General features: G+C 67.7%; 49 protein-coding genes, 1 tRNA gene and 1 other RNA gene (2 of these 51 only partly in view). 18 read left to right on the top strand and 33 right to left on the bottom strand.

The genetic code is table 11. The features are described from left to right. The 5 genes from dxs to dut all read right to left on the bottom strand — a co-directional run. Positions 1-1821, bottom strand: the 5' portion of a protein-coding gene (gene dxs, locus GLO27_RS06095) for a 1-deoxy-D-xylulose-5-phosphate synthase (RefSeq protein WP_021200679.1). The gene continues 120 nt to the left of window position 1, outside the view; only the first 1821 of its 1941 coding nucleotides appear in the window; its start codon is at positions 1819-1821; the stop codon falls past the left edge of the window. Positions 1822-1990: 169 nt separating this feature from the next. Beyond that, the gene (locus GLO27_RS06090) at positions 1991-4825 is read right to left on the bottom strand and encodes an aconitate hydratase (protein ID WP_167254037.1); all 2835 of its coding nucleotides are present in this window, start codon (positions 4823-4825) and stop codon (positions 1991-1993) included. A 153-nt stretch (positions 4826-4978) separates the two neighbouring features. Continuing rightward, on the bottom strand, positions 4979-5713 hold the full coding sequence (locus GLO27_RS06085; RefSeq protein ID WP_021200681.1) for a DUF3159 domain-containing protein: 735 nt from the start codon (positions 5711-5713) through the stop codon (positions 4979-4981). After that, positions 5710-6297, bottom strand: a complete 588-nt coding sequence (locus GLO27_RS06080; RefSeq protein ID WP_021200682.1) for a DUF3710 domain-containing protein — start codon at positions 6295-6297, stop codon at positions 5710-5712. The genes GLO27_RS06085 and GLO27_RS06080 overlap by 4 nt, the downstream gene beginning before the upstream one ends. Further along, the gene (gene dut, locus GLO27_RS06075; protein ID WP_046398983.1) at positions 6290-6763 is read right to left on the bottom strand and encodes a dUTP diphosphatase; all 474 of its coding nucleotides are present in this window, start codon (positions 6761-6763) and stop codon (positions 6290-6292) included. Before dut ends, GLO27_RS06080 begins: the two co-directional genes overlap by 8 nt. A 12-nt stretch (positions 6764-6775) precedes the next feature. Here dut and GLO27_RS06070 point away from each other — a divergent pair, with 12 nt between their 5' ends. After that, complete coding sequence (locus GLO27_RS06070) at positions 6776-7240, top strand: DUF3093 domain-containing protein (protein WP_167254736.1); 465 nt, start codon at positions 6776-6778, stop codon at positions 7238-7240. A 113-nt stretch (positions 7241-7353) separates the two neighbouring features. On the opposite strand, the gene GLO27_RS06065 is transcribed toward GLO27_RS06070, so the two are convergent. After that, positions 7354-7647: a DUF4193 domain-containing protein gene (locus GLO27_RS06065; protein ID WP_029259298.1), complete on the bottom strand. Its 294-nt coding sequence runs from the start codon at positions 7645-7647 to the stop codon at positions 7354-7356. Positions 7648-7845: 198 nt separating this feature from the next. On the opposite strand from GLO27_RS06065, the gene sepH reads away from it, so the two are divergent. Further along, complete coding sequence (sepH, locus tag GLO27_RS06060; RefSeq protein ID WP_021200685.1) at positions 7846-8895, top strand: septation protein SepH; 1050 nt, start codon at positions 7846-7848, stop codon at positions 8893-8895. A gap of 59 nt (positions 8896-8954) precedes the next feature. Here sepH and GLO27_RS06055 read toward each other — a convergent pair whose 3' ends face one another. After that, positions 8955-10076: a nucleotide pyrophosphatase/phosphodiesterase family protein gene (locus tag GLO27_RS06055; RefSeq protein ID WP_167254035.1), complete on the bottom strand. Its 1122-nt coding sequence runs from the start codon at positions 10074-10076 to the stop codon at positions 8955-8957. A gap of 44 nt (positions 10077-10120) precedes the next feature. On the opposite strand from GLO27_RS06055, the gene GLO27_RS06050 reads away from it, so the two are divergent. Continuing rightward, positions 10121-12562 (top strand): DNA topoisomerase IV subunit A, encoded by a 2442-nt coding sequence (locus tag GLO27_RS06050; protein WP_021200687.1) that lies wholly within the window; start codon positions 10121-10123, stop codon positions 12560-12562. Positions 12563-12645: 83 nt separating this feature from the next. Here GLO27_RS06050 and GLO27_RS06045 read toward each other — a convergent pair whose 3' ends face one another. Beyond that, the gene (locus GLO27_RS06045; RefSeq protein ID WP_036331100.1) at positions 12646-14769 is read right to left on the bottom strand and encodes a DNA topoisomerase IV subunit B; all 2124 of its coding nucleotides are present in this window, start codon (positions 14767-14769) and stop codon (positions 12646-12648) included. A 178-nt stretch (positions 14770-14947) separates the two neighbouring features. Between GLO27_RS06045 and GLO27_RS06040 the strand changes: the two genes are divergently transcribed. Next, positions 14948-15166, top strand: coding sequence for a hypothetical protein (locus GLO27_RS06040; protein WP_021200689.1), 219 nt, complete (start codon positions 14948-14950; stop codon positions 15164-15166). 59 nt (positions 15167-15225) lie between these two features. Here the strand turns inward: GLO27_RS06040 and GLO27_RS06035 are convergent, their stop codons facing one another. Both GLO27_RS06035 and GLO27_RS06030 read right to left on the bottom strand, forming a co-directional pair. Next, the gene (locus tag GLO27_RS06035; RefSeq protein WP_167254033.1) at positions 15226-16266 is read right to left on the bottom strand and encodes an alanine racemase; all 1041 of its coding nucleotides are present in this window, start codon (positions 16264-16266) and stop codon (positions 15226-15228) included. After that, a complete protein-coding gene (locus tag GLO27_RS06030) occupies positions 16263-16967 on the bottom strand; it encodes an alanine racemase C-terminal domain-containing protein (RefSeq protein WP_231479825.1) in 705 nt (234 codons plus the stop codon). Before GLO27_RS06030 ends, GLO27_RS06035 begins: the two co-directional genes overlap by 4 nt. An 80-nt stretch (positions 16968-17047) precedes the next feature. Between GLO27_RS06030 and GLO27_RS06025 the strand changes: the two genes are divergently transcribed. After that, complete coding sequence (locus GLO27_RS06025; RefSeq protein ID WP_167254031.1) at positions 17048-18064, top strand: sugar-transfer associated ATP-grasp domain-containing protein; 1017 nt, start codon at positions 17048-17050, stop codon at positions 18062-18064. 77 nt (positions 18065-18141) lie between these two features. Here the strand turns inward: GLO27_RS06025 and GLO27_RS06020 are convergent, their stop codons facing one another. From GLO27_RS06020 to GLO27_RS06010, 3 genes are all read right to left on the bottom strand, one after another. Continuing rightward, entirely contained in the window at positions 18142-18837 is a 696-nt protein-coding gene (locus tag GLO27_RS06020; RefSeq protein WP_021200693.1) for a coenzyme F420-0:L-glutamate ligase, read from the bottom strand. Further along, positions 18834-20072: an RNA polymerase sigma factor gene (locus GLO27_RS06015; protein WP_017830477.1), complete on the bottom strand. Its 1239-nt coding sequence runs from the start codon at positions 20070-20072 to the stop codon at positions 18834-18836. The genes GLO27_RS06020 and GLO27_RS06015 overlap by 4 nt, the downstream gene beginning before the upstream one ends. Positions 20073-20240: 168 nt before the next feature. Beyond that, the gene (locus GLO27_RS06010) at positions 20241-21182 is read right to left on the bottom strand and encodes a PAC2 family protein (RefSeq protein ID WP_021200694.1); all 942 of its coding nucleotides are present in this window, start codon (positions 21180-21182) and stop codon (positions 20241-20243) included. 113 nt (positions 21183-21295) lie between these two features. Here GLO27_RS06010 and GLO27_RS06005 point away from each other — a divergent pair, with 113 nt between their 5' ends. From GLO27_RS06005 to sucB, 3 genes are all read left to right on the top strand, one after another. Next, positions 21296-22768, top strand: coding sequence for a leucyl aminopeptidase (locus GLO27_RS06005; protein ID WP_167254030.1), 1473 nt, complete (start codon positions 21296-21298; stop codon positions 22766-22768). A 3-nt stretch (positions 22769-22771) separates the two neighbouring features. Next, positions 22772-24145, top strand: a complete 1374-nt coding sequence (gene lpdA / locus GLO27_RS06000) for a dihydrolipoyl dehydrogenase (protein ID WP_021200696.1) — start codon at positions 22772-22774, stop codon at positions 24143-24145. Positions 24146-24212: 67 nt separating this feature from the next. After that, on the top strand, positions 24213-26003 hold the full coding sequence (sucB, locus tag GLO27_RS05995; protein WP_167254028.1) for a 2-oxoglutarate dehydrogenase, E2 component, dihydrolipoamide succinyltransferase: 1791 nt from the start codon (positions 24213-24215) through the stop codon (positions 26001-26003). 11 nt (positions 26004-26014) lie between these two features. Here the strand turns inward: sucB and GLO27_RS05990 are convergent, their stop codons facing one another. After that, complete coding sequence (locus GLO27_RS05990; protein WP_167254026.1) at positions 26015-27511, bottom strand: hypothetical protein; 1497 nt, start codon at positions 27509-27511, stop codon at positions 26015-26017. A gap of 162 nt (positions 27512-27673) precedes the next feature. On the opposite strand from GLO27_RS05990, the gene GLO27_RS05985 reads away from it, so the two are divergent. After that, on the top strand, positions 27674-28384 hold the full coding sequence (locus GLO27_RS05985; RefSeq protein WP_021200699.1) for a DUF4191 domain-containing protein: 711 nt from the start codon (positions 27674-27676) through the stop codon (positions 28382-28384). Between the two features lie 62 nt (positions 28385-28446). On the opposite strand, the gene GLO27_RS05980 is transcribed toward GLO27_RS05985, so the two are convergent. Then, complete coding sequence (locus GLO27_RS05980; RefSeq protein ID WP_017830470.1) at positions 28447-29634, bottom strand: RimK family alpha-L-glutamate ligase; 1188 nt, start codon at positions 29632-29634, stop codon at positions 28447-28449. Between the two features lie 20 nt (positions 29635-29654). Between GLO27_RS05980 and GLO27_RS05975 the strand changes: the two genes are divergently transcribed. Next, positions 29655-30146 (top strand): ATP-dependent zinc protease, encoded by a 492-nt coding sequence (locus tag GLO27_RS05975; RefSeq protein ID WP_029260308.1) that lies wholly within the window; start codon positions 29655-29657, stop codon positions 30144-30146. Between the two features lie 17 nt (positions 30147-30163). Here the strand turns inward: GLO27_RS05975 and GLO27_RS05970 are convergent, their stop codons facing one another. Further along, positions 30164-30592: an RDD family protein gene (locus GLO27_RS05970; RefSeq protein ID WP_167254024.1), complete on the bottom strand. Its 429-nt coding sequence runs from the start codon at positions 30590-30592 to the stop codon at positions 30164-30166. A gap of 147 nt (positions 30593-30739) precedes the next feature. Between GLO27_RS05970 and glnA (GLO27_RS05965) the strand changes: the two genes are divergently transcribed. Next, positions 30740-32164 (top strand): type I glutamate--ammonia ligase, encoded by a 1425-nt coding sequence (gene glnA / locus GLO27_RS05965; RefSeq protein ID WP_021200702.1) that lies wholly within the window; start codon positions 30740-30742, stop codon positions 32162-32164. 85 nt (positions 32165-32249) lie between these two features. On the opposite strand, the gene GLO27_RS05960 is transcribed toward glnA (GLO27_RS05965), so the two are convergent. Continuing rightward, a complete protein-coding gene (locus tag GLO27_RS05960; protein ID WP_167254022.1) occupies positions 32250-33191 on the bottom strand; it encodes a DUF1214 domain-containing protein in 942 nt (313 codons plus the stop codon). 200 nt (positions 33192-33391) lie between these two features. Between GLO27_RS05960 and GLO27_RS05955 the strand changes: the two genes are divergently transcribed. Then, positions 33392-34867, top strand: a complete 1476-nt coding sequence (locus tag GLO27_RS05955) for a helix-turn-helix transcriptional regulator (RefSeq protein ID WP_167254020.1) — start codon at positions 33392-33394, stop codon at positions 34865-34867. A 106-nt stretch (positions 34868-34973) separates the two neighbouring features. Further along, entirely contained in the window at positions 34974-36107 is a 1134-nt protein-coding gene (locus GLO27_RS05950; protein WP_292776047.1) for an AI-2E family transporter, read from the top strand. Between the two features lie 27 nt (positions 36108-36134). On the opposite strand, the gene GLO27_RS05945 is transcribed toward GLO27_RS05950, so the two are convergent. Genes GLO27_RS05945 through GLO27_RS05930 form a run of 4 tightly spaced genes read right to left on the bottom strand, consistent with a single transcriptional unit; the run spans position 36135 to position 41655 of the window. Next, the gene (locus tag GLO27_RS05945) at positions 36135-37055 is read right to left on the bottom strand and encodes a diacylglycerol kinase family protein (protein WP_029260275.1); all 921 of its coding nucleotides are present in this window, start codon (positions 37053-37055) and stop codon (positions 36135-36137) included. A gap of 50 nt (positions 37056-37105) precedes the next feature. Then, the gene (locus GLO27_RS05940; protein ID WP_167254016.1) at positions 37106-40081 is read right to left on the bottom strand and encodes a bifunctional [glutamine synthetase] adenylyltransferase/[glutamine synthetase]-adenylyl-L-tyrosine phosphorylase; all 2976 of its coding nucleotides are present in this window, start codon (positions 40079-40081) and stop codon (positions 37106-37108) included. Positions 40082-40090: 9 nt separating this feature from the next. Next, complete coding sequence (gene glnA / locus GLO27_RS05935; protein ID WP_021200708.1) at positions 40091-41428, bottom strand: type I glutamate--ammonia ligase; 1338 nt, start codon at positions 41426-41428, stop codon at positions 40091-40093. Positions 41429-41430: 2 nt separating this feature from the next. Further along, complete coding sequence (locus GLO27_RS05930) at positions 41431-41655, bottom strand: hypothetical protein (protein WP_021200709.1); 225 nt, start codon at positions 41653-41655, stop codon at positions 41431-41433. A gap of 68 nt (positions 41656-41723) precedes the next feature. Between GLO27_RS05930 and ppgK the strand changes: the two genes are divergently transcribed. After that, complete coding sequence (gene ppgK, locus GLO27_RS05925; RefSeq protein WP_021200710.1) at positions 41724-42470, top strand: polyphosphate--glucose phosphotransferase; 747 nt, start codon at positions 41724-41726, stop codon at positions 42468-42470. Between the two features lie 100 nt (positions 42471-42570). Here the strand turns inward: ppgK and GLO27_RS05920 are convergent, their stop codons facing one another. From GLO27_RS05920 to GLO27_RS05900, 5 genes are all read right to left on the bottom strand, one after another. Continuing rightward, positions 42571-43227 (bottom strand): DUF1275 family protein, encoded by a 657-nt coding sequence (locus GLO27_RS05920; RefSeq protein ID WP_167254014.1) that lies wholly within the window; start codon positions 43225-43227, stop codon positions 42571-42573. Positions 43228-43323: 96 nt separating this feature from the next. After that, positions 43324-43680, bottom strand: an RNA gene (gene rnpB, locus GLO27_RS05915) — RNase P RNA component class A. A 43-nt stretch (positions 43681-43723) separates the two neighbouring features. Then, entirely contained in the window at positions 43724-45424 is a 1701-nt protein-coding gene (locus GLO27_RS05910) for a bifunctional 3'-5' exonuclease/DNA polymerase (protein ID WP_167254012.1), read from the bottom strand. Positions 45425-45446: 22 nt separating this feature from the next. Further along, positions 45447-46181: a C4-type zinc ribbon domain-containing protein gene (locus GLO27_RS05905; protein WP_021200713.1), complete on the bottom strand. Its 735-nt coding sequence runs from the start codon at positions 46179-46181 to the stop codon at positions 45447-45449. Positions 46182-46217: 36 nt separating this feature from the next. After that, positions 46218-46640, bottom strand: a complete 423-nt coding sequence (locus GLO27_RS05900; protein ID WP_031207692.1) for a YchJ family metal-binding protein — start codon at positions 46638-46640, stop codon at positions 46218-46220. A gap of 42 nt (positions 46641-46682) precedes the next feature. Between GLO27_RS05900 and GLO27_RS05895 the strand changes: the two genes are divergently transcribed. After that, positions 46683-47531 carry an aldo/keto reductase gene (locus GLO27_RS05895; protein WP_021200715.1) on the top strand — a complete coding sequence of 283 codons (849 nt, stop codon included), beginning with the start codon at positions 46683-46685 and terminating at the stop codon, positions 47529-47531. Positions 47532-47543: 12 nt separating this feature from the next. On the opposite strand, the gene GLO27_RS05890 is transcribed toward GLO27_RS05895, so the two are convergent. Then, a complete protein-coding gene (locus GLO27_RS05890; RefSeq protein ID WP_167254010.1) occupies positions 47544-48380 on the bottom strand; it encodes a helix-turn-helix transcriptional regulator in 837 nt (278 codons plus the stop codon). A gap of 100 nt (positions 48381-48480) precedes the next feature. Between GLO27_RS05890 and GLO27_RS05885 the strand changes: the two genes are divergently transcribed. Beyond that, positions 48481-49245, top strand: a complete 765-nt coding sequence (locus GLO27_RS05885; RefSeq protein ID WP_167254008.1) for an SDR family NAD(P)-dependent oxidoreductase — start codon at positions 48481-48483, stop codon at positions 49243-49245. Positions 49246-49278: 33 nt separating this feature from the next. On the opposite strand, the gene GLO27_RS05880 is transcribed toward GLO27_RS05885, so the two are convergent. The 6 genes from GLO27_RS05880 to GLO27_RS05855 form a co-directional block, all read right to left on the bottom strand. After that, positions 49279-50232 carry an L-lactate dehydrogenase gene (locus GLO27_RS05880; RefSeq protein ID WP_021200718.1) on the bottom strand — a complete coding sequence of 318 codons (954 nt, stop codon included), beginning with the start codon at positions 50230-50232 and terminating at the stop codon, positions 49279-49281. A gap of 74 nt (positions 50233-50306) precedes the next feature. Then, entirely contained in the window at positions 50307-51194 is an 888-nt protein-coding gene (locus GLO27_RS05875; protein WP_021200719.1) for a TIGR01777 family oxidoreductase, read from the bottom strand. A gap of 82 nt (positions 51195-51276) precedes the next feature. After that, entirely contained in the window at positions 51277-51834 is a 558-nt protein-coding gene (locus GLO27_RS05870; protein WP_031207696.1) for a dihydrofolate reductase family protein, read from the bottom strand. 75 nt (positions 51835-51909) lie between these two features. Then, complete coding sequence (locus GLO27_RS05865; RefSeq protein WP_167254006.1) at positions 51910-53340, bottom strand: PepSY-associated TM helix domain-containing protein; 1431 nt, start codon at positions 53338-53340, stop codon at positions 51910-51912. Between the two features lie 166 nt (positions 53341-53506). Beyond that, positions 53507-54112, bottom strand: coding sequence for a hypothetical protein (locus GLO27_RS05860; RefSeq protein ID WP_167254003.1), 606 nt, complete (start codon positions 54110-54112; stop codon positions 53507-53509). Between the two features lie 51 nt (positions 54113-54163). Beyond that, positions 54164-54236 (bottom strand) — tRNA-Val (locus GLO27_RS05855). Between the two features lie 153 nt (positions 54237-54389). Here GLO27_RS05855 and aceE point away from each other — a divergent pair. Both aceE and GLO27_RS05845 read left to right on the top strand, forming a co-directional pair. Further along, entirely contained in the window at positions 54390-57116 is a 2727-nt protein-coding gene (gene aceE / locus GLO27_RS05850; RefSeq protein WP_021200723.1) for a pyruvate dehydrogenase (acetyl-transferring), homodimeric type, read from the top strand. A 31-nt stretch (positions 57117-57147) separates the two neighbouring features. Beyond that, on the top strand, positions 57148-57315 hold the beginning of the coding sequence (locus GLO27_RS05845; RefSeq protein WP_021200724.1) for a PucR family transcriptional regulator. It continues 1029 nt past the right edge of the window; the window shows 168 of its 1197 coding nt (coding positions 1-168); it begins with the start codon at positions 57148-57150; its stop codon lies beyond the right edge, outside the window.

Genomic DNA, 57315 nt, shown 5'->3' with positions numbered 1-57315 from the left:
GCCGGCGTCGACGAGGATCTGATCACGCGATGCGTGGTCGATGAACTCGTCGGGAAGACCCAGCTCATCCACCGCGGTGTCGATGCCCGCCTCGCGAAGGACCTGACGTACACGGGTGCCGATGCCTCCGACCCGGATCCCGTCTTCGAGGGTGATCACGAGGCGGTGATGGGCGGCGAGTTCCACGATCGACGGCTGCACCGGAATAGCCCAGCGCGGGTCGATGACCGTCGCGCCGATCCCCTGCGCTCGAAGGCGGTCCGCGACATCGAGAGCGAGTTCGGCGAATGGTCCGATGGCGACGATCAGGACGTCTTCGGATTCGCCGCGGGCGAGCACATCGACGCCGTCGCTCAGACGTTCGATCGCGGGAAGATCGGCGGCGACCTCGCCCTTCGGGAAGCGGATGACCGTCGGAGCGTCTTCGACGTCGACGGCCTCACCGAGGGCCTCCGTCAGCCGCGCCCCATCACGCGGCGCGGCGATGCGGATGTGCGGGACGATCTGCAGCATCGCGAGATCCCACATGCCGTGGTGGCTGGGACCGTCGGGACCGGTGACGCCCGCTCGATCGAGGACGAAGGTGACTCCGGCACGGTGCAGAGCCACGTCCATCAGCACCTGGTCGAAGGCGCGTCCCATGAACGTGGCGTACAGGGCGACGACGGGGTGCAAGCCCCCGTAGGCCAGACCAGCCGCTGACGCCACCGCGTGCTGTTCTGCGATGCCCACGTCATAGACGCGATCGGGGAAGCGTTCGGCGAACGGCGCGAGGCCGGTGGGGCGCAGCATCGCAGCCGTCATCGCGATCACATCGTCGCGCTGCTCGCCGACGGCCACCAACGCGTCGGAGAACACATCGGTCCACCCACGCCCACCGGACGACAGGGTCTCCCCGGTCGTGGGGTCGATCTTGCCGACGGCGTGGAACTGATCGGCTTCGTCGTCGCGGGCCGGCTGGTAGCCACGGCCCTTCTCGGTGATGGTGTGGACGATGACGGGCGCACCGTACGACTTCGCCAACTCCAGAGTCTCGAGGAGCGCGGGAAGATCGTGGCCGTCGACCGGACCGAGGTACTTGATGTCGAGGTTGGAGTACAGCGCCTCGTTGTTGGTGAACCGCGACAGGAAGCCGTGCGTGCCTCCTCGGACGCCGCGGAACACCGCACGTCCCACGGGACCGAAAGCGCGGAACAGGCGATCGGACCGCTGGTGGAGGTCCTTGTAGGCTGCTGCCGTGCGCACGCGGTTGAGGTACCGCGACATGCCGCCGATCGTCGGCGCGTAGGAGCGTCCGTTGTCGTTGACGACGATGACCAGGTTGCGGTCGTTGTCATCGGAGATGTTGTTCAACGCCTCCCAGGTCATGCCGCCGGTCAGCGCGCCGTCGCCGACGACCGCGACCACGTGCCGGTCGGCACGACCGGTGGCCGTCAAGGCCCGGGAGATGCCGTCCGCCCAGCTGAGCGAGCTGGACGCGTGCGACGACTCCACCACATCATGGGCGCTCTCGCCCCGCTGCGGGTACCCGGCGAGACCGCCGCGCACGCGCAGCGCCGAGAAGTCCTGGCGCCCGGTGAGGAGCTTGTGCACGTAGGACTGGTGTCCGGTGTCGAAGATGAAGGGGTCGTCCGGGGAGGAGAAAACTCGATGGAGAGCGATCGTGAGTTCGACGACGCCGAGGTTGGGGCCGAGGTGGCCGCCCGTCCTGGACACGTTCTCGACCAGGAACGTGCGGATCTCCGCAGCGAGCTCGGTCAACTGGTCGGTCGAGAGTGCGTCGAGATCACGGGGTCCAGAGATGCTCGGAAGAATGGGCATCTGCACCTCCTCACAGGCTCCGTCAGAAGCGCCCGACGACGGTGCGAGCGCCCCTCGATCCTACCCCGCCGGACTCAGAGAGCACGGCGAATCGGACCCCCTTGACAGGAAGGGCCGGCACGATGAAGGGGCCCGGGTCCGCAGACCCGAGCCCCTTCGTCTCGTGCGATCAGACCAGCGAACGCAGCACGTACTGCAGGATGCCGCCGTTGCGGTAGTAGTCGGCTTCACCGGGGGTGTCGATGCGGACGACAGCATCGAACTCCACCGGCTGCTTGCCCTCGGGCGAGTTCTCGCTCGGGGTGGCCGTGACCTTGACCGTCTTGGGCGTGACACCGTTGTTGAGCTCTTCCAGACCCGAGATCGAGACGATCTCGGTGCCGTCGAGGCCCAGCGATTCCCAGCTCTCGCCGGCGGGGAACTGCAGCGGGACGACACCCATGCCGATCAGGTTCGAGCGGTGGATGCGCTCGAAGCTCTCGGTGATGACCGCCTTGACGCCCAGCAGGCTCGTGCCCTTGGCCGCCCAGTCACGCGACGAACCCGAGCCGTACTCCTTGCCACCGAAGATGACGAGGGGCGTGCCCTGCTCCTGATAGTTCATGCTCGCGTCGTAGATGTACGACTGCGGGCCACCGGGCTGCGTGAAGTCGCGGGTGAAGCCACCCTCGACGACCTGTCCGTCGTTCACGGCAGCGACCATCGCGTTCTTCAGACGAATGTTCGCGAAGGTTCCGCGGATCATGACCTCGTGGTTGCCGCGACGCGAGCCGAAGGAGTTGAAGTCCTTGCGGTCCACGCCGTGCTCCGTGAGGTACTGCGCCGCGGGCGTTCCGGCCTTGATGTTCCCGGCGGGCGAGATGTGGTCGGTGGTGACCGAGTCGCCGAGCGTCGCCATCACGCGCGCACCCTCGATGTCCTTCACCGGGGTGAGCTCCATCGTCATGCCCTCGAAGTACGGCGCCTTGCGCACGTACGTGGAGTTCTCGTCCCACTGGAAGATCGCGTCGTCCGGAGTGGGCAGGCTGCGCCAGCGCTCGTCACCGTCGAAGACCGTCGCGTACTGCTTGATGAACTGCTCGCGCGAGATCGAGGAGTCGACGAGTTCCTGCACCTCGGCCGGGGTCGGCCAGATGTCCTTCAGGAAGACGTCTTCGCCGTCGGTGCCCGTGCCGAGCGCGTCGTTCTCGAAGTCGAAGTGCATCGACCCGGCCAGCGCGTACGCGATGACCAGCGGCGGGCTGGCGAGGTAGTTCATCTTCACGTCGGGGCTGATGCGACCCTCGAAGTTGCGGTTTCCGGAGAGGACCGCGGTGACGGCGAGGTCGTGCGAGTTGATCGCTTCGGAGACCTCTTCGATCAGCGGACCCGAGTTGCCGATGCAGATGGTGCAGCCGTAGCCGACGGTGTAGAAGCCGAGTCCCTCGAGGTCCTTGTCGAGTCCGGACTTCTCGTAGTAGTCGGTGACGACCTTCGACCCCGGGCCGAGCGTGGTCTTGACCCACGGCTTCTGCTTCAGACCCTTCTCGAGAGCCTTGCGTGCGACGAGGCCGGCGGCGATCATCACCGACGGGTTCGACGTGTTGGTGCACGAGGTGATGGCCGCGAGGGTGACGGCACCGTTGTCGAGGATGTACTTCTCCCCCGACGGCGTCGTGACCGGCACGGGCTTCGAGGCGTTAGCCGGTGCGCCGCTGTTGATGTGCACCGGACGCGTGGTGGGCTCTTCGTCGCCGGGTGCCTGTCCGGGGTCGGAGGCCGGGAAGGAGTGCTTCGATTCGAGGTCGACGATCGAGTCCGAGGTCGATGCCGTCGCGTAGCTCAGGATGTCCTGCTCGAACTGCGACTTCGCCTCGGAGAGCAGGATGCGGTCCTGCGGGCGCTTCGGGCCGGCGATCGACGGCACGACGGTGCCGAGGTCGAGCTCGAGGTACTCGCTGAACGTGGGCTCGTGCGCGGCGTCGTGCCAGAGCTTCTGCTCCTTGGCGTAAGCTTCGACCAGCGCGACGGCCTCTTCGCTGCGGCCGGTGAGTCGCAGGTAGTCGAGCGTCACGTCGTCGATCGGGAAGATCGCGGCGGTGGAGCCGAACTCCGGCGACATGTTGCCGATGGTCGCGCGGTTGGCGAGCGGCACCGACGCGACGCCCTCTCCGTAGAACTCGACGAACTTGCCGACCACACCGTGCTTGCGCAGCAGGTCGGTGATCGTGAGCACCACGTCGGTCGCGGTCACGCCGGCGGGGATCTCGCCGGAGAGCTTGAAGCCCACGACGCGCGGGATGAGCATCGACACGGGCTGGCCGAGCATGGCTGCCTCGGCCTCGATGCCGCCGACGCCCCAGCCCAGCACGCCGAGGCCGTTGACCATGGTGGTGTGCGAGTCGGTGCCGACGCAGGTGTCGGGGTATGCGCGGAGCACACCGTCGACGTTGCGGTCGTAGATGACCTTGGCCAGGTGCTCAATGTTCACCTGGTGGACGATGCCGGTTCCCGGCGGGACGACCTTGAAGTCGCTGAACGCGGTCTGACCCCAACGCAGGAACTGATAACGCTCGCCGTTGCGCTCGTACTCGATCTCGACGTTGCGCTCGAGGGCGTTCTCAGAGCCGAACAGGTCGGCGATCACGGAGTGGTCGATGACCATCTCGGCGGGCGAGAGCGGGTTGATCTTGTTCGCGTCACCGCCGAGTGCCGTCACGGCCTCGCGCATGGTGGCGAGGTCGACGATGCACGGCACACCGGTGAAGTCCTGCATGACCACACGGGCCGGCGTGAACTGGATCTCGGTGTTCGGCTCGGCCGCGGCATCCCACGAACCCAGCGCCTCGATCTGCGCCTTCGTCACATTCGCGCCGTCTTCGGTGCGAAGCAGGTTCTCCAGGAGGACCTTGAGACTGAAGGGAAGCTTCTCGAAACCCGGCACCGTGTCGATGCGGAAGATCTCATAGTCGGTGCTGCCGACTGTCAGGGTGCTCTTGGCACCGAAGCTGTTCACCGTGGACACGAATCCGTCTCCTTCTATTCGGATGGGAGCGACAGGCGCCTCCATCTTGCTCGCCAGCGAGCCCCTGCGGCTAGCAAGGCGGACCTAACCAGTCTGCTCCGCGCAGCTCACCGGCGAAAGCCTGCGATTTATCTTGATGTCAAGATAAATCTATCACGCCTCGGGGGCATCCTCGCGCGCGGGCTCGCGCGGGTGCAACGCGCGGACCACGAGCCACGTGACGGCGATCAGCGGGGCGAACAGCGGCAGCCCCATGATGAGTTTGAGCGTGCCCAGCGCCGTGACGTCACCGGCCAGATAAAGGGGCAGCTGCACAGCCAGCCGGGTGAAGAACAGCGCGGCCCAGGCGATCCCCAGCCAGAAGTAGGCACGTCGCTTGCGGCGATCGTTCCGCCAGGTGGTGCCCTCCCCCATCAGGAATCCGACGGCGAGGCCGATCAGCGACCAGCCGATCAGTGCCGACACCAGGATGACCGAGCCGTAGACCGCGTTGGTGATGAGCCCCGGGACAAAGTTGTCGGCGCCGCGTCCGGTCCACAGAGCCAGCGCTGCCGCGGCGACCGCGGCGATGAGACCGCCGAGGGCGGCCGAGGGCGGCGACTTCTGCACGAGTCGGACGATCGTGAAGACGGCTGCGAGACCGACCGAGATGCCGAGCGAGAGGATCAGCGGCTCGGGGCGGATCGTGAAGATGATCACGAACGCGAGGCTGGGCAGCACCGACTCGAGGATGCCCCGCCACCCGCCCATGGCGGTCCACACGACCGTGTGGGTGGCCGCACTCTCCGACGGGTCGAGCCCGGCACGACGGGCGACTCCTCCGAGGGCCTCCCCGAGGATCTCGGAGGTGCTCTTCTCCCGTTCGGCGTCGGGCTCGGGAGTGCTCACGCGGAACCAGGGGTCGCCGGCATCTTGAGCGGGATCAGGTCGCGCGGCGGCATCGGAGACCCGCCGCGGACGACCACGATCGACCGGAAGAGGTCTTCGACCTTCTCCGCCGCTTCGGGGTCCGAGGCACCGGCGCCGCCGATCACGCCGCGAAGGAACCAGCGCGGGCCGTCGATGCCGATGAAGCGCGCGAGGCGCAGACCGGATCCCTCCGCCGCCGTGGCGGGGACCTCGGCGAGGAGCTCCTTGCCCAGCGGGCCTTCGCGCTCTTCCACGCGGCCGCCCTGCGCCTTGACCTGGTCGCGGAGCTGTACGCGGGTCTCGTCCCACAGTCCTCCGGTGCGCGGTGCGGCGAAGGGCTGCACCTGCAGCGAGGAGTCCGCGTAATCGAGGCCGACCGCCACGATGCGCTTCGACTGCTCCTCGACCTCGAGGCGCAGGTTCAGACCTTCGCGCGGCAGGATCTTGATGCCGCCGAGGTCGATGTAGGGACGGACCGGGTTCGCCTCGGAATCGTCGAAGGGACCGTCGGTGGCACGATTCAGCGGTGCCGACTTCGAAGGGGTCTCGTTGTTGTCAGTCATTGGCCTGTCCTGCTTCGTTCTGGTGGGTCGCTGCCTGGTAACCGGTGGAACCGAACCCACCGGCACCGCGGACACTGTCCGGCAGCTCGTCGACCGGGATGAACGTGGCGCGCGTGACCGGCATGATGATCAGCTGCGCGATACGATCGCCGACCGCCACATCGTACGCGCTCTGGGTATCCGTGTTGATCAGGCTCACCTTGATCTCGCCGCGATACCCGGCATCCACCGTCCCCGGCGAGTTCACGATCGAGATCCCGTGCTTCGCGGCCAGTCCGCTGCGCGGAACCACGAAAGCGGCGTACCCGTCGGGCAGCGCGATGCTGACGCCCGTCGGCACCAGTGCACGCTCTCCCGGCTCGAGGTGCACGGCCTCCGCCGCGACCAGATCGGCACCGGCATCGCCCGGATGCGCATACCCGGGCACCACTGCAGCGATAATGGGGACATCAACGGAATCGGTCACCCCATGAGGCTAATGCAGAACCCCGCCACAGACGCACGTCCCCGCTACCGCGAAAGACTCTCGCCGAGCCTCTGGCTGCTCGTGACCGTCGCGGTCGCCGGCCCCATGGTGTCGCTCGTCTTCGTGCCGATCGGCTCGACCGTCGCACTGGTCCTCGGCGCCGCCGTATCGGCCCTCCTGGTGCTGGGCTTCATCGCGGCCACCCCTGTCGTCTCCGTCATCGGCACGGTGCTGCGCGCCGGCCGCGCGCACATCGACACGAAGCATCTCGGCGAGCCGGTGGCCCTGACCGGCGACGACGCCCGGCAGGCTCGCGGCCCCGGGCTCCCGGCGCGCGGGTGGCACCTGATCCGCGGCGGCATCGACGGAATCGTCGTCGTCCCGAATCTCGACCCGGACGACCCCGTCGACACGTGGACCGTCTCGACACGCACGCCGGATCGACTGGCAGCGGCGATCCGCACTGCGCAGAGCTGAGACGCGGCACGAAGAGGCAGAGCTGAGGTGCGGAGCCGAGAGGCACCCGCATACGACAGCGCGCCCCTGACCGGAGTGGTCGGGGGCGCGTGATACGTCGCTCGGAGGACTGCTTACGCAGCGCACTCCTTGCAGATGGGCCCGGATGCGCCCTCGTGGTCGAGCTGTGAACGGTGCTTCACGAGGAAGCAGCTCATGCACGTGAACTCGTCCTGCTGCGCGGGCAGCACGACGACGTCGAGCTCGAGATCGGAGAGGTCGGCACCCGGAAGGTCGAAGCTCGACGGGTTGTCGGAGTCTTCGTCCCCGCTTGAGCCGGAGAGCTTGTCCGGCACACGCTCCTTCAGGGCTTCGATCGACTCGGAGTCGTCTTCGCTCTTTCGGGGGGCGTCGTAATCGGTTGCCATGCGGTAGATCTCCACTTTCATGGTGCGAGTGGGTGGTGCGCCGTCGGGTATTCGGCGGCCATAGTTTGCACGACCGGACGACATAACGCAAATGCTCGCCCGTTCGCCTGAACAAACTCACGGCACGCCCAGGGTATTCCCGGCCCGGATGCCCCATGCGTGACACCATGATGAGACACCCATCAGAGGGGCATTCGCATGGAAAACGTCACCATCGTCGGCACAGAAGCAGGAGTCCTCGTACTCGCGACCGAGTCGGGCGAGCGGTTCGCGCTGCCCATCGACGACATGCTGCAGCGCGAGATCCGTCGCGCCACCCGTCAGAGTGAGCCGACGGCACAGAAGCTCGCCGCGAGTCCGCGTGATATCCAGGCGCAGATCCGAGCCGGTCTCACGGCTCCGGAGGTTGCCGAGCTCCTGGGTATCAGCGTCGACGACGTCGCCCGTTTCGAAGGCCCCGTCCTGGCCGAACGCGAGCACGTCATCGGCCAGGCCCTCGCCGTTCCCGTTCTCATCGGCAGCGAGGTCGAGCCCGACGCGCAGCCCACCTTCGGAGTTGCCGTCCGCGCCAAGCTCGCGGAGGTGGAAGCGACGTCGGAGCGTTGGGCGAGCTGGAAGGAGGACTCGGGCTGGACCATCAAGCTCGAGTTCACCGCCAACGACGTCGAGCACGACGCCCGCTGGAGCTTCGATCCCCGCCGCAGCGCCCTCTCGCCGCTCAATGCGGACGCCACGCAGCTGTCCCGCCAGGGCTCGCTGCCCGAGGGACTCATCCCCCGCCTGCGGGCCGTGGACGCAGAACGGATCACCTCTCCGTACAAGGACGAGAGCCGCTTCGACTCCGGCGCATTCGGCCCCCGTCTGCTCCCTGCTCCCGACGCCGAGATCGAGGATCCCTCCCTTCCCGAGCGTTCCGACGCGGCCGCACAGGACGCGGCGATCAAACGCGCACCGGCATCACAGACGACGAGCCCCGAGACCGCAGACCTTCTCGAAGCTCTCCGCCGTCGTCGCGGCCAGCGCGAGACCGCGCCGCTGCTGGATGAGCCCACGGACGCAGATCGGGCCGATCAGAGCCCGATCTCACTCTTCGAGGTCCTGGAGCAGCCGGACGACGAGCCGCAGTCTCCGCAGCCCGCGCCTCAGACGACCAACTCGGATTCCGGCGAATCCACAGGTCGGAGACGTCGTCGCAACGCCATGCCCTCTTGGGACGAGATCGTCTTCGGCGCACGAACGGACGAGTGAGACCGGCCTGAGAGTGCTCGCCGGGAAGTCGTGCCGGAGAGCATACCGGGCGATCGTCGTCAGCGAGCGAAAGCGCCGAGCCTGACGACGGGGACCTGCCGCTCCTCCGGTGTGAGTGCACCGTGCTGGCCGACCATTCCGCGACCGCGCTGGTCCGCAGCCGTGCCGTCATAGACCGCCCACGACCCACGCGCGATCGCGAGCACGTCACCGATCCGAGGCGAGGCTGCCTCGGAGACCGTGGGTCCGAAGAGGCCCGCACGCACGGCCTCCTCGCGGGTGACGACATCGGCGACCCCCTCGAGATCCGCACGCCAGCGCGATACCAGCGAGACGCCATCCGCATCGGGCTCCAGATACGCGTGCAGCATCCGCGGTTCACCACCTACGTGTCGGACGCCTTCGAGGTGGTCCGCTTCGAGCACGATCTGTCGGTTCGGCGCCACATCGACCATCCCATGATCCGACGTGACCACGACCCCGACGCCCGGGGGCACCCGTGCGGAAAGAGCGGCATCGACGTCCTCGAGCGCCGCGACCCATTCGGACGAGGCGATGCCGTACTTGTGGCCGGCCTTGTCGACCTCTGGAAGGTAGCAGTAGACCAGCGATCCCGGATGGGACTGAGTGAGCGCATAGGCGGCTTCGATACGCGACGCCGCTGTGGTGGCTGCGACGAACTCGGCACCTCGGAGAGTGGCTTTGGTGAAGCCGCTGTGCGCGTATCCGGCGAACCCCACGGCGAAACTCTCGTGGCCGACACCACCGGCGCGCTCGAAGATCGTGGGAGCCGCCTGCCACGTATACGGGTCGATCCCGTCGGTCTCCCAGCCGCTGAGCTGGTTGACGAGCACGTCGCGGATCGGATCGAGCACTCGGTAGCCGACGAGGCCGTGCTCCCCCGGCCAGACACCGGTGACGATGCTGGTCAGCGCCGCCGCGGTGGTGGAGGGGAAGACCGACTGCGCGACGTCCTTCTTCGCCATCCCCGCCGTCAACGCACGTGCGTGACCGGCGTGTGCCCGCAGACTGATCGCTCCGAGCCCGTCGATCACGACGAGCACGACCGAGTCTGCGCGCGGCAACAGCGCCGATTCGCCGCGGAGGGCGGCGAGCAGGTCGTCCGCCACCCCGACGACACTCCGGGCACTCGGCGACGCGGACGGTAGCATGAAAGACATCCGAGCCAGTCTGACACAGGCTCCCGTATGCCCTCAGGAAGTCCATGCCGAAAACCCCGCCGCCCGAGCCTGTCGAGGAGCGCATCCAGGACATCGACCTCTCCACCGAGATGCAGGGCTCGTTCCTCGAGTACGCATACTCGGTGATCTACTCGCGCGCGCTCCCCGATGCGCGCGATGGTCTGAAGCCGGTGCAACGCCGCATCCTGTACCAGATGGCCGAGATGGGCCTTCGCCCCGACCGCGGTCATGTCAAGAGCGCCCGCGTGGTCGGCGAGGTCATGGGAAAGCTCCACCCCCACGGCGACTCCGCGATCTACGACGCGCTGGTGCGCCTCGCGCAGGAGTGGGCGCTGCGCGTCCCTCTGGTCGACGGACACGGCAACTTCGGCTCCCTCGACGACGGTCCGGCCGCGGCTCGATACACGGAGGCACGGCTCGCCGCCGCCGCCCTCGCGCTCACCGAGAACCTCGACGAGGACGTCGTCGATTTCATCCCGAACTACGACGGCCAGTTCCAACAGCCGGCTGTCCTGCCCGCTGCTTTCCCGAACCTCCTGGTCAACGGAGCGAGCGGCATCGCGGTCGGCATGGCAACCAACATGGCGCCGCACAACCTGATCGAGGTCGTCGCGGCCGCCACGCATCTCCTGGAGAACCCGGACGCGACCACCGAGGACCTGATGGAGTTCGTTCCCGGTCCGGACTTCCCGTCGGGCGGGATCCTGATGGGACTGGACGGGGTCAAAGACGCCTACACGAACGGACGCGGCGCGCTCAAGGTCCGAGGGAAGACCTCGATCGAGCCCCTCGGCCCTCGACGCACCGGCATCATCGTGTCGGAGCTGCCGTACATGGTCGGCCCCGAGCGTCTGCTGGAGAAGATCCGCGACGCCGTGCAGTCGAAGAAGCTGCAGGGCATCAGCGACGTCACCGACCTGACCGACCGCAACCACGGACTCCGCGTCGCGATCGGCATCAAGACGGGCTTCGACCCGAACGCCGTCCTCGAGCAGCTCTACCGTCTGACGCCGCTGGAAGACTCGTTCAGCATCAACAACGTCGCTCTGGTCGAAGGCCAGCCGCGCACGCTCGGGCTCAAGGAGATGCTGAGCGTCTACGTGGGCCACCGCCTCGAGGTCATCACCCGGCGCAGCCGCTACCGCCTGAAGCGGCGCGAGGAGCGTCTGCACCTCGTCGAGGGGCTGCTCATCGCGATCCTCGACATCGACGAGGTCATCCAGGTCATCCGCTCATCCGACGACTCGGAGCAGGCCCGCACCCGCCTGCGCTCGGTCTTCGATCTGAGCGAGCTGCAGGCGGAGTACATCCTCGAGCTGCGTCTGCGCCGTCTGACGAAGTTCTCCCGCATCGAGCTCGAGACCGAACGAGACGCGTTGCTGGCCGAGATCGCCGCCCTCCGCGAGCTGCTGGGGAGCCCTGTGCTGCTGCGCGCCGCGGTCGCGAAGGAACTCGATGCCGCGGCCGACGCGTACGGCACGCCCCGGCGCACGCTGCTCATGAACGCCGCACCGCCCAAGCCCCGCGCCACCAAGGGCGCGGTCGACCTGCAGATCGCCGACGCCCCCACGGTGCTCATCCTCTCGACCACCGGGCGCACGGTCCGAGTCGACCTCGGCGAAGGGCAGGAGCTCACTTCCCCGGCACGTCGTAGCAAGCACGACGCGATCCTGACCACGGTCGAGACCACGGTCAGGGCCGAGCTCGGAGCGCTCACGAACCTCGGACGCGTCGTCCGCTTCTCCCCCGTCGACCTGCCTTCCGTGCCTGCCACCTCGGTTCAGCTCGCTGCCGGCACGCCGTTGCGCGACTACCTCGGGATCACGACGAAGGGCGAGCGGGTTCTCGGTTTCGTGCGGTTCGACAGCGATACGCCGATCGCCATCGGCACCGCCCAGGGTACGGTCAAGCGCATCGTCCCGTCAGCGCTTCCCGTGCGGCCCGACCTCGAGGTCATCGGCCTGAAGCAGGGCGACACGGTGGTGGGCGCGGCCGAGGCGCCGGACGACGCCGAACTGGTGTTCGTCACGACCGACGCGCAACTGCTGCACTTCTCGGCCTCCGCCGTGCGCCCGCAGGGAGCGCCGGCCGGCGGCATGGCCGGCGTCAAGCTCAGCTCCGGGGCATCGGTCCTCTTCTTCGGTGTCGTCGATCCCGCCACCGAGTCGGTCGTCGCCACCGTCTCCGGAGGCGACAGCGCACTTCCCGGCACGGAGCCGGGGCGCGCGAAGGTCTCGTCGTTCACCGAGTACCCGGCCAAGGGTCGCGCCACGGGCGGCGTGCGCGCGCACGCATTCCTGAAGGGTGAGGATCGCCTCACGGTCGCGTGGGTCGGGCCCCAGCCACCGCTGGCGGTCGATCCGACCGGTGCCGTGCGCAAGCTTCCCGAGACCGGCGCACGTCGCGATGCCTCCGGACAGCCCGTAGAAGGCGTGATCGGCAGCATCGGCCGCACCCTGGTCTGAGTGCTCCGCAGGCGGGGTGACCGCCTGCAGCGAAGAAGCCGGCATGGGATGACCCGTGCCGGCTTCTTCCGTGTCTCCGGGGCTCAGGCGTCGATCGACTCGCGCGACAGCCGGTCGGAGGAGTCGATGATGAACTCGCGGCGCGGGGCGACCTCGTTGCCCATCAGGAGCTCGAACACGCGGCCCGCGGCCTCCGCATCCTCCATGCGCACGCGACGCAGCAGCCGTCCTGAACGGTCCATCGTGGTGTTCGCCAGCTGTTCTGCGTCCATCTCACCCAAGCCCTTGTACCGCTGGATCGGCTCGTGCCAGCGCTTGCCCGCCTTGCGGAGCTTCGCCAGCAGCGTGTGCATCTCCTGCTCGCTGTAGGTGTAGATCGTCTCGTTCGGCTTCGAGCCGGGGTTCATCACGATGATCCTGTGCAGCGGCGGGACGGCGGCGAACACGCGGCCGTGCTCGATCAGCGGCCGCATGTAGCGGAAGAACAGGGTGAGCAGGAGGGTGCGGATGTGGGCGCCGTCGACATCGGCATCGCTCATCAGGATGATCTTGCCGTAGCGAGCCGCATCGATGTCGAAGGTCCGGCCGGAGCCTGCACCGATCACCTGGATGATCGACGCGCACTCCGCATTCGACAACATGTCGCCGACCGACGCCTTCTGCACGTTGAGGATCTTTCCCCGAATCGGCAGCAGCGCCTGGAACTCGCTGTTGCGCGCGTTCTTGGCGGTGCCGAGCGCCGAGTCTCCCTCGACGATGAAGAGCTCGCTGCGTTCGACATCGTTCGTGCGGCAGTCGACGAGCTTCGTCGGAAGGGTCGACGACTCCAGTGCGTTCTTGCGGCGCTGCGTCTCCTTGTGCGCACGTGCCGACACGCGCGCCTTCATCTCCGAGACGATCTTGTCGAGCAGCTGCGACGCCTGGTTCTTGTCGTCGCGCTTGGTCGAGCTGAATCGCTGGGCCAGGTCCTTGCGGATCACCTGGGCGACGATCTGCCGGACGGCCGGAGTGCCGAGGATCTCCTTCGTCTGCCCCTCGAACTGCGGCTCGGGCACGTTCACCGTGAGCACCGCTGTGAGGCCCGCGAGGACGTCGTCCTTCTCGAGCTTGTCGTTGCCGACCTTGAGACGACGCGCGTTCTGCTCGACCTGGGTACGGAGAACCTTGAGGAGTTCTTGCTCGAAGCCCTGCTGATGGGTTCCGCCCTTGGGCGTCGCGATGATGTTGACGAACGACCGCACGCGCGTGTCATAACCGGTGCCCCACCGCAGCGCGATGTCAACGGCGCACACGCGCTCCACCTCGGTGGCGACCATGTGCCCGTCGGCCTGCAGAACGGGAACGGTCTCCTTGAACGTCCCCTCCCCCTGGATGCGCCAGTTGTCGGTCACCGGCGGATCGACCGCGAGGTAGTCGACGAACTCCGAGATCCCGCCCTCATAGAGGTAGGACGTCACCGTCCCGGTGGCATCCGCATCCTCGGAGCCGAGCTCGGGAGCATCCGGACGATTCGTCCGCTTGTCGGCGACCTCGATCTCGAGGCCCGGGACGAGGAACGCCGTCTGTCGGGCGCGGGTCTCGAGCTCGGAGAGCTGGAAGGCCGCGTCCTTGGTGAAGATCTGCCGATCGGCCCAGTAGCGAACCCGCGTACCGGTCACGCCGCGGGGCGCCTTGCCGATGACGCGGAGCTCGCTCTTCTCCTGGAAGGGAGTGAACGGCGCGTCGGGACGCTTCTCTCCGGAGTCTGCGAAGACCCCCGGTTCGCCACGATGGAACGACATGGCGTAGGTCTTGCCGCCGCGATCGACCTCGACGTCCAGGCGCTCGGAGAGCGCATTCACCACGGAGGCGCCGACACCATGCAGACCACCGGATGCCGCGTACGACCCGCCGCCGAACTTCCCACCGGCGTGCAGTTTGGTATAGACCACCTCGACGCCGGTCAGACCGGTGCGCGGTTCGACGTCCACCGGGATGCCGCGGCCACGGTCGTGGACCTCGACACTGCCGTCGGCATGGAGGATGATGTCGATCTTCGTGCCGTTGCCGGCCACCGCCTCGTCGACGGAGTTGTCGATGATCTCCCAGAGGCAGTGCATGAGTCCGGGCGACCCGTTCGACCCGATGTACATCCCTGGGCGCTTGCGGACGGCCTCGAGGCCTTCAAGCACCTGGAGATGATGGGCGGAGTACTCGGCATTCACAATCTCCGAGTCTAATCTCGCGAGTCGTTCCGGCTCCGCAGACACTCCCCGCGGAGGGCCACTCGACGGGCGTCGCGTACGCGCTGAGCGAAACACGCCGCAAACCGGGCATGCGCACAGGTGGGGCGTGGTTGTATTGACCAAATCCCCCAGCGAAGCCGACACCCGAGGAGGCACCGAGATGAACGCAACGACCGAACGTGACACCTCCACCGTCGAGTTCCGCCTGACCGCCATGGATCGCTGTGATTCATGCGGCGCTCAGGCGTACATCGCCGCTGAGGTCAACGGATCCGAGCTCCTGTTCTGCGCCCACCACGGCCGCAAGTACGAAGAGAAGCTCCGCAGCATCGCCACCAGCTGGCACGACGAGACCGCCCGCCTCGTCGAGACGGTCTGATCGCATCCTGACGCACGTCGACCGGTCCCGGTCAGTCGACTGCGGTCAGCGCACACGAATCAATCGGCGACGACTCTCCGCACACGTGATGTGAGCCGGGTGAGGATCTCTTCTCCCACGGTATCGATACGCTCAGCGAGAGTCGTCGCCGACGTCTCTCCGTGCGTCCCGGCGCCGAAGACCACGACCTGATCCCCCGCTCTCGCTCCTGCCCAGCCTTCGACAGACGACGTCGTATGTCCCACCGACGTGAGGGTGCGCGTTCCGGCAGATGTGCCGACGCGACTTCCGGCCAGTGTCGAAGGGAATCCGTCGAAACTGCCGATGCCGATGGTCACGTCGTCCCGCTGGACGCTGATGACGGGCGCGACGAGGCTCGCAGCCGGGAGGATGCCTTCCAGTTCCGGTCCGTCTGCGGATCGGATGCCATAACAGAAGGCTCCGATGCGCGAGACCGTTCCGCGCAGTTCGGGGCGCCACCAGGACGCCGCCGACGCGGTCAGGTGAAGCGCGGCAGGGGCCGTCCCCGAATCCGCCACGGTACGGACCGCTTCGAGGAACACCGATTGTGCGACGTCGTCGTCCGCGTCGCTCGCCTCGGCGATATGGCTCCACACCCCCTCGAACTCCAGGAGTCCTGCGCGCTCGGCGTCGCGCGCGACAGCGACGGCCGCAGCCCAGTCGTCGGGCAGGATGCCATTGCGATGAAGGCCGGTGTCGATCTTCAGGTGCACGCGCGCGGACGTGCCGAGCGCCTCTGCGCGCGCGATGATCCGCCGAAGGTAGTCGCTCGTGCCCACCCCGAGGTCGAGCCTCTGCATGAGGGCGTCGTCGATCTCGGCGTCCGTCGACGTCACCCACGCGAAGATCCTGGCGTCGCCGCCGGCGATCCTGCGCACGGTCAACCCGGTACGGATGTCATAGCTGCCGAACCACGTGACGCCCGCGTCGGCCGCGGACTCGACGGCCCACGAGAGTCCGTGGCCGTATGCGTCGTCCTTGAGCACGAGCATCAACGTCGACGGCGCCACTCGGGCGCGTACCGCGTCGATGTTCGCCCGGAACGTGCTGCTGCTCAGGCGCAGCTCCGGACGGCTCATGCCTCCCACCCCCGCACGGCATGTGCGCCGGCGACGGTGACGAGTTCCGCCGGGCTCATTCCGGTGACGGCGGCCCAGTGCGCGATGGCGGATCCCGCCTGACCCTCGCCGCCGAAGTACGTGACCTCCGCGCCCGCCTCGGCATCCGCGCCTTGGAGGTCGACGACGCAGACGTCCATGGCGACCCGGCCGACGATGGGGCGAGCTGCGCCGTCGATCTCGACCTCGGCACGGTTTCCGAGCGCGCGCACGATGCCTTGGGCGTACCCACCGGTCACCAGCGCCACCGTGGTCTCACGCGAGGCGCGGTAGGTGTAACCGTAGGAGACGGCGTCTCCCGGCCGGAGCCCCTTGGTGGAGAGGACGCGACCCGTCAGCCGCATCACCGGTCGCGTCCTCGTGCGTCCGGTCGCATCAGGAAGACCGTAGAGGAGCGTCGCGTCGATGTCCGGCTCACCCGTCGTGACGCCGTCGATTCCCTCGAGCTGCAACGCCTCCACCTCTCCGCGGGCATCGACCAGCACTCGCTCGGCTCCTGCGGCCGTCACGAGCTGCGCGACGGCGAGAACACCATGACCCCAGGCGTCACGCCGAAGATCGGCGACTCGGCCGCCTGCCGACACGGCAGCAAAGGCGCCCGCGGCCAGGGCCGAACGGGAGATCATCGCACGCGGCAGGGCGCTGGAAGTCGTCTCACACACGTCTTCCACCCTAGCTTCCGGCTCTCAGGTCGGCCGTCCCGGCCCCCGTAGACTGGTGGGGACCCCGACCCTGGAGCCTCATGTCTCGTCTTTCCCTCGCGCCCCGCATCCGCTATCTGATGGGACGTGCCCGCCGCATCGACGTCGGATCGGTGGTGGAACGCGCCAAGGAGGCATCCGCTCAGCATCACAAGGCCGTCCCCGCCATCGTCGCGGACATGCTCTGGTCGGCCGCGCGCCACAACGTCGGGTTCCAGGACTACATCGACTACGACTTCGCGATGCTGACGAAGGCCGAGCGCGACACCTACATGACGCATCCCGTCTCGAACCAGCTCTCGCAGCGGTATGACCACCCTGACTACCGCTGGATCTTCCAGGACAAGGTCGAGTTCGACAAGCAGTTCTCCGACCACCTGCACCGCGAATGGATGGTCGTCGACCAGGGCAACGCCGACGCGGTGCGCGAGTTCACACAGCGACTCGGCACGATCGTCACGAAGGAACCTGTGGGACAGGCCGGAACCGGAGTGCATCGCTATCACGCCGCCGACATCACCGACTGGAACGAGTTCCACCAGGGGCTCCTCGCTCGAGGCGAGCTGCTGATCGAAGAGGTGATCCGCCAGCACGACGCGCTTGCGGCCGTGTGCCCCGGCACGGTGAACACCACCCGCATCACGGCATTCTTCGATGGTGAGAAGGCGCACATCCTCGCCATGGCCCAGAAGTTCGGTCGCGGTGCGGTGAGCGATCAGATGACCTTCGGCGGCTTCTACACGATGCTCGACGAGAACGGTCATGCCGTCGGTGCCGGGTACGACTCGCACGGGCACGTGCACGAGACGCACCCGGACTCGGGTTTCCGCATCGCCGACTTCCAGCTGCCCTACATGGACGAGGTGCGCGCGTTCATCGACGAGGTCGCCCGCGTCGTGCCCCAGGTGCAGTACGTCGGTTGGGACATCGTCGTCTCCCCGGACGGTCCCGTCCTCGTCGAGGGCAACTGGGGCGCCGGAGTCTACGAGAACAAGCCCAGCGTCACCGGTATCCGCACGGGCCACAAACCTCGGTACCGCGAAGTCATCGGTTTCTGAGACAGAGATGACGAAGGCCCCGGATGCCGAGCATCCGGGGCCTTCGTCGTCGTTCTGAGCGGATCAGATGCCAGAGCTCAGACTGCGCGGACGATGCCGAGCGGTGTGGACTCGAGCCCCTGTCCGAGCGGGTTGTCCCCGAGGATCTTGACCAGACGACGCTCGCCGTCCTTGTCGAGCGTCGACCCGAGGATGTTGCCGCCGAGGTCGTTGATATCGACCACTGCCACCTCTGCCTGGCCACCGATCAGTGCCTTCAGCCGCGCGGCCACGCCGTCGGGATCCTTCGGTCCGAGCACGACAGCCTCGTTGTACGGAGGGATGGTGTGCTTGGTGGGACCGTCGATGGCCCGCGCCTTGTCACCCGCGATGCGGTAGAAGTCACCACGACGACCGAACGCCTTGGTGACCGCTGCCACGGCCGACGCGAACAGGATCCGCGGAGTGCCGCACTCCCGCAGCGCCATCTCCATCGTCTCCGGCATGCCGAGCCCGATGCCGTACGGCGTGCGGGTGACGTACTTGGAGAGGAACAGGGCGAGCTTGCGCGGCTTGATCTCGTCGAGACGGTACGACCGCCCCTGGGTGATCGCCACGATCTTCTCGGTCACGAACAGCAGGTCGCCCGGCTGCACGGCGTCCTTGGCGTACTCCGTGATGATCGCATCGAGGTCGTCCTCGGGCATGACCACACGGGTACGCAGCGGGATACGCGCATAGCTCTTGCCGTCGACGCTCGCCTCGAGCGCCTTGCCGTCGTTCGCCTGGCTCATTCGAGGTAGTCCCGCAGGGACTGCGAACGGCTCGGGTGCCGGAGCTTCGCCATGGTCTTCGACTCGATCTGACGGATGCGCTCACGCGTCACGCCGAAGGTGTCGCCGATCTGGTCGAGAGTCTTCGGCTGACCGTCGCCCAGGCCGAAGCGCATCCGGATCACGCCGGCTTCGCGCTCGGAGAGCGAGTCGAGCAGCTGCTCCAGCTGACGCTGCAGCATGGTGAAGCCCACCGCGTCGGCCGGAACCACGGCCTCGGTGTCCTCGATCAGGTCGCCGAACTCGCTGTCGCCGTCTTCACCCAGCGGCGTGTGCAGCGAGATCGGCTCGCGGCCGTACTTCTGCACCTCGACGACCTTCTCGGGCGTCATGTCGAGCTCACGGCTGAGCTCTTCCGGCGTGGGTTCGCGGCCGAGATCCTGCAGCATCTGACGCTGCACTCGCGCGAGCTTGTTGATGACCTCGACCATGTGCACCGGGATGCGGATCGTGCGGGCCTGGTCGGCCATCGCACGGGTGATCGCCTGGCGGATCCACCACGTGGCGTACGTCGAGAACTTGAAGCCCTTGGTGTAGTCGAACTTCTCGACCGCGCGGATGAGGCCGAGGTTGCCCTCCTGGATCAGGTCCAGGAACTGCATGCCGCGGCCCGTGTAGCGCTTGGCGAGCGAGACGACGAGTCGGAGGTTCGCGCCGAGCAGGTGGCTCTTGGCACGCTGTCCGTCGCGGGCGACCCACTGCAGGTCGAGTCCGAGCTGGCTCGTCTTCTCGGCCGCGGTCATCGCCGACAACTTCTCCTCGGCGAACAGACCCGCCTCGATGCGCATAGCGAGCTCGACCTCTTCGGCCGCGTTCAGGAGCGCGACCTTTCCGATCTGCTTCAGGTAGTCCTTGACAGGGTCGGCAGTCGCACCGGTTATCTGCGTCGAGTAGACGGGAACGTCTTCATCGTCGTTCGACGAGATGACGATCGCGCCGGTCGGCAGCGGCTCGGTGAACTTCGGCTTCGCGTCCTCGTCCTCGTCGTCCTCGACCGCAGCAGCGGCGGGGGCCTCGTCTTCTTCGACGACGTCCTCGGACTTCTTCTTCTTGACGGGGGCGCGCTTCGCGGCAGCACGCTTCGCCGCGCTCAGGGGCGCGGGCTTCTCGGGCGCATCGGCCTCGACCGGAGCGTCGGCGGTCGTCTCTTCGGCAGCCTTCTTCGTCCGGGTGTTCTTCGTCGTGGCAGGAGTCACGTTTCGCCTTTCACGGAGCTGCTGTGTAGCCCCGGGACATTTCGGACACTAGTAAGACCCTTGTCAAGTCCAGCGCTCGAAAACACTGATTGACAACGGGTCAGAGTCCTAGTATCGCACACGTGTGGCGATGCGGATGCATTACGACGAAGTTCTCGCGGATCCGTGTCAGTTGCGACCGGGCTTGTCCTCGTCGCCCGACGGACGCGACGCCAGGTAGCGCTCCAGTTCCGCAGCGAGCTCGTCGGCGCTGGGAAGGTCCCGCTCACTGAACCCGCCCTCGTCGTACGAATCGTCATCGGGATTGCGTCCCGCCATGTACGCGTCATATCGGCGCTCGAGGTTGTGCACCATCTGCTGCAGCTCATCGTTCCCGGCGACCTGCTCGTCGACGCGCGCCAGGTAGTCCTCGCGGCGCTCCTGAACGGCGTCCAGCATCAGCACCAGACCGGTCGAGGCCATCAGCCTCTCTGCCGCGGCGATCACCGCTTCTGGATTCTCGGTCTCGGCGAGGTAGTGCGGCACGAGGAGCACGAATCCGACGGCGGGGTCGCCGCGCTCGACGAACCGGAACTCGAGGAGGTGACCGGCGGTCGCCGGCACCTGGGTGCGCGGACGCCAGACGGAGTGCGCGACCGTGAGCTCACGGCGATTGCCGCTGACGGTTGTACCGATCGGACGTGTGTGCGGAACAGGCATGGCGATCGAATGCACCCAGTGCAGTCCCGACACCTCGAACTCCGCCGCCAGGGCGAGGACGGTGCTCGCGAAGCGGTTCCACGCGAAGTCGGGCTCGTACCCGGCGAGGAGCAGGAAGGGACGACCGAGCGCGTCCGTCGCAAGCGACAGCTCGAGACGCGGCGGCCGGAATTCGGTGAGATGGTCCTGGTCGAAGGCGATCACCGGTCGACGGGCGCGATAGTCCAGCAGCGCATCGTTGTCGAACACCACGACGGTTTCCGGCGACGCGGTCTCCCTCAGGTGGTCGATCAGGCCGGACACCGCGCTGCCCGCGTCGGTGAAACCGGTGAGAAGGAGCACCAGGGGCAGGCCGTGCGGCACTGTCGGCGCATTCGCGACGCGTTCGTGGATCTCACCGGAGAAGGGCATGTGTCCATGCTACGAGCAGGGCTGGGGGCCGGGGCGCGGAGCATCATGCTGAGAGCGAACACGCGCCACGAGGGCGCGCGACCATGCTGCGACAGAGATCCTAGGATGGAGGCATGACGCTTCCCGTGCTCTCGCACACCACCGCTCAGTTCCCCGGAAGCGCTGCAGATGCCGCAGTGCTCGTCGTCGCCGCTCTCCCTGATTCGGCGGATTCACTGGCCGGTTATCCCGGCCTCGCCGATGCGTTGGCCGGTATCGGCTTCACCGGCTCCGCTGGATCGTTCGCACGCGTGTACGCCCCGGAGGTGACGTCGTTGCCGCTGGCCGTCGTCGGCGTCGGCAACGCGCCCGATCCCGCTGCGGTGCGCAATGCGACCGGGACAGCGCTGCGCACCCTCGCCGGTTTCGAGCACGTCGCCATCGCCCTCGCCGACGGCCTGGAGTCCTTCGCCGTGCCGGCAGCAGAAGGCGCCGTGCTCGGCGGACACAAATTCGACGGGTACCGCACGGAGAAGGGCAAGGCTCGCGCCACCACGATCACCCTGCACGCCGCCCTCGACGACGAGGACGCCGAGCATGCTCAGGTCCTCGGCGACGCCGTCGCCCTCGTCAAGGACCTCGTGAACGTTCCCGCCGAGTGGCAGAGCCCTGCCCAGCTCGCCCAGAGCGCTGCCGACAGCGTCGCCGACCTCGACGTCACGGTCGAGATCCTCGACGAGAAAGACCTCGCCGATCAGGGCTTCGGGGGCATCCTCGGCGTGGGGCAGGGCTCCGACCGCCCCCCGCGCCTGGTCCGCCTCGACTACTCCCCCGCCGACGCATCGCGACACATCGCGCTGGTCGGCAAGGGCATCACCTTCGACACCGGCGGGCTGTCGCTGAAGCCCGCCGCATCGATGGTCGGCATGAAGTTCGACATGGCCGGAGCAGCGACATCTCTCGCCGCGATCCGCGCGATCGCGACTCTCGGGCTCCCTGTCCACGTGACGGCCTGGCTCTGCATCACCGACAACATGCCCTCGGGCCGCGCTCTGCGCCCCGGCGACGTCATCCGCATCCTCGACGGCACCACGGTGGAGGTGCAGAACACCGACGCTGAGGGCCGCCTCGTCCTGGCGGACGGTCTGGTCGCCGCGAGCCGAGAGAATCCCGACGTCATCATCGACGTGGCGACCCTCACGGGTGCCATCGTCGCCGCGCTCGGCCACCGGCACACCGGTGTCTTCGGCGACGTCGAGACGGTCTCCGCGTTCATCTCCGCGACCGCACAGGTCGACGAACCGGCCTGGCACATGCCGCTGCCGGAGTACATGGAGGAGTCGCTCGAGTCCCCCATCGCCGATCTCCAGAACGCCAACATGGGCGACCGGATGGGCGGTGCCTCCTATGCCGGCCTGTTCCTGCGCCGGTTCGTCGGGCGCACGTCGGAGGCCGAGGACGCCCCGCGCATCCCCTGGGTGCACCTCGACATCGCGGGCTCCGGCGAACACGCCGGCGCCCCGTACGGCTTCACCGAGAAGGGCCCCACAGGGGCGATGGTCCGATCGATCGTCGCCTTCGCCGAAGCATCCCACACGGAGGCATGACATATGACAACCCACACCTTCGACATCGTCGTCCTGGGCGGCGGAAGCGGCGGCTATGCCGCTGCATTGCGCGCGAGTGAGCTCGGCAAGTCCGTCGCATTGATCGAGAAGGACAAGGTCGGCGGCACCTGCCTGCACCGCGGCTGCATCCCGACCAAGGCACTCCTGCATGCGGCCGAGGTCGCCGAGCATGTGCGCGATGCCGCGTCTGTCGGTGTGACGGCGTCCCTGGAAGGCATCGACCCCGTCGGCGTCCGCACGTATCGCGAGGGCATCGTCGCCAAGAAGTTCAAGGGTCTCGAAGGTCTCGTCAAAGCTCGCGGCATCACCACCGTCACCGGGCTCGGTCGACTGAATCCAGACCGCAGCATCAGCGTCGGCGATGACATCTACGTCGGTGCAGACGTCGTGCTCGCGACCGGTTCGTACAGCCGATCGCTCCCCGGCCTCGAGATCGGCGGACGGATCCTTACCAGCGAGCAGGCGCTCGCTCTGGATGTCGTCCCCGACCGCGTCCTGATCCTCGGCGGTGGTGTCATCGGCGTCGAGTTCGCGAGCGTCTGGCGCTCCTTCGGCTCCGAGGTCACCATCATCGAAGCGCTGCCGCACCTCGTCCCGAACGAGGACATCGCGCTCAGCAAGGGCCTGGAGAGGGCATTCCGCCGCCGTGGTATCCAGTACTCCCTCGGGACCCGCTTCCAGACGGCCACGCAGGACGACTCGTCCGTCACGGTCACGCTCGAGGACGGCAAGGAGTTCACGGCCGACTACCTGCTCGTCGCCGTCGGACGCGGGCCGGCGACGGCCGACCTCGGCTTCGCAGAGGCCGGTGTCACTCTGGACCGCGGCTTCGTGATCGTCGACGAAGACCTGCGCACCGGGGTCCCGGGGCTCTGGGCCGTCGGCGACATCGTCCCCGGCCTCCAGCTCGCGCACCGCGGATTCCAGCAGGGCATCGCCGTCGCCGAACGGATCGCCGGCCTCTCCCCCGTCAACGTTCCCGATCTGCAGATCCCCAAGGTCACCTATTCCAGCCCCGAGGTCGCGTCGGTCGGAGTGACCGAGGAAGCCGCCGCTGCGGAACACGGCGCGGACGCGATCGTCGCCTACGAGTACAACCTCGCCGGGAACGGCAAGAGCGAGATCATCGGAACGGGTGGTCTCGTGAAGGTCGTCCGCCTCAAAGACGGCCCCGTCATCGGTGTGCACCTGCTCGGCGACCGTGTCGGCGAGCTCATCACCGAGGGGCAGCTCGCCGTCGCCTGGGAGGCGCACCCGGAGGACATCGCTCCTCTGATCCACGCACACCCGACCCAGAGCGAGGCACTCGGCGAGGCCTTCCTCGCCCTGGCCGGCAAGCCCCTGCACGCCCTCTGAGCACCAACCGGTGCCCGAGTCACTAAGCTAGACAAGCGTCATACAACTTCCTGAAGGAGACTCAGTCATGAGCACATCCGTCGTCCTCCCCGCTCTCGGCGAGAGCGTCACAGAGGGTACGGTCACCCGCTGGCTCAAGCAGGTGGGAGACACCGTGCAGGCGGACGAGGGCCTGCTCGAGATCTCGACCGACAAGGTCGACACCGAGATCCCCTCCCCCGTCAGCGGCGTGATCGAGGAGATCCTCGTGGCCGAGGACGAGACCGTCGAGGTCGGCGCGCTCCTCGCGCGCATCGGCGATGGCAGCGCCGCGGCTCCGGCCGCAGATGCTCCCGCCGCCGCCGCACCCGCTGCGGAAGAAGCGCCAGCCGAGGCATCTCCCGCTGCCGAAGAGACCCCGGCTGCAGAGGCTCCGACCCCCGCCGCAGAAGCACCGGCGCCCGCCGCTGAGTCCGCACCCGCCGCACCCGCCGGCGATGCGACAGACATCGTGCTTCCCGAACTGGGCGAGAGCGTCACCGAGGGAACCGTCACCCGCTGGCTGAAGCAGGTCGGCGACACCATCGCCGTCGACGAGGCCCTTCTGGAGATCTCCACCGACAAGGTCGACACCGAGATCCCGTCGCCGGTCGCCGGCGTACTGCAGGAGATCGTGGCCGGCGAGGACGAGACCGTCGCCGTCGGCGCTGTGCTCGCACGTGTCGGTTCCGGAGCAGCGCCCGCTTCCGAGGCACCTGCTGCTCCGGCACCCGCTGCTGCTCCGGCACCTGCCGCTGCACCCGCCGCTGCTGCTCCGGCGCCTGCCGCTGCTTCGGCGCCTGCCGCTGCACCGGCCCCGGCTGCTCCGGCACCCGCTGCTGCTCCGGCGCCTGCCGCTGCACCGGCCCCTGCCGCTGCTCCTGCTCCGGCGCCTGCCGCCGCTCAGCCCGCGTCGAAGCTCGCGCTCCCCACCGAGAGCGACAACCTCTATGTAACCCCGCTCGTACGCCGACTGGCGTCGCAGCAGGGCGTGGATCTGGCTTCCGTCACCGGAACCGGTGTGGGCGGTCGCATCCGCAAGGAAGACGTGCTGAAGGCTGCGGAGACCGCGAAGTCGGCACCCGCTGCGGCAGCGGCGGCCCCTGCTCCGCTCGAGGTCTCGCCTCTTCGTGGGACGACCCAGCCGATGTCGCGTCTGCGCAAGGTCCTCGCCAAGCGCGCTGTCGAGTCGATGCAGCAGACGGCACAGCTGACCACGGTCGTCGAGGTCGATGTCACGGCCCTCGCCGACTACCGCGACAGCGTGAAGGCGTCGTTCCTCGAGAAGACGGGCGACAAGCTCTCCTTCCTGCCGTTCTTCGCTCTCGCCACGGCCGAGGCCCTGCAGGCGTTCCCGATCGTCAACGCGACGGTCGACGGTGAGAACATTGTCTACCCGGCCAGCGAGAACGTCTCGATCGCGGTCGACACCGAGCGGGGCCTGCTGACGCCGGTACTGCGTGACGCGGCGTCGAAGAACATCGCCCAGATCGCCCACGAGATCGCCGATCTTGCGGCACGGACCCGCGACAACAAGCTGAAGCCCGACGAGCTGGCCGGTGGAACGTTCACGCTGACCAACACCGGTTCGCGTGGTGCCCTGTTCGACACGCCGGTCGTGTTCTTGCCGCAGTCGGCGATCCTGGGCACCGGAACGGTCGTCAAGCGTCCGGGTCTCGTGAAGGTCGGAGGCACCGACGCGATCGCTGTCCGGTCGTACGTGTACCTCGCTCTCTCCTATGACCACCGCATCATCGACGGTGCAGACGCCGCCCGCTTCCTGGGCGCCGTGAAGGCGCGACTCGAGTCGGCACAGTTCGCCGCTCAGCTCGGCGCCTGACGGGCGAAGAGTCATCCTGGCTGGTCCGCGACGTCGTAGACGTCGCGGACCAGCCATTTCTCTCCTGTGCGGATGAGCACGACGATCGTCTGATCCGAACTCTCGTCTTCCTCCCCGCCCTCTTCCCCCTCCGCGCCTCCCTCCCGACCTGCCGATGCGAGGCGCACCACCGCGACGTCGCCGTATTCATCCACCAGTTCCGCGGCCGAGGGCGGCAGCCCGTCGAGGGCCTTCATCACTCGCGCGGCGTCGCCGGACACCGCGTCTGCGCACGAGATGTCTCCCGCGGCCCGACAATCCGCGATCGCGCGGAGGAGCGATGAGGCTGCCGCCACGGGATCGATGCCCGCGGCCGACTCCTCGGGCTCTGAGCCCTCGGGGGCTGAGTCCTCGCTCTCTTCCGGGGCACCGATCACGGAAGGCGAGGCCGCCGGAGACGCATCGTCGGGCGACGACGATGCCCGCGCCTGACCACTGCCACCAGACAGGTCAGCGCCCTTACCCGACGCTTCTCCCTCCGGCAGCAGCAGTCCGCCGGCAAGCACAAGCGCCGCAGCCGCGCCCGCGACGAGCAGGGAACGTCGACGCAGCTTCCCAGTCTCAGCGGATCGCCCACGGCGTACGCTCTGGCGACCGGTTCGCGAAGCCTGCGTTCCTCTCATGCGATCCACACGCGCAAGAACCTCGCCGATCGATGAGCGCATCGCATCGCCGATCGCCTCCCGCGCGCGGCTTCCGCGACGCGACCCCCTGCTCGGAGTCCGGTCCGCGCGCAGACGTCGCCCCCCTTCGTGAAGGCCAGAGACGTGCGGAACGACGGCACGGGCGACGTCCCGCGCTCGTTCCGCAGCATGGATCTCGCGTTTGAGCGGCTGCGGCGCGGCGACGTCGAGCATCGACTGCTCCCACGCCTCGGTGAGCCTGCGGGGCAGACGCGGCTGGGCGATGACCTTCCGCAGGGCCTCCTCGATCGCACCGGTCGCGCGTCTGAGCACTTTGTCTGAACTGCGCTCCGCCAGCTGTTCCAGGATCTCCACGGTCCCCGCCCTCGCGTCCGTGCCGTCCCCCAGCACGAACACCGGTCGCCCGCCATCCGTCAGCCACCATGCCCCGGTGCGCATGCCGTCGATGCCCTCTCCCAACTCGTCGAGTCCCCGCAGGAGACTGACGACGAGAGTGGTGGTTTCGCCCGGCGTGATGCCCCCTCCTCCCACCGAACGGCGGCCCAGGAAGCTGCTCACACGCTCGGTGCACCACGGAAGCAACACGTCGTGCCCTCCCTGGCGCCGGACGACATCGATCGGCGCAGCGATGTGTTCGGCGCCGGAGAAACCCCATCCCACCCACCCGCCGAGCGCCGCCGCTTCCACTCTCACGGCGACGCCGTCCCCGTTCGTGACGAGAGTGCCGGGGAAGGGCCCCTCCGTCGCATCGAGCGTTCTCACCACGCGATGCGCGCCCGGTACGAGCGGCCCGCCCCGGCCGTCGTCGATCGCGATGTCTTCCATTGCTCCATCACAGCGCAAGACCTCAGCCCGATCCCGGTGCCCGGGGATGATCGCGACGGATTCCGCCGAATCCTCTGATGTGCAGGAGTGGTGGCGCCGGTCCCCTCCGCTTCGCGCGAACGCCGACATCAGGAGGCTCCGGGACTCGGTAGGCTGGTCCTCATGGCAAAGCGTGCTCCTGAACCCGAAAAGCGTCCTGGGTTCTTCTCCCAGATCAAGTCCCTCTTCCGGTTCACACGTGAGGCATACTCCTGGTTGCCGTGGGCGCAGGCTGCCATCCTCATCGGCGGCGTGCTGCTCGGCCTCGTCGCCGGCTATCTCATCCCGCCCTTCCAGATTTGGACGCTCGTCCTCTGGGGGATCACCGGTCTCATGCTCGGCATCCTCGGTGCCCTGTTCCTGATGACGCGCCTCTCGACCTCCGCCATGTACAGCAAGATCGACGGCATGCCCGGCGCCACCGGACACGTGCTCAGCACGAGCCTCGGGCGCAGCTGGCAGGCATCCGAGACTCCCGTCGGCATCAACCCGAAGACCCAGGAGGCTGTGTACCGCACCATCGGGCGCGGAGGCATCGTCATCGTCGGTGAAGGTGCACGCGGCCGATTGACGCGTCTCGTGAACGAGGAGCGCAGCAAGGCACAGCGTGTCGCGCACGGCGTCCCGGTCACCGTCCTCTACGTCGGTCACGGCGACGACGAGGTGGCGATCGCCGATCTCTCGAAGACGATCAAGAAGCTCCCGAAGGCGATCGACAAGGCCACGATGGCCGCCGTCATCCGCCGCGTGGACTCCGTCTCTCAGTCGCTGTCATCGCTGCCGATCCCGAAGGGCATCGACCCGACCAAGGTGCGCTCCCAGCGTCCTCGTTGACTCTCCGCACCTCAGAAGCACCGAGCGCGGCCATCCTCCTGCGAGGGTGGCCGCGCTCTCTTTCACTCGGAGAGAGGCTGTCGCGGCAGCCTGCGGACTTTGGCGCGCCGACGACGACGCTCAGGAACCATGGAGCGCATCTCGTCGAGCTTGCCGAAGCAGAACAGCCGGTCATCGGCTTCCAGGACGACGTGCTTGCGCGGGTTGGGAATGACACTGACTCCTCGGTGCAGCGTGAGGACCGTGATGTCGCGTTCCCAGAGCCCGGCCTCCCCCAGGGTCTTCCCGACGAGGTCGACCGCGCCGTGGACCATCAGCTCGGCGACGCCATAGCCCGTCGAGACGGTGAGACGCTGACGCACGTCGATCTCGGGGAAGGCGACCTGACCGGCGATGTAGTCGATGATGGCGCCGGCGACGTCGAGCTTGGTGGCCGTCTCGATGCCCTGCAGCCCGGGTGAGGAGTTGACCTCCATGACGAGCGGGCCGTCGTCCCCCTCGAGCATGTCGACACCGGCCACACGCAGGCCCATGATCTGGGCCGAGCGCACGGCCGCACGCTCATAGACCGGATCGAGCTCGATGGCCTCGACCGATCCGCCACGGTGCACGTTGGATCGGAACTCGTCACCGGCCGCCGATCGTCGCATCGCCGCGACGACACGGTCACCGACGACCAGCGCCCGGATGTCGCGACCGCGGCTCTCCGAGATGAACTTCTGGATGAGCACGTTCTGCTTGGTGGAGTGCAGGGTCTCGATGATGGCCTCGGCGACCTTCACCTGAGGGGCGAGGATGACCCCGATCCCCTGCGTGCCTTCCAGGAGCTTGATCACGACCGGAGCCCCGCCCACGCGCTCGATCGCCGGACGGACGTCGGCGCGGTTGCGCACGAACGCGGTCGGCGGCATCGCGATGTTGTGGCGCGAGAGAATCTGGTTCGCTCGCAGCTTGTCACGCGCGCTGGAGATCCCGTTCGCCGTGTTCGGCGTATAGACGTCCATCTGCTCGAACTGGCGCACGACGGCCGTGCCGAAGTACGTGATCGAGTTCCCGATGCGCGGGAGGATCGCGTCGTAGTCGCTGAGCTGGCGACCCCGGTAATGCAGGTCCGGTTCCTCGGCGGTGAGATCGATCGCGAAGCGCAGAGTGTTGAGCACCTTGACGTTGTGTCCGCGTTGAAGCGCGGCTGCACGCAGCCGCTGGGTGGAGTACGCCTGCGGCGCGCGGGAGAGCACTGCGATCTTCACGGGGGATTTTTCCTGCCAGGATGTATCAGGTGAGTAGGACTACCCCCCATTCAAACACCCTTACGGGGTGGCGAGAATGGGTGAGCCTGCCCGATCTCGGAGTGGACTGGCTGAAGGCCAAGATCGACACGGGTGCGCGCACGTCGTCTCTGCATGCTTTCGACATCGTGGAGTTCGAACAGGACGAACAGCCGTGGGTGCGGTTCAAAGTCAAGCCCTGGCAGGACAGCCAGGAGGACGCGGTCGTCGTCGAATGCCCGATCCATGATCGTCGTGCGGTGCGGAGCTCGTCCGGGCACGCCCAGGAACGCCTCGTGGTCGAGCTGCTGATCCGGCTGGTGGACCGCGAGGTGCTGGCTGAGGTCACCCTGAGCAACCGCGACGAGATGGGCTTCCGGATGCTCATCGGCCGGGAGGCGCTGCGCCGCGGCTACGTGGTCGACCCCGCCCGCTCGTTCCTCGGCGGACGAGCCCCGCGCGAAGCACGTCGACGCAACCGCGGGCGAGACTGACGGCAGCCCGCCGCAGGTCAGGTGCGGATCAGAACCGTGCCGACGGCCTTGTCGTGGAGACCGCGCTGATCGGCATCCCAGATCACCGCAGGCACGACGACCACGAGCAGAAGCGTGCGGACGATCGGCCGCCACACACCGACCCAGCTCCCGTCCATGCGAGCAAGACGCATGCCGAGGATACGGTGTCCCGGGCTGCCGCCGGCGGTCGGGATGAAGACGATCTGCAACACGGCGAACACCAGCATCGGAGCGAACTGGCTCAGGCCGGCTTCCGTCGGCAGTGCGAACTGGTTGAATCCGAGGAATCCGGTCGCGATGATCGTCGCCGCGGTGTAGTCGATCAGGAGCGCTCCGATACGGCGTCCGGGACGGGCGATGCTCCCGGAGCCGGATTCGGGGAGTCCGAGTCGTTCACCGGGGTACGTGTTCACAGCATCCGTCACTCCCCCAGCCTACCGAGCGCGAAATGCCGCTCTGACGCCCTCGCGCCTGTAACACGCCCGAAACAAAGCGGATACCGTAGAGAAATCCCCCGTCCGTACTCTGCAGAGTGGCCGTGAAGCCATCGATCCGCATTACAGGAGTCGTACATGTTCAAAGATTCGTCCGAGGTACTGAGCTACATCAAGGAGAACGACGTCAAGTTCCTTGACATCCGTTTCACCGATCTCCCGGGTGTTCAGCAGCACTTCAACATTCCTGCATCGACGGTCGACGAGGCTTTCTTCACCGACGGCCAGCTGTTCGACGGCTCGTCGATCCGCGGCTTCGCGAGCATCCACGAGTCCGACATGCAGCTCATCCCCGACGTCACGACGGCGTACGTCGACCCGTTCCGCGAGGCGAGCACGCTCGTCATGCTGTTCGACATCTACAACCCGCGCACCGGCGAGATCTACTCGAAGGACCCGCGTCAGGTCGCCAAGAAGGCCGAGAAGTACCTGACCTCGACCGGCATCGCCGACACCGCCTTCTTCGCCCCCGAGGCCGAGTTCTACATCTTCGACGACGTCCGCTACAACGTCACGTCCAACTCCAGCTTCTACAGCGTCGACTCGGAAGAGGGCGCCTGGAACACCGGTCGCGAGGAAGAGGGCGGAAACCTCGGCAACAAGACCCCGTACAAGGGTGGGTACTTCCCGGTCAGCCCGGTCGACAAGACAGCCGACCTGCGTGATGACATCACCCTCAAGCTGATCGACGCCGGGTTCATCCTCGAGCGCTCGCACCACGAGGTCGGCACCGGCGGCCAGCAGGAGATCAACTACCGCTTCGACACGATGGTGCACGCGGCGGACGACATCCTCAAGTTCAAGTACATCGTCAAGAACACCGCCGAGGAGTGGGGCAAGGTCGCGACCTTCATGCCCAAGCCCCTCTACGGTGACAACGGCTCGGGCATGCACACCCACCAGTCGCTGTGGAGCGACGGCAAGCCGCTGTTCTACGACGAGGCCGGCTACGGTCAGCTCAGCGACATCGCGCGCTGGTACATCGGTGGCATCCTGGCGCACGCGCCGGCCCTGCTCGCCTTCACCAACCCGACCCTGAACAGCTACCACCGCCTGGTCAAGGGCTTCGAGGCTCCGGTGAACCTGGTCTACTCGGCCGGAAACCGCTCCGCCGCGATCCGCATCCCGATCACGGGCTCGAACCCCAAGGCAAAGCGCATCGAGTTCCGTGCCCCCGACGCCTCCGGCAACCCGTACCTCGCCTTCGCCGCGCAGCTGATGGCAGGACTCGACGGCATCAAGAACCGCATCGAGCCGCACGAGCCGGTCGACAAGGACCTCTACGAGCTTCCGCCCGAGGAGGCCAAGGACATCCCGCAGGTTCCGAACTCCCTGCTCGACTCGCTCGACGCGCTGGCGGCCGACCACCAGTTCCTCCTCGAGGGCGGCGTGTTCACCAAGGAGCTCATCGAGACCTGGATCTCCTACAAGTACGAGAACGAGATCCTGCCGATGGCGCAGCGTCCGCACCCGTTCGAGTACGAGCTGTACTTCGGCGTCTGACGACCGCGGAGCATCACGAAGAGCCCGTCCCCGCTTCTGCGGGGACGGGCTCTTCTGCGGTGGGGGTGGCGGCGCGGGGCCTCACTCAGATCGTTTCGGGCCGGGGCGCGACCCAGGTGCCGTCGAGCACGCACAGGCGCGGTCGGTAGAGGCGCAGTGTGTAGTTCCACCCCGGCATGACGACCAGCGCGTTCGTGAGGCCGGCAGGGTGCGCACCGAAGTGGATGGTGATCCCGCCGTCGTCGTCCGCGGTCGCCGTCAGGCTGTTGATACTGTTCACCCCGAGCTCGTTCTCCTCGAAATAGCCGGCGGCGTTGTAGAGCGAGACGGACCAGAAGGCGTCGACAGGAACGTCCGTCAAACGCAGACGATAGTCCCCGACCGGCAGGCCCTCGTCAACGCTGATGTAGGTCGCCTCGTACTCGGGCAGACCACCCCATCCGCCGGCGACGCCCAGCAGGTGCATGACGGGATCCACTTCCTCCCTCGTGCCGAACGCACGATCGTAGGTCGAGACGCCGCGCCCGAGAGTGAGCAGAGCATCACGGGTCTCCGACTGCGACGGCTCGTCGTACTCAGGCAGCGGGAACTCCCCCGATCCGCCGCCCACGAGACGAAGTGCGTCCTGGAGGTGATTCACCTCGGCGATGTCTTCGGCGTCGTTCGGGTCGACGAGGATGCGGACCAGGACCGCCGCGTAGTCGGTTCCGACGGCTGCGCGTGTGAGCGCATGGTCGCCGGGCTCGTGTAACAGGAACGGCGCGTAGTGATCCTGATTCACGACGAAGGCGGAGACGTAACGACCGCCCGTGTCGGGCAGCGTGAGCGTGACTCCTTCGCGCACATCGATGACGGCACTGCTGTAGAGAGTGTCCCGGTTCTGCCGGATGATGGGCTGATCGTCGAGCGACTTCAGCCCTCGCGTGTGATTCCAGGTCCCGAGCGTGCTCCCGGCGGCGAGCCGGGAGAACATCAAGTCGGACTCGGCACGAGCGAAGTTGCGGACGTTCACCTTCGTGGCTGACATGTCGTTCCTTTCTCTCGCGGCACAGACTCACCGCGAAGCATGGGTCGGGGTCGGATGCCCGGCCGTGACACTGTCCGGCAGCGCGGACCTCGTTGCGATTCTGTTCGCCCGATCGCTCTCCGGACGCACGCGTCATCCTCATCGGATGAGATCTGCCTGCCCACCAACATCACGGATTCCCACGCCGATATCGTTGTCCCGTGATCGATGCCGTCCGCGAGGCCCTGTCTCCCAGCGATCCGGCACTCGCCCGCGCGGCGCTGCGCCGGAACTGGCTCCGTCTCATCCTCGAATCCCGCACCCGCGAACTCGAACAGCTCTGCCTCGCCCACCCCGAGCCGCACGACCCGCACGTCCTCCTCATCCGTGCCTGCTGCCGCGACCTCCTCGGCGATTCCCACGGTGCCACGTTCCTTCGCGGCCAAGGAATGCGCATCGCTGACGATGACTTCGTGGTCTGCTTCACCGAGCTCCTCCTCGCTGCCGACACCCTGACGAAGGCCACGGTCGCCGATCGCGCTCGAGAAGCTTTGACCGAGTGCGGGCCCGACGACGACTATCCCTCGGCGCTCTTCCTCCTCGGCTGGACGGAAGTGCGCCTCCGCCGCGACCTCTCCGGTGCCATCGGCCTCCTGCGCTCAGCCTCAGACGAAGCCCGCTTGCGCGGCCGACCGGAGACCTACCGCCTCGCCCAGTCCAATCTCGCCTTCGCCTTGACCCACGCCGGTCTCTTCACCGCTGCCGAGCAGACGCTCGATGCGCTTCCCGTCTCGTCCGAGCCGTCGGACTGGGACATCTTCGAGGGCGGGCTCCCCCAGGCGAACCGCGGCACCATCGCATACTGGCGAGGCGACTACGACGAAGCGATCGCCCACCTCGAACAAGCAGTGGACGACGGCGCTCCCGGCAACAACTTCGAAGCCCTCGCCCGGCTGTACCTGGTCATGAGCATCATCGCGCTCAGGCGCGAAGACCGATACTTCGCCGCGGCCGGCCTGCTCCACGGGGTGAGCAAGGACGATAAGCACGGCATCCCCTGGGACACGCTGCGCCGCGTGATCTCCGCACTGCTCGCGCACGCCGAGGGACACGACGACCGCGCTCGAACCATCGCGGCGCCGGCACTCGCCCGCCCCGGTGCCGCCGTCGCCCACGCGGTGCTCGCGGAGCTCTATCGTGTCCTCGGAGAACCCGCGTCGGCTGCGCAGGCGCTGCGGCTGGCGATATCGGGCGCGCTGCCACGCTACGCGCGGGCGAGCACGCTCGTCACTGCAGCGGCCCTGCGCTCCACCGCAGGGCATGGAGCGGACGCGCACGAACAGCTCGACAGAGCCCTCGAATCCGCAGCCCCCGAGCGGATCCTCACTCCATTCCTCTCGGATGATCCGCTCATCGGCGATCTCCTGATCGCCCATGCCCACCGCGGATCCCGCCACGATGAGTTCCTCGGAACGATTCTCGAACGACGGGGAGAGCTGGCCCGACGACGGACGGGCGTCCTCACCCCGCGCGAGAGCGAAGTCCTCGCATACCTGCGCACGACGATGACCGCCGAAGAGATCTCCACGCGTCTGGGGGTCGCCTATCCCACCGTCAAGACCCACATCCGCTCCATCTATCGCAAGCTCGGCGTGACCTCGCGACGGGGGGCCGTCCTCACCGCCGACGCGAGGTGAGGAATCAGACGTCGCCACGCCGCGCCACCGGCTTGACCGCGCGGGATCCAGGGTGATCAACTGGTGAGTCTGACCATCGACCGGGGGAATCATGCGCCGTAGAAGAGTGACCGCGAACACCGAGCTGCGCGCGTCGGCGGAGCCGCGTTCATCGCAGCCGTCGAATGCGGTCGCCGCATACGCCAGGACCAACCCATTCATGTTCGGCCTGCTGGGCGCCCTCGGAGTCCTCGTGGCGCTGGGGATCGGCAGCGTCGTCGGGCAGCTCGCGACCGTGCTCGTCTACATCGGCGTCGCCGTGTTCCTCGCACTCGGGCTCGATCCGATCGTCACCTTCATCGAGAAGAAGCTCCCCCGCCCCGCGGCCGTCACCATCGTGGTCGCCGCGGTCATCCTGGCGTTCGCCGGCGTCATCCTCGCGATCGTCCCGCTGCTCGTCGAGCAGATCAGCAACCTGATCAAAGACGGACCGCAGATGATCAAGGACTTCATGGCCAGCGACTGGTTCAAGGACGTCAGCGGTCAGTTCGGCTCGACGATCGACGACGCCGTGCAAGGCATCCTCGGCTTCGTGCAGGACCCCAACAACTTCCTCGACATCGGGGGTGGTGTGTTCGCCGTGGGCGCGGGTATCGCCGGCGGCTTCACCGGGATCACGATCGTCCTGATCCTGACGCTGTACTTCATGGCGTCCCTGCGCAGCATGAAGCACGTGGCCGCCCGCTTCGTGCCCGCCTACCAGCGCGACACCTTCAGCGGCCTCCTCGAAGACGTCTCCGGCGCCGTGGGCCGCTACGTCATCGGCCAGGTGAGCCTCGCACTCATCAACGGCATCCTGAGCCTCATCTTCCTCAGCATCATCGGCGCCCCGGTTCCGGCCCTGCTCGCCCTGATCGCCTTCATCGGCTCGATGATCCCGCTGGTCGGCACGCTGACCGCGTCGATCATCAACTCGCTGATCTGCCTGTTCGTCTCTCCGCTGACCGCGCTGATCGCGATCATCTACTACCTCATCTACATGCAGATCGAGGCATACGTGCTGTCGCCGCGCATCATGAGCAAGGCCGTCGCTGTGCCGGGTGCGCTCGTCGTGATCGCCGCGGTGGCCGGCGCCGCGCTGGGCGGCATCCTGGGCGCCCTGGTCGCGATCCCCGTGGCCGCGAGCATCATCATCATCATCCAGAAGGTGACGTTCCCCGCGCAGGACCGCAAGATCGTCCCCCCGCCCGTCACCCGCTGACACGGGGACGGGACGGGGCGTTCGACCTCAGCGGACCAGGAGGGCGCCCGGCTCGACGCGCACGTCGAACGCGGTGACCTCGCCCATCTCCTCCCCGTCGATCTCGAACACGAGGGGCGTCTTCAGCTCGACCGAGATGCTCTCTACCGGAAGGTGGCGGGCGGACTCGGTGCTCACGGCCTCGTCGGTGGCACCGAAGAGACGGCGGATGCCGTTGTCCCAGACGAAGGAACGGAGCGTGTCGAGCCACTGCAGCGCACCGTCCGCGCTGATCATGAGCACGTCGAGCTTGCCGTCGTCGAGCACCGCATCGGGAAGCAGCCGGATGCCGCCCTGCACCATCCCGCAGTTGCCGATGAGCATGGTGTGTCCCCGCACGGCCACGGCCTTCTCCCCGTCGATCGCCAAAGTGATGTCGGTCATCTCGGTGCCGGCGAGTGCGCGGCCCATCGCCTCCACGTAGGCCAGCCAGCCGGCCTTGGACTTGAGGTCGTCGTCGGTCTCCACCAGCATCTGCGCATCGACGCCGAAGCCGACCATCACGGCGAAGGCGTGCTCGGTGCCGTCGTACGAGACCCAGCCGAGGTCGATCCGACGGGGCTCGGCGTCGCGCACGCGCTCCAACGCCGCCTTCACGTTGTTCAGCGGAACGTCGAGGTTGCGCGCAAGCAGGTTGCCGGTCCCCTGCGGCACGATCCCCAGTGCTGTGTCAGACCCCGCCAGGGACTCCGCGACGGCGCGTACAGTGCCATCGCCGCCGACGGCGATCACGATGTCGCGGCCGTCTTCGCGGGCCTCACGAGCCATGCCCCGGCCCGGGTCCTCCGGAGTCGTCTCCCACCAACGGATATCGTACTGAGCGTCGAACACGCCGCTCACGGCGGTCTGCAGGACCTCCTGCTCGACCTTCGAAGGGTTCCAGACGATGCCGATACGTGCGTGGGTCATATCGTCAGCTTGGGACACCTCGCCCGATACCGCAAACTCAGGGCGCGGACTCAGCCGTAGAAGAGCTGCTCGAAGGTCTTCCGTGCGCGTCGGGTGACCCCGAGGTAGTCCTCTTCGAGCTCGGTCGCCGATCGATCGGGGTAGCCCAGGAGCCTGCCGATCGCGTCGAGCTGCCGACGATCCGCCGGCAGCACATCACTGGTCTGGCCCGTGAGCAGGGTGATCGCAGAGCGGAGACGGCTGGACAGGAGCCAGGCTTCACGAAGGCGCAGCGCGTCTTCCTCGGAGACGAGATCAGCCGCGACGGCAGCCTCGAGGGCACCGAGCGTCGACGTCGTGCGCAATCCGGGAACGGCGTGCGCATGCTGCAGCTGCAGCAGCTGCACCAGCCACTCCACGTCGCTGAGCGAGCCGGGACCGAGTTTCAGGTGACGCCGCGGATCGGCGCCCTGCGGCAGCCGCTCCCCCTCGACCCTGGCCTTGATCCGCTTGATCTCACGTGTGCCCTGCAGATCGACGGACTCCGGATAGCGGATCGTGTCGGCCAGGGCGGTGAACCGCGTGATCAGCTTCGCACTCCCGGCCACGCCGCGGGCGCGGAGCAGGGCCTGCGCCTCCCAGGACAGCGACCAGCGTCGGTAGTACTCCGTGTACGCCTCGATGGAGCGGACGACGGGCCCGTTGCGTCCCTCCGGTCGGAGGTCAGCATCGAGGTCGAGCGGAAGGCGGTGATCGGTCAGATGCTCCCGCAGGCCCGCCACGATCTGCGTCGCCAGCTTCTGAGCCCGCTGCGGATCGACGCCGTTCGCGTCGTACACGTAGAGGATGTCGGCGTCGGACCCGAAGCCGAGCTCGGCGCCACCGAACCGTCCCATCGCGATGACGGCGAAGTCCAACGCCTCGTCTTCGAGCGGGACCACCTCGCGGATCACCGCGCGCAGGGCGGCTTGGATCGTGGCCTCGGTGATCTCGGTGAGTGCGGTGGCCACCTCTTCGATGGTGAGGACATCGAGGACTGCTCCCATAGCGGTGCGCAGGAGCTCACGCCGTCGCAGCGCCCTGACGGCGCGCAGCGCATCGCCGATGGACTCATGACGCGTCTGTATCGCACGAGCCTCCTCGTCGAGCGCTGCCGCGCCCCGAGGGCGCAAACGCCCCGTGCTGTCCAACCATGCCACGGATTCGGGGATCCACTCCAGGAGCTCCCCGACGTAGCGTGAGGATGACAACAGGCGGGTGAGACTCTCGGCGGCCCCTGAGGAGTCCCGCAGCATCCGCAGGAACCAGGGAGTGTCTCCGAGTCGCTCGCTGATGCGCCGGAATGCGAGGAGCGCATAGTCGGGGTCGCTGCCGTCCGCGAACCACCGCACCATGATGGGCATCAGGTGGCGTTGGATCGTCGCCTTGCGGCTCAGTCCGCTCGTGAGGGCGCCGATGTGCCGGAGAGCTCCCGCCGGGTCACGGAACCCGATCGCCGCCAGGCGGTCGTGCGCCTGGGCTGCGGAGAGCGTGCGCTCCTCCTCCGGCAGCCCGGCGACGGCGCTGAGCAGCGGCCGGTAGAACAGGCGGGTGTGGATCTCGCGCACCTCGCGCCGCCCGCTCTCCCAGCGCGCCCACACGCCCTCGCCGCTCTCGGCCAGTCCGGTGCCTCGCGCCAGGATCCGAAGACCGGCAGGAGTGCGCGGCATCAGATGCGTGCGGCTGAGCTCCCTGAGCTGGAGGCGGTGCTCCATGAGCCGCAGCAGACGATAGTCGTCGGCGAACGCGGCTGCATCGACGCGCCCGATGTAGCCGCCCTCGACGAGTGCGTCGAGACTCTCGAGGGTTCCACGCGTGCGCAGCGATTCGTCGGTGAGACCGTGGACCAGCTGCAGCAGCTGCACCGTGAACTCGATGTCTCGCAGACCGCCGGCTCCGAGCTTCAGCTGATACGGCGCATCCTCGGGATCGATGTGCTCCATCACGCGCTCCCGCATGCGCTGCACGCTCTCCACGAAGTCCTGTCGCGCCGCGCTCGACCAGATCTTCGGCTGAACCGCGGCGATGTACTCGGCCCCGAGCTCGGAGTCTCCCGCGATCGGACGGGCCTTGAGCAGCGCCTGGAACTCCCAGCTCTTCGCCCAGCGGTCGTAGTACGCGAGGTGCGACGCGAGCGAGCGGACCAGTGCACCCTGCTTGCCTTCGGGGCGGAGAGCGGCGTCCACCTCCCACAGCGGCGGCTCCACCTCGATGGCGTCGAGGTTGCGCATGGTCTCGCGCGCGAGTCGCGTGGCGATATCGATCGCCCGCGCCTCCGAGAGGATCTCCTCGTCGCTACTCCCGCCGACGAAGATCACATCGACGTCGCTGACGTAGTTCAGCTCGCGAGCCCCGGCCTTGCCCATCCCGATGACGGCGAGACGCGTCGCGGCCACTTCCGCACGGCCCATCGATCCCTGCAGTCTGGCCCTGGCGACGGCGAGCGACGCTTCGAGGGCGGCACCCGCGATGTCCGCCAGCGCCGCAGACACCGGTCCGACGATCGACTCCGGGTGCGGATGCGAGAGGTCATAGGCGGCGATAGCGGCGAGATGCCGACGATACGCGATTCTGATCGCGACGACCGCATCCTCGTCGCCCGACTGCGCGAAGCCGTCTTCCGCGCCCACCGCAGCCAGCAGGCGCTCCTGCAGCTCCGCCGACGAGGGCAGCCCGACGATCGGCCCTTCCAGGACCGAGAGCTGATCCGGGTGGCGGAGGAAGAACTCGGCGAACCCTTCCGACGCGCCGAACACCCGCCATACCCGCCGACGGGTCTCCTCGTCGACCAGCAGCCGCCGCAACGGCTCCTCGTCGCGGCGCGCCACCCGCAGGAGTCCGCGCACCGCTGCATCGGGGTCGGCGGCGTCGGCCGCCTCGAGCAGGACCGAGCGCGGCTGATCCAGAATGGCCGCCAGCTCAGCGAGAGAGGCCGCGGCTTCACTCAACTCGGAGAAGCCGAGCCTCGCCAGCGCGGAGAGGGAGACCGAATCGTCAGGACGCGCCATCTGTGCGGATCAGAGCAGTTCGAGATTGCTCTTCAGCTCGAACGGGGTGACCTGACCTCGGTAGGCCTCCCATTCCTTGCGCTTGTTGAGCAGCACGTAGTTGAAGACCTGCTCGCCCAGCGTCTCCGCGACGAGCTCGGATGCCTCCATGTACTCCAGGGCATGGTCGAGACTCGCCGGCAGCGCCTCGTAGCCCAGTGCACGCCGCTCGGCGTCGCTCAGCGACCACACGTTGTTCTCGGCCTCGGGCGGGAGATCGTATCCCTCCTCGATGCCTTTGAGCCCCGCTGCGAGCAGGAGTGCGTACGCGAGATACGGGTTCGACGCCGAATCGATGCCCCGGTACTCCACGCGGGACGACTGGCTCTTGTTGGGCTTGTACATCGGCACGCGGACGAGAGCGGAGCGGTTGGCGTGGCCCCAGGTCACGAAGCTCGGCGCCTCGTCGCCGCCCCACAGGCGCTTGTACGAGTTGACGAACTGGTTGGTGACTGCAGAGATCTCGTTCGCATGACGGAGCAGGCCCGCGATGAAGTGCCGCCCTGTCTTCGACAGCTGGTACTTGGCGCCTTCTTCGTAGAAGGCGTTCTGGTCGCCTTCGAACAGCGACATGTGCGTGTGCATCCCGCTGCCGGGCTGGTCGCTGAGGGGCTTCGGCATGAACGTCGCATAGACGCCCTGCTCGATCGCCACCTCCTTGATCACCGTGCGGAAGGTCATGATGTTGTCGGCTGTCGTGAGTGCGTCCGCGTAACGGAGATCGATCTCGTTCTGCCCGGGGCCGCCTTCATGGTGGCTGAACTCCACGGAGATGCCGAGGTCTTCCAGCATCCGCACCGAGCGGCGGCGGAAGTCGTGTGCCGTGCCACCGGGAACATTGTCGAAGTATCCGGCCGAGTCCACGGGCACGGGGCCGTCGGGACCGAACGAGGAGGACTTCAGCAGATAGAACTCGATCTCCGGATGCGTGTAGAACGTGAATCCGGCGTCCGCGGCCTTCGCGAGCGTGCGCTTGAGCACGTGACGCGGGTCGGCGACGGCCGGCTGCCCGTCGGGCGTCGTCAGGTCGCAGAACATGCGCGCGGTCGGGTCGATCTCCCCGCGCCAGGGCAGCGTCTGGAACGTCGTCGGATCGGGCTGCGCGAGCAGATCGGATTCGTAGGTGCGTGTCAGCCCCTCGATCGCCGAACCGTCGAACCCGATGCCCTCCGCGAAGGCGCCCTCGACCTCGGCCGGCGCGATGGCCACCGACTTGAGCGTGCCGATCACGTCCGTGAACCACAGCCGCACGAACTTGACGCCGCGCTCCTCGATGGTCCGGAGGACGAAGTCCCTCTGCTTGTCCATGGCTACTCTGCGCCCTGGCCCTTTGCGTCGCCCTTGACATCCCAGCCCTGCTCGACGGCCTCTTCCTCGGCCCAGGCGCGCGAACGCTCCTTGACGACCTCGGGCGCACGGCGGGCCTCGGCCTCCGTGTCGAACGGACCGATGCGGTCGATGGAGGGCGAGATCATGCCGAACTCGATCTCGCCGGTCGTGGAGTTGTACCAGTACTTGTGGTCGCCGTCAGACATGTCTGCCCCTTCTTCACGTGATGTCATCGATCCTACTGGCGCGCACCGCGGTCGCTAAGCTATCGCCCATGGCAAAAGCGATCGGCGTCGACATCGGCGGCACGGGTATCAAAGCAGGAATCGTCGACCTCGAGCACGGAATCATGGCATCCGACCGGGTGCGGGTCCCCACTCCCGAGGGCGCATCGCCGCAGGATGTGCTCAACGCCGTGCAGACCGTTCTGAAGACGCTCGACGTCCACGACTCCACCCTTCCGCTCGGTGTCGCCTTCCCGGCGATCGTCAAGCGCGGCAAGACCCTCTCCGCGGCGAACGTCTCGAAGGAGTGGATCGACTTCGACGCGGAGCGGTTCTTCCGGGACGGCCTCGGCCGCAACATCGTCTTCGTCAACGACGCCGATGCCGCCGGCGTCGCGGAGGCCCGCCATGGAGCCGCCAGGGACGTGCGCGGCTTCACCCTTCTGACGACCCTCGGCACCGGTATCGGATCGGCTTTCCTCTACGACGGTGTGCTGCTGCCGAACACCGAGCTCGGGCACCTGAACTTCCGTGAGTACGAGTCGGTCGAGACGTACGCCGCGACCTCGGCGCGCGAGCGCGAGAACCTCACCTGGGCCGAGTGGGCCGAGCGCCTGCAGGCGTTCTACTCGCACATCGAGTTCCTGTTCAGCCCCGACCTGTTCGTGGTCGGTGGCGGCGTGTCGAAGAATGCGGGCGACTTCCTCCCGCTTCTCGATCTCAAGACCCCGATCGTCCCGGCGATCCACCGCAACAACTCCGGCATCATCGGTGCGGCGTCCCTGGCCGGGGACTGATCGCCACGACGCCTGACACCCGAAGGCCCCGCTGACTCTGCAGTCATCGGGGCCTTCGTCTGTCCGTCGCCTGCGAACACTGCTCTCGGAACACCGCCGATCAATCGTTCGGTCGCTCCCGGCGCCCGCGGCGACTCGCGGCCAGACCGACCGCAGCGAGGGCGAGCACGATCGCGGCGAGAAGCAGCGCCGCACCGCTTCCGAGCCGGTGCGCCGCGGCACCGATCACGGCGCCGCCCGCGAGCGACCCCCAGAGCAGCAGCGGACGCACCCACGCGGACCCGGATCGGCCGGTGACGAGCGAAGCGAGCGCAAGCCCCAGGCTGACCAACGTCCCGGTTGCGTACGTGATCGCGACCCGCGCGCGCCCGTCCGAGAGGTACAGGGTGTTCAGCGCTCCCATGGCGAAGGCCAGCATCCAGAATCGAGCCGGCCCCGTCGGTGCGATCGCGGCGAGGCATGCGCTCAGAGCGACGACGGAGGCGGACGCCGCAACAGCCCACGCGCGCCGGCGCCCGTCCCCGGCGATGATCGCTCCCATGACGACTCCTGCGACGAAAGCAGCCACGAGCGCCAACGGCAGGAGCGAGGCCGCGAGTCCGCCCTCGAGGATGTCGACGCCGGCCTGGGTCGAGTTCCCGCTCATGAAGGAGACGAAGAATCCACCGGTATCGATGAAGCCGATCGCATCCACATACCCCGCCACGCCGCTGAGCACCAGAGACAGTGCCAGACCCCGGCGCGTCACTTCGCGCATGATCTCGACCTCATGGACGTGCCTTTCCGGGCGATGGACGTGATGATCCGGATTCGCCGAGGGCACACCGAGAACACCTGCTCAGGTCGTGCGGTGCGAATGGGCCGACCTGTACGCCGGGTTCTGTTCCGGGGTTCTTCGCCCCTTCGACGGCCATCTCTCTCGGCGACACGTTGCCGTGGCACTCTAGCGGTCTACCCGAGGACTCGGCGAGCCGCGTCAACATCCTCTGTCTGACCTTGCTCCGGACGAGGTTTACCTGGCGGGCCATGTCACCATGGCCCCCGGTGGTCTCTTACACCACCCTTTCACCCTTACCCCTTGCGGGGCGGTCTACTCTCTGTGGCACTTTCTCGCGGATTGCTCCGGGTGGGCGTTACCCACCGTCCTGCCCTGAGGAGCCCGGACGTTCCTCGGTGCGGTCACCCGCAACGCGGCCGTCCAGTCGACCCATTCGCGTCTCCAGTCTACGTTCTCCGGATCCCCCGGCCTGCGACTACTTCTCCGCCGACTCCGCGATGCGCAGGTCGAGGGGCACATCGATCGGGAAAGAGCCGAACAGTCTCGTCGTCGCGGTGGCCGCTGCCTCTCGCACGGCCTCCGCGGCGGCCTCGGCATGTTCGAGCGGAACATGCAGGATCACCTCGTCGTGCAGGAAGAACGCGAGGTGCGGCGCGCGTGCGAACGGACCGGATGCCGCAGCCTCGGCGAACACCTCGGGGATCTGCTGCAGCCGATGACGGATCTCCGCCAACCAGATCAAGGACCACTCGGCAGCCGTGCCCTGCACCACGAAGTTCCGGGTGAACCGCCCCCAGTCGCGTGCTCTGCGTCGCGCGAGAGCCACGACCGCCGGGTCGGCGTCCGCGTCGGTCGCTTCCGACTGCAGCCGCATCCACTCCACCGATGGCCGCGGGGAAGATCGGCCGAGCCAGGTCGACACGATGCCACCGTCCTCTCCCGTGCGCGCTGCGGCATCGACGAGCGCCATCGCGCGCGGGTACACCTTGCGCAGGCGCGGAACCAGCCGGCCGCTGTCGCCCGTCGTGGCTCCGTACATCGCTCCGAGAACCGCGTACTTCGCCTCCTCTCGGGTCGCGACCGCACCGGAGGCGACGACTCCGGCGTAGAGATCACTCCCCCGGGCGGCCCGGGCCATCGCCTCATCGGCCGCCATCGCGGCGAGCATCCGGGGTTCCAACTGCGCGACGTCCGCCACGACCAGAGTCCATCCGGGATCCGCCCGCACTGCGGGGCGCAGGCTCCTCGGCAGCTGGAGCGCCCCACCGCCGGCCGAGGCCCAGCGCCCGGTGACGACGCCACCCGGGATGTACACCGGACGGAATCGTCCCTCGTGCACCCACTCCGCAAGCCATGCCCAGCCGTTCGCGCTGAGCAGTCTCGAGAGCTTCTTGTACGCGAGCAGCGGTTCGACCACTGGATGATCGTGCTCTGCAAGCTCCCACCGACTCGTCGACTCCACCTGGATGCCGACGCGATGCAGCGCCCGAAGCAGCTTCTGCTGGCTGTCGAGGTGGAGCGACGAGTCACCGAGGAGCTCACGCACCCGATCGCCGAGCTCGACCATGCGGCTCGGCACTCCCCCGGCGACCGGACGCGTCCCCAAGGCGTCGGTCAGGATCGCATCCTGCACGCCCGCGTCCCAGGGCAACCCTGCGACCCGCATCTCCTCGGCGATCAGGCCACCCGCCGATTCGGCGGCGCACAGCAGTGTGAGACGTCCGTCCGGTGCCGCAGCGATCACGTCGCGCTGCGCCCGGTACTGATCGAGCGTCACGGCGACCGCATCGTCATCGACGACATCGTCGAACACGTCGAACAGCGATGGGACCGCTGCGGCCGGTTCGCGTCGCTCCCAATCGGGCGATGCCGGGAGCGGGCTCGGAACCGACGAGGTGTCCCGCAGGATGGCGTGGCACAGGACCAGATCATGGCTGCGCGTGATCCGAACTCCGTGGCCCAGGAGAAGCGCGTAGGTTTCCGCGGCGGAGCGCATGATCCATCGCGGAGCATCGGAATCCTCGACCGAACGAACCCACGCGGCGAGATCATCGGCGCGCAGAAACGTGCGGTCCTGTTCTCGGTCGTTCCCGTCGAGTTCGATCGCCGCGTACTCCCGCGGCCCGACGGATATCAGCACGATGCGTCTCTCGACGCGCGACGCCGGTGTCGTCATCGCCGGCGCGCGCAGGCGCCGCTCATGCGAGCCCGGACTCCTCGGTGCGCACGAGGATGCAGCCGCACTCGGGACATGAGACGACGAGGTCGTCGGCCGCGCGACGGATGTCATTCAGGTCGGTGCTGGGGAGCAGGATGCGGCAGCCTTCGCAGGTGCCGCGAGTGAGCAGCGCGGCGCCCGCGCTGTTCGCGGCACGGCGTGCGTACTCGGCCAGCAGCTCCGGCGCCACGCCTTCCGCAACGGCAGCCCGATCGCGGGCGAGTTGTGCACCGAGCTCGGTGGCCGCGGCGACATCCGCCTTCGCCTGCGCCGTCAGCGCGGCACCCTCCGCCGTCGTGGTGTCGAGAAGTGCCTGCTGGGCGGCGAGGGCGGCTTCCGCTTCCTCGAGCCGTCCCATCACATCGAGTTCGGCGTCCTCGAGGTCGCTCTGCCGGCGGGCGAGGCTCGCCAATTCGTGCTCGAGCGCCTGCGCGTCCTTGGAGTTCGTCGATGCGGCGAGCCGCTCCGCGTCGCGATTCCGTCGTGCCTCGACGACGGCGACATCGGATTCCAGGCGCTTCAGCTCAGTGCGCACATCGTCGCGGGTGCCGGCGAGCGCGGTCAGCTCGCGGAGCTGCTCCTGGCGGATCGCGACGAGCTCGGTGATCCGCCCCGCCTGGCTCGGCTTCGTTCGTGCACGCTCGGTCTGCGCGATGCGCCGATCGAGGTCGGCGATGTCGAGCAGGGTGCGCTGGTTCTCGGGGCTGGCGTTCACGCTCTCAAATCTAGTCGCTGTCACGACATCCGCCCATCAGTGCACGTCGCCGTCGACGTAGTACCAGTGACGGTCCTCCCGCACGAAGCGGCTGCGTTCGTGCAACGAGCCCCTCACTGCTCCCTGACGCCAGAGCGCCTCGAACTCCACCACGCCGTCGCGGTCGAAGGGGCCTCCGGCCACGCGATCGATGAGGACCAGCCGCCGCCACTCGAGGTCGGGCTCGAAATCGATCATCTCCGGCCTCGTCGTCGGATGCCAGCTGCGCAGAAGGTGCGCCGCGTGCTGAACGACGAAGGCCGTGTAACGCGAACGCATCAGACGCTCCGCCGTCGGAGCAGCGGCTCCATCGAGAATCGGGCGGCAGCACGCGCCGAACGTGTCCCCGGACGAGCACGGGCAGCGTGACCCGTCGTCGATCACGACGTCATCCGGCGCCATCTCCGCCTCCGTTGTCATCCCCTCAGCGTACGCTCGACGAAAAGGCCAAGAAGGAGCATCGTGACCACTCAGCCCGTCGTCCCCTCGTTCACCGCCCACAACGGGTTCGCCCTCCCGGCCATCGGCCTCGGCACCTACGGACTCCACGGCGATGTCGGGGCGGAAGCCGTCAGCGGCGGCATCGACGCGGGCTACCGCCTGGTCGACACGGCGTTCAACTATGAGAACGAGGGCTCGGTCGGGCGCGGGGTCGCCGCCTCGGAGGTCGATCGCTCCGAGATCATCGTGACCACCAAGCTCCCCGGCCGCCATCATCCCTCGGCGAAGGCGCGCACGAGCATCGAGGAGAGTCGCTCCCGGCTCGGTCTCGACGTCACGGATCTGCACCTCGTCCACTGGCCCAACCCCATTCAGGACGAGTACGTCCAGGCCTGGACCGCGCTCGTCGACGCCCAGGCCCGCGGTGTCGTCCGGCAGATCGGCGTCTCGAACTTCCTCCCGGAGCACCTGGAGCGCATCGAGCAGGAGACCGGGGTGCGGCCCGTCGTCAACCAGATCGAGGTGCATCCGTACTTCCCGCAGGAGGAGCAGCTCGCCTACCACCGAGAGCACGGCATCCTCACCGAGGCATGGAGCCCGCTGGGTCGCGCGAAAGAGCTCTTCGACGAACGGGTGATCCACGACATCGCCGCGGCCCGTGGCATCACGACCGCGCAGACGGTCCTCGCGTGGCACGTCGCCCGCGGCACGGTGTCGATCCCGAAGGCGTCGTCGCTCGCACACCAGGTGGCGAACCTCGCGGCGGCGGAGATCGTGCTCGACGACGCCGAGGTCGCGGCGATCACCGCGCTGGGTCGCGCGGACGGACGCCTCTTCGACGCCGACCCGCGAACCCACGAGGAGTCCTGAGGCAGGCTCGCGTCAGACCTTCTGCGTGCCGAGCACCCTCAGGAACTCGAGCTTGCTCGCCGATTCGCTTCCGGGTGCGGCGGTGAGAACGATCAACGCGTGCGATTCATCCTCGGTGAAGAGCGCCTGACAGTCCACCTCGATCTCGCCCAGTTCCGGATGCACCATCACCTTGTGCTGCTCGAACCGACGGCTCACCACGTGGGCGTCCCACAGCTCGACGAACTCCGGGCTCCGGGCGGTCAGCTCTGAGACGATCTCCCCGGCGCGGGATCGGGGGCCCATCACGCCGTGCGCGGAACGCAGCGACCCGACCAGGGCGCGGGCCTGTCGCGGGTGATCGGCCTCGCGATACCGACGCCGTTCGACGTCGGGATACGCGAACCAGCGGTAGATGCCGCTGCGGTCGAGCCCGGTGAGTGCACTCGCATCGCCCACGAGCGCGCGGGACGCATCGTTCTGCACCAACACTTCATCGAGGACGGAGACGACGAAGGCCGGGGTGTCGTGCAGTCGGTCGAGCACGCGGAGGATGCCGGGGCGTACGTACTCCGTGATGTGTGCACGATCGGGGGCACTGTGGCCGCAGAGCCGGAAGAGGTAGTCGCGCTCGTCCTCGGTCAGGCGCAGAGCCCGGGCCAGCGCGGCGAGGATCTGCACGCTCGGCTGCGGACCACGCCGCTGCTCCAGACGCGCGTAGTAATCGGTCGACATGGTCGCCAACTGCGCCACCTCCTCCCTGCGCAGTCCCGAGGTGCGTCGTCGCGGCCCCGCCGGGAGCCCGACGTCGACGGGCCTCAGCGCCTCCCGCCGACGGAGGAGGAATTCGGCCAGCGCATCACGATCCACCCCTGAAGTATCCCCCGCTGTCGACCCCGGTTCCAGGGATCCCCGATCCCTGGATGTCCGCTCTCTGGATGGACGGTGCCAGGAAGCCGAGGCTGGTTGCATGAACATCAGCGGAAACACCATCTTCATCCCGGGAGCGACGAGCGGTATCGGCCTCGCCCTCGCGCTGCGCCTGCACGATCGGGGCAACACCGTGATCGTGGGCGGACGCCGCGAGGACCGCCTCGCGGCCATCGCGACCGCGCACCCCGGCATCCACACGATCCGCATCGACACTGCCGACGCGCGCAGCATCGAGGCCGCTGCCCGTACTGTGCTCGCCGAGCAACCTGATCTCAATGTGCTCATCACCATGGCCGGCGTCATGCGGGCAGAGGACTGGACGACCCCGTCGGGCTTCCTCGCCACCGCCGAGGAGACGGTGACCACGAACGTCCTCGGACCCATCCGGCTCATCGCCGCTTTCATCGATCACCTGGGCGCGCAGCCGGATGCGACGATCATGACGGTCTCCTCCGGGCTCGCGTTCGCCCCGCTCCGGGTGACCCCGACCTACAACGCCAGCAAGGCCGCCATCCACATGCTCAGCGAGTCTCTGCGCCTGCAGCTCGAGAGGAGCAGCGTGTCGGTGCTCGAACTGGAGCCGCCGGCCGTGCGCACGCCGCTCATGCCCGGGCACGAGGAAAACGAGTCGGCGATGCCGCTCGACGAGTTCATCGACGAGGTCATGATGCTGATCGAATCGCAGCCGGACGCCACCGAGATCCAGGTCGAGCGGGTCAAGTTCCTCCGCTACGGCGAAGCCCGCGGCGACTACGACCAGGTCGTCGCGACGCTGAATCGCACCGACCCGCACGGTCGCTGAGAACTGAGGGCGTCGGCCTCCGAGCCGGCGCCCTCAGGGACGCAGGGTGGCAGCCGCGGCGGTGAGGGCGTCGGCGGACTGACGCAGCAACGCCAGCTCACCGTCGGAGAACGATGTGTTCCGGATCGGCACGGCACCCGCCGCGCTCACGATCGACGGCACCGAGAGGGCGACACCGTCGAGCCCGTGGAAGTCGCGCAGCACCGTGCTCACCGGCATCACCGCATGCTCGTCGCTCAGGATCGCCTCGACGATGCGCGCGCTCGACAGGCCGATCGCATAGTTCGTGGCCCCCTTGCCCTGGATGACCTTGTACGCGGCGTCACGCACGTCGACCGCGATCTCCTGCAGCTCGTCGAGCGTGAAGCGCGGGTGCCCCGGCGTCTCCCACTCCAGGATCGGCACGGTGCCGATCGTCGCGCGGGACCAGAGCGGGAATTCGGTGTCGCCGTGCTCGCCGATGATGTGGGCGTGCACGCTGGCGGTCGACACTCCGGCGCGCTCACCGAGCTTCCACCGCAGCCTCGACGTGTCGAGCACGGTTCCCGAGGCGAAGATCCGCTCCGGCGGAAGCCCCGTCTCCTCCTGTGCGATCACCGTCAGCACGTCGCAGGGATTCGTGACGATCACGTAGATGGCGTTCGGTGCGACTTCGAGGAGATCGGGCATCATGCGGCGGATGATGCCCGCGTTGACCTCAGCGAGCTCGATGCGGGTCTGGCCGGGCTTCTGCTTGGCCCCGGCCGTGATCACCACGACGTGCGAACCGGCCGCGACGGAGATGTCGCTGCCGCCGATGATGTCGCTGGAGCCCGTGAACTGCGTGCCGTGGGCCAGGTCGAGCACCTCGGCCTCGACCTTTTCGGTCGCGATGTCATACAGCGCGACGTGCCGGGCAGAGCCACGGATCAGTGCCGCATAGGCGACACTAGATCCCACGCTTCCCGCACCGACGACCGTGAGCTTCGAGTTCTCGATGATCTCCATGCGCACAGTCTTGCAGTGCGGCACCCCGATCCGGGAGGGGTCTCACCGGAAGAATGCCGTCCCGCTCGACGACGTCACAGCGCGGCGGCGACAGCCTCCGCCGCAGTCGCGTGTGTGAACCGGAATCCGGACCGCTCCAGTACCTGCGGACGGACATCGGCGTCGGGGAGCAACAGCGATTCCGCAGCGTCCCCGAGAGCCCAGCGCAGCGCCCAGGCCGGCGCGGGCAGCCAGAACGGCCGATGCATCCGCGCGGCGAGCGCACGACCGATGTCGTTCGCGGAGGCCGGAGTGGGTCCGGTGAGGTTCACCGGACCCACGATCTTGGCGTCCACGATGTGGCGGATCGCCCGCACCTCGTCATCGAGCGAGATCCACGGCCAGATCTGCGTGCCGCGGCCCAACGGCCCGGAGACGCCGAATCGGGTCAGCTGGATGAGGGGCTTGAGGACTCCACGTCTGTGCACCACCGGCGCGGTACGGAGCAGGGCGACCCGGGTGTGGTCTTCCGCGCGTCGCGCTTCGGCTTCCCACCGCACGGTCAGATCGGCCAGGAAGGTCTGCCCTGCGGCCGAGTCCTCGGTGAGGATCTCACCGGGGGCGGAGCCGTAGTACCCGACGGCGGATGCCGAGACGAGCGCCGGGGCGTCGGAGCGCAGTGCCCGAAGCGCGGTGGTCAGGGTACGCGTCGCCTGGAGCCGCGAGTCGACGAGCTCCCGACGATAGCCGCGTGTCCAGGGCAGCCGTCCCACGCTGGCTCCGCCGAGGGCGACGACCGCGTCTGCGCCCGTCAGAACCTCGGGGTCGAGTGCGCTCTCCCCCGGCGCCCATTGCGCCTCGTCCTCCGATCGCGGGATCCGACGGACCAGAGCGGTGACTTCGATCCCATCCGCGCGGAGCGATGCGGCGAGTGCGGTGCCGATGAGGCCCGATGCCCCGCTGATGACGATACGTCCCGCCATGTGTGAAAACTCCCCTGTCCGATCGCCGAATCGTGTCGTGCGGTCCAGCGTACGCGCCGCCTCGCTCCCCGGAGGTCAGGTCTCAGCGGGCCCGCCGATAGTGCGTCGCGATGACCCCGCTGCGAAGCGGTGTGGCGGAGATCAGCTCGAGACGGCGTGTTCCTGGCAGTCCGTCCTGATAGAGGGTCGGGCCGTGACCCACGATCCGGGGGTGCACGAGGAACCGGTACTCGTCGATCAGGTCCAGGCGATCGAGCGCGCTCGCCAGCATCCCGCTGCCGAGCAGGACACCATCGGGGGTGTCGTCCTTGAGTCTCTGCACGCTCGTGCGCAGGTCTCCGACGAGACGATGGCTGTGGGCCCAGGGGAAGTCCTCGCGCGTGGACGAGACCACATACTTCGGCTTCGCGTCCAGCGCGACCGCCCAGTCGTACAGCGCGCGTGGAGCGTCCACCTCACCGCGGGCGACCGCCGGCCAGGCGTCCTCCATCATCTCGTAGGTGGTCCGGCCCCAGAGCATCGCACCGGATTCCTGCAGCAGTCGCGTGAAGTGGGCGTGGGTCTCGTCGTCGGCGATCCCCTCACGATGATCGACGCAGCCGTCGAGGGTGACGTTGATGCTGAAGGTCAGAAGTCCCATGCGGGGAGCATAGGTCTGCGGCGAGGCGACCGCCAGGGGCTTTCGGACGGTCGCCTCGCCGCTCATAGGCTGCCTTCACCCGCCCTTCGTGCCTCGCGAACGCGTGACGCCGATGACCGTGTCGAGGATCACGAAGCCGAGGAGTGTCCATCCGACGAGCGGAAGCCAGAAGCCGATGAGAACGGCGGCGACTCCCACCGCTCCGATCCCCCACCACGGTGCCGTCGGCAGCACGCGGCGGGGTGGGGCCCCGACGACGGGGCCCGTGACACGCGGCGGCCTCCGTTTCCACCACAGGAGATAGCCGAGCACGACCATCGCGGCGAGTCCGACCGCGACGACGAACAGCACGAGCTGGTTGACGAGTCCGAACATGACCCCCATGTGCAGGTTGATCCCCCAGCTGGCGAGCTTCGCCGCGAGCGGGAGGTCCGCGAAGTCGATCCGGTCGACGACCTGCATGGTGATCCCGTTGATCGCGAGGGAGTCGCCTTCCGTGGGGAAGCTGCTCTTGATCTCGCGGATCGCCCATGCCGTGCCGGGCTCTGTCGGCGGTCTGATCTCGACCTGCCCCGTGTTGACGTTCTCTTCTTGCGCGATCGCGAGGATCGCGTCGAAGGTAGCAGGATTGGCGGCGCCGGTCGGTGCGGTCATCGCGCCGTTGTGGCCGGCGTGCTCGTCCGCTGACGCGGTGCCGCCGTCGAGGCTGGTGTCGATCGAGGGCGTGCCCCAGTCGAGTGCGGCGCGAAGGCTGCTGACGTTGTTCCCGGCATACTGCGACCAGGTGATTCCGGTGGCGGAGAGGAAGAGCGCACCGAGGATGACCCAGATCCCGATGCTCGTGTGCCAGCCCAGCATCCCGCGGTAACCCTTGTGGGCGAGGTTCGGGCGAAGGAGGTCCCTCTTCACCCGAGACTTCCGGATGCGGACGATCCACAGCCCCAGACCCGCCACGACCACGATCCCGAGCCAGGAGGCGGCGAGTTCGCTGTAGAGACGTCCGGCGTCTCCCAGGTGGAGGTTGCGGTGGAGATTGCTGATCCAGGTGCGGAGCGGCGTCGCGCCGCTGGTGCCGTAGACGACCAGATCGCCGCGGATCTCTCCGGTTCCGGGATCGACGAACACGGCCCTGGATTCGCTCGGTCCCAGCCCGTCCTCGGCGTACATGATCCGTGTGGTGTCGCCGGGTTCGGGTGCGGGCCGCACAGCGAGGAGTCCGGAGGGGTCGCCACGGTAGTCGGCGGCGGCCTCGATCTGCTCCGCGAGGGTGAGTGATGTCTGCGTGTCGGGTGCACGCAACTGTTCCGCGTAGACGGCCTGTTCCAGCTGCGGGGTCAGCGCGTACAGGGCGCCGCTGACGGCGGCGATGAGGATGAACGGCCCGACGAGGATGCCCGCGTAGAAGTGCAGACGGAGCAGCAGAGGGACGAACCATCCGCGTCGACGGGACGTGGCGGGCGGGGAGGGTGGGGAGTGTGGGGCGGATTCGGACGATGTGAGGGTCATGGTGATGCTTTCCGGATGTGAGGGGTCGCCGATGGATCGTCGTGCACACCCGGAAGAAGGGAATGCCCCGGGCGCAGACGGACGGCACCGACGGTCGTTCAGGAGGCTCTGGGCGCGCGTGGCGCCCAGAGCGGGAACACACCGGCCGCAGACGAGCCGGTGCGGATCAGCTCACGCCGCGTGCCGGCGGAGCCCGGCCCCGCAGACTCGCGAGTGTCGACGACTCACGCAGACGACGACCACGCGGCGAGACGCCGGGTTCGCGCAGGTCGAGCATCGCGGGGGCGCCCAACGCCGCTGCCACCCGACGACGCACCCAGAGGACCACCCGAATCGCGAGGTCTCGCAGCGCGAGCAGCATCCGCTCACCGCGATGCGCGGCGGCGACCGTCACGATCGCCGCCGACAGGTGTCCGATCCACATGGTCCCGTCGGCGACGACCAACTCCGTCGTGCCGGAAGCACCGGGCAGAACCATGGCAGTGCCGTGCACGTGACCGAGGGACCGCCCCGAGGGCTCGATCGTCCCCAGGACGAACAGGAGGTGGAACAGGAGTTGGCTGATAGCGATGGAGATGCTCGATCGGATCACCGAGAGCTTCCGGCCCGCGAGGAGCACGCAGACCATGAGGGAGAAGATCCAGGGCACCAGGATGCCCAACGGGCCCGGCATCTGTCCGCCGCCGGTCACGTGGCCGGCCAGCGCCGCGAACGTCGCGAGCGACGCCGAGGAGAAACCACGCACGAGTGCGCTCTTCCTCGACGGGATCATGTTCCCATCCTGTCATCGCCCCGGCGACAGGATGGAGCTCGCGATCTGGGGTGGGCCCTGCCGGGATCGAACCGACGACATCCACGGTGTAAACGTGGCGCTCTACCAGCTGAGCTAAAGGCCCTGGTGTCGTCAGTCTATCGGGAGCCCGGTGCGCACCCGTGTCGTAGAAGAGGGATAGGCTGAATCCGGCGCGCGTTGTGCACAGCTGACAAGGCTGCCCGTGTCGCTTCCCGTTTCCTTGGCATGACCTGCCAGCTTGACGAAAGGTTCCCCCGTGACCGTGCACGACCAGGATCCGTACTCCCAGGGCCCCCTCGACAGCGATCCGGAGGAGACCGGCGAGTGGCAGCAGTCCCTCGATGAGCTGGTGGATGCCAAGGGCCACGGCCGCGGCCGCGAGATCATGCTCAGCCTGCTCAAGCGCTCGAAGGAGCTGCACCTGGGCGTGCCGATGGTCCCGACGACGGACTACATCAACACCATCGCCTCGGAGAACGAGCCCGAGTTCCCCGGAGACGAAGAGGTCGAGCGTCGCTACCGTGCATGGATCCGCTGGAACGCCGCGATCACCGTGCACCGCGCGCAGCGCCCCGGCATCGGCGTCGGCGGACACATCTCGACGTACGCGTCGTCGGCCGCGCTGTACGAGGTCGGCTTCAACCACTTCTTCAAGGGTGCCGACAACCCCGGCGGCGCCGACCAGATCTTCATCCAGGGTCATGCCTCGCCCGGCACCTACGCCCGCTCGTACCTCGAGGGACGTCTGAGCGAAGACCAGCTCGACGGCTTCCGCCAGGAGAAGTCGCACGCCCCGAACGGCATCCCGTCGTACCCGCATCCGCGTCTGATGCCGGAGTACTGGCAGTTCCCGACCGTGTCGATGGGGCTCGGGCCGATCAACGCCATCTACCAGGCGATGTCGAACAAGTACCTCGAGAACCGCGGCATCAAGGACACCTCGCAGTCGCACGTCTGGGCTTTCCTCGGCGACGGCGAGATGGACGAGGTCGAGAGCCGCGGTCAGCTGCAGGTCGCCGCCAACGAGGGCCTCGACAACCTCACCTTCATCGTCAACTGCAACCTGCAGCGCCTCGACGGCCCGGTGCGCGGCAACGGCAAGATCATCCAGGAGCTCGAGTCGTTCTTCCGCGGTGCGGGCTGGAACGTCATCAAGGTCGTCTGGGGTCGCGAATGGGACGACCTGCTCGCCCGCGACACCGAGGGCGCACTGCTCAACCTGATGAACGTCACCCCCGACGGCGACTACCAGACGTACAAGGCCGAGTCCGGCGCTTACGTGCGCGAGCACTTCTTCGGACGCGACGAGCGCGCCGCGGCCCTCGTCAAGGACTACTCCGACGAGGACATCTGGAACCTCAAGCGCGGTGGCCACGACTACCGCAAGGTCTACGCCGCGTTCAAGGCAGCGACCGAGCACAAGGGCAAGCCCACCGTCATCCTCGCGAAGACCGTCAAGGGCTACGGCCTCGGTCCGCACTTCGAGGGCCGCAACGCGACCCACCAGATGAAGAAGATGACGCTGGACAATCTCAAGACGTTCCGCGACGCGATGCACATCCCGATCACGGATGCGCAGCTCGAGGAGAACCCCTACCTGCCCCCGTACTACAACCCGGGCCCCCAGGACGAGACGATCCAGTACATGCTCGAGCGTCGTCAGGCTCTCGGCGGCTACCTGCCGGAGCGCCGTTCCACCCACGTCGGACTGTCGCTGCCGGACGACTCGGCGTACGCCCTGCCCAAGAAGGGCTCCGGCACGCAGGAGATCGCCACGACCATGGCGTTCGTCCGCCTGCTGAAGGACCTGCTGCGCTCGAAGGACTTCGGCCACCGCATCGTCCCGATCATCCCGGACGAGGCCCGCACGTTCGGAATGGACGCCTACTTCCCGTCGGCGAAGATCTACAACCCCAACGGCCAGCACTACACGTCGGTCGACCGCGAGCTCCTCCTCGCCTACAAGGAGAGCCCGCAGGGCCAGATCGTGCACGTCGGCATCAACGAGGCGGGTGCCCTCGCGGCGTTCACCGCGGCCGGCACCTCCTACGCCACGCACGGCGAGCCGCTGATCCCGATCTACCTCTTCTACTCGATGTTCGGATTCCAGCGCACCGGCGACGCCCAGTGGGCGGCCGGCGACCAGATGGCCCGCGGGTTCATCATGGGCGCCACGGCAGGTCGCACCACCCTCACGGGTGAGGGCCTGCAGCATGCAGACGGCCACTCGCACCTGCTCGCCGCCACGAACCCGGCGACGGTCTCGTACGACCCGGCCTACGGCTACGAGATCGCGCACATCATGCGCTCCGGTCTCGAGCGCATGTACGGCGGCAACCACGAAGACCCCAACGTCATGTACTACATCACGCTCTACAACGAGCCGATGGTCATGCCGGCGGAGCCGGAGAACGTGGACGTCGACGGCATCGTGCGCGGCATCCACCGCGTTTCGGTCGGCGAGGGCGAGGGCCCCCGCGCCCAGCTCTTCGCGTCGGGCGTCGGTCTTCCCTGGGCACTCGAGGCTCAGCAGCTGCTGAAGAACGACTGGGGTGTGATCGCCGACGTCTGGTCGGTCACGTCCTGGACCGAGCTTCGCCGCGACGGCCTCGCCGCCGACGAGCACAACTTCCTGCACCCGGAGGAAGAGCCCCGCACCGCGTACCTCACCCAGAAGCTGCAGGGTGCCGAGGGTCCGGTCGTCGCGGTCAGCGACTTCATGCACGCTGTGCAGGACCAGATCCGCCCGTGGGTGCCGAACCGCTTCGCCACGCTCGGTGCCGACGGCTTCGGCTTCTCCGACACGCGGGCCGCGGCTCGTCGCTTCTTCAAGATCGACGGCCCGTCGATCGTCGTCCGCACGCTGCAGTCGCTCGCCGAAGACGGGGTCGTCGACCGTTCTCTCGCCGCGCAGGCCATCCAGAAGTACAGCCTGCACGATGTGAACGCCGGAACCAGCGGCAACGCGGGCGGCGAAAGCTGAGCCCTCGGTGACAGGTTCTCCTCCTTCCGGCATGGACAAGGCCGCGACGCTCACCTGGCTGCGCCGGATCTCCGGTGACATCGCCTCGGTGACGATCAAGCGCCTGGAGGACACCCTCCCGTGGTACGCCGATATGCCACCAGCCCGCCGCTCTGCGGTCGGGCTGGTGGCCCAGGCGGGCATCACGTCGTTCATCCAG

This window comes from Microbacterium sp. Be9, assembly GCF_011754135.1.
In the GTDB taxonomy this organism is placed as follows: Bacteria; Actinomycetota; Actinomycetes; order Actinomycetales; family Microbacteriaceae; genus Microbacterium; species Microbacterium maritypicum_A.
The sequence above is the reverse complement of the archived record's forward strand: the minus strand, read 5'-3'. Positions and strand labels throughout refer to the sequence as shown.

Coding starts and splice junctions, on each gene's coding strand:
- ppgK (WP_021200710.1), top strand. CDS start 41,724: ATGGCAAAAGCGATCGGCGTCGACATCGGCGGCACGGGTATCAAAGCA.
- GLO27_RS05900 (WP_031207692.1), bottom strand. CDS start 46,640: ATGACAACGGAGGCGGAGATGGCGCCGGATGACGTCGTGATCGACGAC.
- GLO27_RS05870 (WP_031207696.1), bottom strand. CDS start 51,834: ATGGGACTTCTGACCTTCAGCATCAACGTCACCCTCGACGGCTGCGTC.
- GLO27_RS05875 (WP_021200719.1), bottom strand. CDS start 51,194: ATGGCGGGACGTATCGTCATCAGCGGGGCATCGGGCCTCATCGGCACC.
- GLO27_RS05865 (WP_167254006.1), bottom strand. CDS start 53,340: ATGACCCTCACATCGTCCGAATCCGCCCCACACTCCCCACCCTCCCCG.
- GLO27_RS05920 (WP_167254014.1), bottom strand. CDS start 43,227: ATGCGCGAAGTGACGCGCCGGGGTCTGGCACTGTCTCTGGTGCTCAGC.
- GLO27_RS06035 (WP_167254033.1), bottom strand. CDS start 16,266: ATGAGCCGTCCGGAGCTGCGCCTGAGCAGCAGCACGTTCCGGGCGAAC.
- GLO27_RS05910 (WP_167254012.1), bottom strand. CDS start 45,424: ATGACGACACCGGCGTCGCGCGTCGAGAGACGCATCGTGCTGATATCC.
- GLO27_RS05860 (WP_167254003.1), bottom strand. CDS start 54,112: ATGATCCCGTCGAGGAAGAGCGCACTCGTGCGTGGTTTCTCCTCGGCG.
- GLO27_RS05945 (WP_029260275.1), bottom strand. CDS start 37,055: ATGACCCACGCACGTATCGGCATCGTCTGGAACCCTTCGAAGGTCGAG.
- GLO27_RS05985 (WP_021200699.1), top strand. CDS start 27,674: ATGGCAAAGCGTGCTCCTGAACCCGAAAAGCGTCCTGGGTTCTTCTCC.
- GLO27_RS06010 (WP_021200694.1), bottom strand. CDS start 21,182: ATGCCCTTCTCCGGTGAGATCCACGAACGCGTCGCGAATGCGCCGACA.
- GLO27_RS05960 (WP_167254022.1), bottom strand. CDS start 33,191: ATGTCAGCCACGAAGGTGAACGTCCGCAACTTCGCTCGTGCCGAGTCC.
- GLO27_RS05880 (WP_021200718.1), bottom strand. CDS start 50,232: ATGGAGATCATCGAGAACTCGAAGCTCACGGTCGTCGGTGCGGGAAGC.
- GLO27_RS06005 (WP_167254030.1), top strand. CDS start 21,296: ATGACGCTTCCCGTGCTCTCGCACACCACCGCTCAGTTCCCCGGAAGC.
- GLO27_RS05975 (WP_029260308.1), top strand. CDS start 29,655: ATGTATCAGGTGAGTAGGACTACCCCCCATTCAAACACCCTTACGGGG.
- glnA (WP_021200708.1), bottom strand. CDS start 41,428: ATGGACAAGCAGAGGGACTTCGTCCTCCGGACCATCGAGGAGCGCGGC.
- lpdA (WP_021200696.1), top strand. CDS start 22,772: ATGACAACCCACACCTTCGACATCGTCGTCCTGGGCGGCGGAAGCGGC.
- sepH (WP_021200685.1), top strand. CDS start 7,846: ATGGAAAACGTCACCATCGTCGGCACAGAAGCAGGAGTCCTCGTACTC.
- sucB (WP_167254028.1), top strand. CDS start 24,213: ATGAGCACATCCGTCGTCCTCCCCGCTCTCGGCGAGAGCGTCACAGAG.
- GLO27_RS06050 (WP_021200687.1), top strand. CDS start 10,121: ATGCCGAAAACCCCGCCGCCCGAGCCTGTCGAGGAGCGCATCCAGGAC.
- GLO27_RS05990 (WP_167254026.1), bottom strand. CDS start 27,511: ATGGAAGACATCGCGATCGACGACGGCCGGGGCGGGCCGCTCGTACCG.
- GLO27_RS06040 (WP_021200689.1), top strand. CDS start 14,948: ATGAACGCAACGACCGAACGTGACACCTCCACCGTCGAGTTCCGCCTG.
- GLO27_RS05930 (WP_021200709.1), bottom strand. CDS start 41,655: ATGTCTGACGGCGACCACAAGTACTGGTACAACTCCACGACCGGCGAG.
- GLO27_RS06065 (WP_029259298.1), bottom strand. CDS start 7,647: ATGGCAACCGATTACGACGCCCCCCGAAAGAGCGAAGACGACTCCGAG.
- GLO27_RS06070 (WP_167254736.1), top strand. CDS start 6,776: ATGCAGAACCCCGCCACAGACGCACGTCCCCGCTACCGCGAAAGACTC.
- GLO27_RS05940 (WP_167254016.1), bottom strand. CDS start 40,081: ATGGCGCGTCCTGACGATTCGGTCTCCCTCTCCGCGCTGGCGAGGCTC.
- glnA (WP_021200702.1), top strand. CDS start 30,740: ATGTTCAAAGATTCGTCCGAGGTACTGAGCTACATCAAGGAGAACGAC.
- GLO27_RS06025 (WP_167254031.1), top strand. CDS start 17,048: ATGTCTCGTCTTTCCCTCGCGCCCCGCATCCGCTATCTGATGGGACGT.
- GLO27_RS06055 (WP_167254035.1), bottom strand. CDS start 10,076: ATGTCTTTCATGCTACCGTCCGCGTCGCCGAGTGCCCGGAGTGTCGTC.
- GLO27_RS05885 (WP_167254008.1), top strand. CDS start 48,481: ATGAACATCAGCGGAAACACCATCTTCATCCCGGGAGCGACGAGCGGT.
- GLO27_RS06020 (WP_021200693.1), bottom strand. CDS start 18,837: ATGAGCCAGGCGAACGACGGCAAGGCGCTCGAGGCGAGCGTCGACGGC.
- GLO27_RS06080 (WP_021200682.1), bottom strand. CDS start 6,297: ATGACTGACAACAACGAGACCCCTTCGAAGTCGGCACCGCTGAATCGT.